The organism is Desulfosporosinus sp. Tol-M2 (assembly GCF_059735615.1).
The window spans coordinates 57672-103193 of record NZ_JCAIJG010000201.1 but is presented as its reverse complement, the minus strand read 5'-3'; the positions used below and the strand labels follow the sequence as shown (position 1 = coordinate 103193).

36 protein-coding genes and 5 pseudogenes (1 of these 41 cut by a window edge) are annotated in these 45522 nt (G+C 43.2%); 13 read left to right on the top strand and 28 right to left on the bottom strand.

The window, feature by feature from the left end; genetic code table 11:
* The 3 genes from AC6I5A_RS14745 to AC6I5A_RS14735 form a co-directional block, all read right to left on the bottom strand.
* A partial coding sequence (locus tag AC6I5A_RS14745; RefSeq protein ID WP_034617733.1) for an AAA family ATPase occupies positions 1–401 on the bottom strand: 401 nt, incomplete at its 3' end.
* Positions 398–1690, bottom strand: a complete 1293-nt coding sequence (locus AC6I5A_RS14740) for an exonuclease SbcCD subunit D (RefSeq protein ID WP_034617730.1) — start codon at positions 1688–1690, stop codon at positions 398–400. The genes AC6I5A_RS14740 and AC6I5A_RS14745, both read right to left, overlap by 4 nt.
* 228 nt (positions 1691–1918) lie before the next feature.
* The gene (locus tag AC6I5A_RS14735) at positions 1919–3289 is read right to left on the bottom strand and encodes a citrate/2-methylcitrate synthase (RefSeq protein WP_034617727.1); all 1371 of its coding nucleotides are present in this window, start codon (positions 3287–3289) and stop codon (positions 1919–1921) included.
* Between the two features lie 338 nt (positions 3290–3627).
* Between AC6I5A_RS14735 and AC6I5A_RS14730 the strand changes: the two genes are divergently transcribed.
* The gene (locus tag AC6I5A_RS14730; protein WP_052168135.1) at positions 3628–4023 is read left to right on the top strand and encodes a DnaJ family domain-containing protein; all 396 of its coding nucleotides are present in this window, start codon (positions 3628–3630) and stop codon (positions 4021–4023) included.
* A gap of 210 nt (positions 4024–4233) precedes the next feature.
* Here AC6I5A_RS14730 and AC6I5A_RS14725 read toward each other — a convergent pair.
* Positions 4234–4479 (bottom strand): annotated as a pseudogene (locus AC6I5A_RS14725) (DUF3102 domain-containing protein); the annotation flags it as partial.
* 136 nt (positions 4480–4615) lie between these two features.
* Here AC6I5A_RS14725 and AC6I5A_RS14720 point away from each other — a divergent pair.
* Entirely contained in the window at positions 4616–5584 is a 969-nt protein-coding gene (locus tag AC6I5A_RS14720) for a DNA cytosine methyltransferase (RefSeq protein WP_034617723.1), read from the top strand.
* Positions 5584–6168 carry an HNH endonuclease gene (locus tag AC6I5A_RS14715; protein ID WP_034617721.1) on the top strand — a complete coding sequence of 195 codons (585 nt, stop codon included), beginning with the start codon at positions 5584–5586 and terminating at the stop codon, positions 6166–6168. The genes AC6I5A_RS14720 and AC6I5A_RS14715 overlap by 1 nt, the downstream gene beginning before the upstream one ends.
* A 181-nt stretch (positions 6169–6349) precedes the next feature.
* Here AC6I5A_RS14715 and AC6I5A_RS14710 read toward each other — a convergent pair whose 3' ends face one another.
* The 9 genes and pseudogenes from AC6I5A_RS14710 to AC6I5A_RS14670 form a co-directional block, all read right to left on the bottom strand.
* Entirely contained in the window at positions 6350–7603 is a 1254-nt protein-coding gene (locus AC6I5A_RS14710; protein WP_052168134.1) for a 5-methylcytosine restriction system specificity protein McrC, read from the bottom strand.
* A 125-nt stretch (positions 7604–7728) separates the two neighbouring features.
* Positions 7729–7946, bottom strand: a pseudogene (locus AC6I5A_RS14705) (type I restriction enzyme endonuclease domain-containing protein).
* A gap of 38 nt (positions 7947–7984) precedes the next feature.
* Positions 7985–10519: a DEAD/DEAH box helicase family protein gene (locus AC6I5A_RS14700; RefSeq protein WP_052168133.1), complete on the bottom strand. Its 2535-nt coding sequence runs from the start codon at positions 10517–10519 to the stop codon at positions 7985–7987.
* Between the two features lie 591 nt (positions 10520–11110).
* Entirely contained in the window at positions 11111–12127 is a 1017-nt protein-coding gene (locus AC6I5A_RS14695; protein ID WP_497900805.1) for an SNF2-related protein, read from the bottom strand.
* A 77-nt stretch (positions 12128–12204) separates the two neighbouring features.
* Positions 12205–12885: a M48 family metallopeptidase gene (locus tag AC6I5A_RS14690; RefSeq protein ID WP_034617711.1), complete on the bottom strand. Its 681-nt coding sequence runs from the start codon at positions 12883–12885 to the stop codon at positions 12205–12207.
* 5 nt (positions 12886–12890) lie between these two features.
* A complete protein-coding gene (locus AC6I5A_RS14685; protein ID WP_034617708.1) occupies positions 12891–16070 on the bottom strand; it encodes a type I restriction endonuclease subunit R in 3180 nt (1059 codons plus the stop codon).
* Positions 16067–17356 (bottom strand): restriction endonuclease subunit S, encoded by a 1290-nt coding sequence (locus AC6I5A_RS14680; RefSeq protein ID WP_052168132.1) that lies wholly within the window; start codon positions 17354–17356, stop codon positions 16067–16069. Before AC6I5A_RS14680 ends, AC6I5A_RS14685 begins: the two co-directional genes overlap by 4 nt.
* Positions 17353–20028, bottom strand: a complete 2676-nt coding sequence (locus tag AC6I5A_RS14675; RefSeq protein WP_034617705.1) for a type I restriction-modification system subunit M — start codon at positions 20026–20028, stop codon at positions 17353–17355. Before AC6I5A_RS14675 ends, AC6I5A_RS14680 begins: the two co-directional genes overlap by 4 nt.
* 92 nt (positions 20029–20120) lie before the next feature.
* Positions 20121–20252 carry a hypothetical protein gene (locus tag AC6I5A_RS14670; RefSeq protein WP_497900804.1) on the bottom strand — a complete coding sequence of 44 codons (132 nt, stop codon included), beginning with the start codon at positions 20250–20252 and terminating at the stop codon, positions 20121–20123.
* Between the two features lie 339 nt (positions 20253–20591).
* Here AC6I5A_RS14670 and AC6I5A_RS14665 point away from each other — a divergent pair.
* Together AC6I5A_RS14665 and AC6I5A_RS14660 are read left to right on the top strand one after the other, a co-directional pair.
* Positions 20592–21455 (top strand): annotated as a pseudogene (locus AC6I5A_RS14665) (tyrosine-type recombinase/integrase).
* Positions 21448–22614: an IS91 family transposase gene (locus tag AC6I5A_RS14660; protein WP_034617702.1), complete on the top strand. Its 1167-nt coding sequence runs from the start codon at positions 21448–21450 to the stop codon at positions 22612–22614. Before AC6I5A_RS14665 ends, AC6I5A_RS14660 begins: the two are co-directional and overlap by 8 nt.
* A 477-nt stretch (positions 22615–23091) precedes the next feature.
* On the opposite strand, the pseudogene AC6I5A_RS14655 reads toward AC6I5A_RS14660, so the two are convergent.
* The 4 genes and pseudogenes from AC6I5A_RS14655 to AC6I5A_RS14640 form a co-directional block, all read right to left on the bottom strand.
* A pseudogene (locus AC6I5A_RS14655) lies at positions 23092–23322 on the bottom strand (DUF3427 domain-containing protein); the annotation flags it as partial.
* Positions 23323–23443: 121 nt separating this feature from the next.
* Complete coding sequence (locus AC6I5A_RS14650; RefSeq protein WP_052168131.1) at positions 23444–24136, bottom strand: restriction endonuclease; 693 nt, start codon at positions 24134–24136, stop codon at positions 23444–23446.
* Positions 24137–24609: 473 nt separating this feature from the next.
* Positions 24610–24933, bottom strand: coding sequence for a type II toxin-antitoxin system RelE/ParE family toxin (locus AC6I5A_RS14645; protein WP_034617697.1), 324 nt, complete (start codon positions 24931–24933; stop codon positions 24610–24612).
* Positions 24917–25198, bottom strand: a complete 282-nt coding sequence (locus AC6I5A_RS14640) for a type II toxin-antitoxin system Phd/YefM family antitoxin (protein ID WP_497900803.1) — start codon at positions 25196–25198, stop codon at positions 24917–24919. The genes AC6I5A_RS14645 and AC6I5A_RS14640 overlap by 17 nt, the downstream gene beginning before the upstream one ends.
* A 240-nt stretch (positions 25199–25438) precedes the next feature.
* On the opposite strand from AC6I5A_RS14640, the gene AC6I5A_RS14635 reads away from it, so the two are divergent.
* The 3 genes from AC6I5A_RS14635 (at position 25439) to AC6I5A_RS14625 (ending at position 27453) form a co-directional block, all read left to right on the top strand.
* Positions 25439–25660 (top strand): helix-turn-helix domain-containing protein, encoded by a 222-nt coding sequence (locus tag AC6I5A_RS14635; RefSeq protein ID WP_034617691.1) that lies wholly within the window; start codon positions 25439–25441, stop codon positions 25658–25660.
* A gap of 141 nt (positions 25661–25801) precedes the next feature.
* Entirely contained in the window at positions 25802–26458 is a 657-nt protein-coding gene (locus AC6I5A_RS14630; protein WP_052168130.1) for a type IV toxin-antitoxin system AbiEi family antitoxin domain-containing protein, read from the top strand.
* The gene (locus AC6I5A_RS14625; RefSeq protein WP_497900802.1) at positions 26458–27453 is read left to right on the top strand and encodes a nucleotidyl transferase AbiEii/AbiGii toxin family protein; all 996 of its coding nucleotides are present in this window, start codon (positions 26458–26460) and stop codon (positions 27451–27453) included. Before AC6I5A_RS14630 ends, AC6I5A_RS14625 begins: the two co-directional genes overlap by 1 nt.
* On the opposite strand, the pseudogene AC6I5A_RS14620 reads toward AC6I5A_RS14625, so the two are convergent.
* Positions 27422–27487: pseudogene (locus tag AC6I5A_RS14620) on the bottom strand (hypothetical protein); the annotation flags it as partial. The gene AC6I5A_RS14625 and the pseudogene AC6I5A_RS14620 sit on opposite strands and share 32 nt — an antisense overlap.
* 138 nt (positions 27488–27625) lie before the next feature.
* On the opposite strand from AC6I5A_RS14620, the gene AC6I5A_RS14615 reads away from it, so the two are divergent.
* The gene (locus AC6I5A_RS14615; RefSeq protein WP_034617689.1) at positions 27626–28855 is read left to right on the top strand and encodes a Fic family protein; all 1230 of its coding nucleotides are present in this window, start codon (positions 27626–27628) and stop codon (positions 28853–28855) included.
* Between the two features lie 314 nt (positions 28856–29169).
* Here AC6I5A_RS14615 and AC6I5A_RS14610 read toward each other — a convergent pair whose 3' ends face one another.
* From AC6I5A_RS14610 to AC6I5A_RS14600, 3 genes are all read right to left on the bottom strand, one after another.
* Positions 29170–30519 (bottom strand): IS1096 element passenger TnpR family protein, encoded by a 1350-nt coding sequence (locus AC6I5A_RS14610; RefSeq protein ID WP_034617686.1) that lies wholly within the window; start codon positions 30517–30519, stop codon positions 29170–29172.
* A 739-nt stretch (positions 30520–31258) separates the two neighbouring features.
* The gene (locus tag AC6I5A_RS14605) at positions 31259–31600 is read right to left on the bottom strand and encodes a laccase domain-containing protein (RefSeq protein WP_497900801.1); all 342 of its coding nucleotides are present in this window, start codon (positions 31598–31600) and stop codon (positions 31259–31261) included.
* The gene (locus tag AC6I5A_RS14600) at positions 31579–32760 is read right to left on the bottom strand and encodes a transglutaminase-like domain-containing protein (protein WP_497900800.1); all 1182 of its coding nucleotides are present in this window, start codon (positions 32758–32760) and stop codon (positions 31579–31581) included. Before AC6I5A_RS14600 ends, AC6I5A_RS14605 begins: the two co-directional genes overlap by 22 nt.
* 284 nt (positions 32761–33044) lie before the next feature.
* On the opposite strand from AC6I5A_RS14600, the gene msrA reads away from it, so the two are divergent.
* Complete coding sequence (msrA, locus tag AC6I5A_RS14595) at positions 33045–33998, top strand: peptide-methionine (S)-S-oxide reductase MsrA (RefSeq protein WP_497900799.1); 954 nt, start codon at positions 33045–33047, stop codon at positions 33996–33998.
* A gap of 215 nt (positions 33999–34213) precedes the next feature.
* Here msrA and pgeF read toward each other — a convergent pair whose 3' ends face one another.
* From pgeF to AC6I5A_RS14575, 4 genes are all read right to left on the bottom strand, one after another.
* Complete coding sequence (pgeF, locus tag AC6I5A_RS14590; protein ID WP_034617682.1) at positions 34214–35035, bottom strand: peptidoglycan editing factor PgeF; 822 nt, start codon at positions 35033–35035, stop codon at positions 34214–34216.
* A gap of 234 nt (positions 35036–35269) precedes the next feature.
* Positions 35270–36130: an enoyl-CoA hydratase-related protein gene (locus tag AC6I5A_RS14585; protein ID WP_497900798.1), complete on the bottom strand. Its 861-nt coding sequence runs from the start codon at positions 36128–36130 to the stop codon at positions 35270–35272.
* 159 nt (positions 36131–36289) lie between these two features.
* Complete coding sequence (locus tag AC6I5A_RS14580) at positions 36290–37066, bottom strand: SWIM zinc finger family protein (protein WP_052168129.1); 777 nt, start codon at positions 37064–37066, stop codon at positions 36290–36292.
* A gap of 198 nt (positions 37067–37264) precedes the next feature.
* Complete coding sequence (locus tag AC6I5A_RS14575) at positions 37265–39940, bottom strand: DEAD/DEAH box helicase (RefSeq protein ID WP_034617753.1); 2676 nt, start codon at positions 39938–39940, stop codon at positions 37265–37267.
* A gap of 429 nt (positions 39941–40369) precedes the next feature.
* Here AC6I5A_RS14575 and AC6I5A_RS14570 point away from each other — a divergent pair, with 429 nt between their 5' ends.
* The 3 genes from AC6I5A_RS14570 to AC6I5A_RS14560 all read left to right on the top strand — a co-directional run bounded on the left by AC6I5A_RS14570 (position 40370) and on the right by AC6I5A_RS14560 (position 43039).
* The gene (locus tag AC6I5A_RS14570) at positions 40370–40846 is read left to right on the top strand and encodes a PIN domain-containing protein (protein ID WP_034617677.1); all 477 of its coding nucleotides are present in this window, start codon (positions 40370–40372) and stop codon (positions 40844–40846) included.
* On the top strand, positions 40843–41019 hold the full coding sequence (locus AC6I5A_RS14565) for a hypothetical protein (protein ID WP_497900797.1): 177 nt from the start codon (positions 40843–40845) through the stop codon (positions 41017–41019). The genes AC6I5A_RS14570 and AC6I5A_RS14565 overlap by 4 nt, the downstream gene beginning before the upstream one ends.
* A gap of 241 nt (positions 41020–41260) precedes the next feature.
* On the top strand, positions 41261–43039 hold the full coding sequence (locus AC6I5A_RS14560) for a TIGR04190 family B12-binding domain/radical SAM domain protein (RefSeq protein WP_497900796.1): 1779 nt from the start codon (positions 41261–41263) through the stop codon (positions 43037–43039).
* Positions 43040–43198: 159 nt separating this feature from the next.
* Here the strand turns inward: AC6I5A_RS14560 and AC6I5A_RS14555 are convergent, their stop codons facing one another.
* The 3 genes from AC6I5A_RS14555 to AC6I5A_RS14545 all read right to left on the bottom strand — a co-directional run.
* Entirely contained in the window at positions 43199–43687 is a 489-nt protein-coding gene (locus tag AC6I5A_RS14555) for a CoA-binding protein (protein ID WP_034617674.1), read from the bottom strand.
* Positions 43688–43911: 224 nt separating this feature from the next.
* Positions 43912–45213, bottom strand: a complete 1302-nt coding sequence (locus tag AC6I5A_RS14550) for a pyrimidine-nucleoside phosphorylase (RefSeq protein ID WP_034617671.1) — start codon at positions 45211–45213, stop codon at positions 43912–43914.
* Positions 45214–45240: 27 nt separating this feature from the next.
* Positions 45241–45522: the 3' end of a purine-nucleoside phosphorylase gene (locus tag AC6I5A_RS14545; protein ID WP_034617668.1), read on the bottom strand. 549 nt of this gene lie beyond the right edge of the window; the window shows 282 of its 831 coding nt (coding positions 550–831); its start codon lies off the right edge, out of view; it ends in the stop codon at positions 45241–45243.

The window sequence follows — 45522 nt, the reverse complement described above, 5'->3', positions numbered from 1 at the left end:
TTGTCCGTCACCTTATTGTTCCCGGTTACAACCTCGCCGCCGGGCATAGTTAACACAGCGTCCGCATTTTCCTGGGTAAAGCCGGTCCCGCTTTTCTTGGGCCGCGCATATTTGGGATTGCGCCTGACTTTGTAAGTTTTCCCTTGATGCGAGAATTTCAATTCGACATAGGTTTTCGTATCCTGAGCCGCAAAATCACTACGCAAAGTATCCACTGTCCGTACCGAGCCGCTGGCACCGTCAAAAAGGGCAAAGGCAATCGCGTCAAAGATCGTTGTTTTCCCGGCGCCCGTATCCCCGGTGATCAGGAATAAACCCTCGCTGCCGATTTGCTGAAGGGGGAGTTCCACTTTCCCGGCGTAAGGCCCAAAGGCACTCATCACAACGTGCAGTGGTTTCATAGCTTCGCACCTCCCGCCTGCTCCAGGAGCTCCCGGATAATCCGCTGCTGTTCTTCATTTAATTCACAGTTATTTTGCTTGAAATAAAATTCGGCAAAGAGTTCCAAAGGACTTTTTCGGGCCACATCGCCGGAGGCCGCCGTTTGCGAGTCTGCAATCTGTTTGGTACGGCTGTTTGCAAAATCAAGGCGCATAATATTGGGATACACCTGGCGGAGCTGGCCGATAGCGTCAAAAAGCTCCTCCTCATCAGTTAAGATGGCGCGTATGTAATCCTGACAGACGCTGTGCCCAGCGCCGTCCCCAGAAATATCCGAAGAAACTGCCAGAGAAGTCGCAGGAGTAGCTGCCGGAAAAGCCGCTACCGCAGAAGCCGCGTGAGATGCCCCCTCCGGGAAAACCGCCGTCGAGGTCCTCAGCGAAACCCCCGACGCAGCGCCCGCGCGCAGCAGTTCCGCCAGCGGCCCTTTGATCTCCCGCATATCGCGCCGCGCCGTTAAGCTAAAGTTCTGCATATTAATTGCGTCTTTTTGGGCAAATTCAAGTAAGGTTACGGATTTCTGCTGCCGGACTTCGGAAAAGGAATATTTCAACGGCGAGCCGGCATAACGCACGGTTTTCCGGCCGATGGACTGCGGGCCATGGAGGTGACCGAGCGCCACATAAGCAAACGGTTCAAATACAGAGGCGTCAATATTGTCCAGCCCGCCAACGGCAGCCGTTTCAGAGTCCGAACGTTCGGGCTGCAGCGCGCCGCTGGTGATGAACTGGTGGGCGACCAGGATGTTTCGTTCCCCACGGTCAACTTGGGCTGCCTGAATAACCACCCTCACGGCATCCTCATAGGACTCAATACTCTGATCCATAAAATAAGGCTGAACCATGGCCGGCTTAAGGAAGGGCAGCAGATAAATATGCACCGGACCATAGTCATCCTGCAGGGTGATTTTCTGCAGAAAGCCGGCAAAAGTCCCGGCAATATGGACACCATTTTTCGCCATGATGCGGCTGCCAAAATCCAAGCGTTCGGGCGAATCATGGTTGCCGCTGACAATGAAAATTTGCACCTGCCGGGCACAAAGATCGGTCAGGAAATCGTCGAGGACTTCCACCGCTTCGCCCGCCGGCACGCTTTTATCGTAGATATCTCCGGCGATCAGGATACCGGACGGTTTGACTTCATCCACCAGGCGCAGGATATCTTTTAATATGTATTTTTGATCTTCCAGCATACTGAATTCGTTAACGCGCTTGCCGATATGCAGGTCGGCGATGTGGAGGAATTTCATATGAATGGCTCCTTTCCGGTATCGGTATTTTCATATTCCCATCCGACATTTTAAGTTTATCGAATAGCGACAGTCAGCACAATACCGATTGGTACGGAACCACTAAATCTTAGAATGGCCAAATCAATGTTTGCGCGCTTGAAACAGAGAGCCAGATAAGAAGTACGAGACTAAGGTTGTGGTAACCCCGGTCTCGTACTTCTTTAGTTTTAAACACTAATGAAGTTCTTAATCTCTCTCGTTGAGGGGAACGTATTCTTTCCTGCGTTCGACACTTTTATAGGCGGGCCGAATAATTTTCCCAGCATTCACAATTTCTTCGATGCGATGAGCACTCCAACCTGAAATTCTAGCAAGGGCAAAAATTGGCGTGAACATCTCTAAAGGGAGATTGAGCATGCGATAGACAAACCCTGAGTAAAAATCAACATTCGCACTTACTGCTTTATTGGAGTTCGTATATTCGGCAATAACCTTAGGAGCAAGTTCCTCAATCTTGGCATAAAGGTTAAATTCATCTACAAGCCCTTTTACATGAGCAAGCTTACCTGCGTAGGTTTTAAGAACTACTGCCCTAGGATCAGAGATGGAGTAGACGGCATGACCAATTCCATAAATAAGGCCTGAATGATCAAAAGCATCTTTCGTAAGGAGCCGGTTAAGATAGGCAGTGACTTCTGCGTCATCCTCCCAATTTTTTACGTTTTCCTTAATGTTATCAATCATTTGAATGACCTTATGATTCGCTCCTCCATGTCTCGGCCCTTTGAGCGAGCCTAAAGCGGCAGCAATAGCAGAATAGGTATCCGTACCGGTTGAAGTAACAACATGGGTCACAAAGGTAGAATTGTTACCGCCGCCATGTTCGGCGTGAAGTACAAGTGCAAGATCCAGTAATTTTGCTTCTAAATCTGTGTATTTGTGATTAGACCTTAACATATAAAGGATGTTCTCCGCTAAACCCAAGTTCGATTGAGGGCTATGGAGAACCAGACTTTGATTTCCATAGTAATGGGAATAAGCCTGGAAACTATAAGCAACTAAGGAGGGGAAGGAGGCAATCAATTTGATACATTGCTTTAAGGCATTTTTTACCGAGATATCATCGGGGTTGTCATCGAAGGAGTACAAGGCTAATACACTTCGAGCTAACCCATTCATAATATCTTTACTCGGCGCATTTAATATGACATCTCGGGCAAAATTCTCTGGCAGTTTTTGATAAATGCAGAGAAGGCGCTTAAAATCATCAAGTTCCTTCTTATCTGGCAGATTTCCAAAAAGCAATAAATAAACGACTTCCTCAAACCCAAAGCGTCCATCTCCCATGAAGCCTTTGGCCAGGTCAATGATGTCGTAGCCTCGGTAAATTAAACGACCAGGAACTGAAATCAATTCCCCTTCATCGATAATATAGGCGTGGACTTCGCCAATTTCTGTTAACCCAACGAGCACACCTCTGCCGTCAGCATCTCGAAGTCCTCGTTTCACTTCATATTTATGAAAAAGCTCGGTATCAATAGCACCCTTTTTTAAGGTAATGTTACTTAAATCATCAAGTAATTTTTCTTCAAAATTTTTCGATTGGCAATCTTCCATATTACATTCAGCTCCTTCAGATGTTGCTTAAATTGCAGAGCATGGACAAAGAGTTTACTAACCCGATAAGATGTCCGAATGCCTGCCGCAAGCTTTCCGGGTGTTTCCAAAACTGATACCCCTAAACTAATTTAATTGTACCTTATAATACTACCAATGAGATAAAATGTCCATGTAAGTATTATCACTTATACTCGATGGACTTGCTTTTCTCGAATCAATTATATCAGGAAGACCGGTAAAAAGGGATAAGTTAATTATTTGCTGAACATCTACACACTTCACTCTCGTTGATATATAATTATATAAAGTACTTTACATTGTCGAGGTGAGAGTCAATGAAAGATATTTTTGAGGAAATGGCTGAAGAGAAAATTCGGGCGGCAATTAGAAACGGAGAATTCAAGGATCTGCCTGGCGCAGGTAAACCTCTTTACATTGAAAACTTTTATTTCTTACCCCCGGAATTTAAATTTGCCTACACTGTTTTGAGAAACGCAGGCTTTCTAAATCTCGCCACTGAAAAGGCCCCCGTTCCCTCGAGCAATATTAGCAAAAAATTGCAGTACGTCAATCCTTTTTATAATTCAGATGAAATTCTGGAAAAGTCCTCGGACTCCTTTGCAAATGATGAGATAAACTCCTCAAAAATGATACCTTCCAACCCTACGGAGAATAATGCAAGGGCTCTCAATTTTAGTGTTATGAGAGATTGTAAGCGAAGATTATTATGATAAATGAAGACCGGTGAGCCATTGCTTTAACGAAAGTTAATGTACGATTACTAACCGGAAAAATCACATATGCAATGGGAAATAAGCCAGGCTATTTCTCCGCTCATTATAAGCAGCAAGCATAAGCAAACAACCCGTTCGGATTGTTTGCTTATGCTTATGTTATCTCTTACCGAACTGCCCGGCTGAATAATATATTTCACGCATATCTCACGCATCTCCGCCGGGGCGAACTTGTCTGCTCCACGTCTCATCCTTCAGCCACACATTTAAAAGATCGTAAACTTTATTCCTATAAGTGATATAGGTCTCCTTATCATTGGCGGCGATTTGGAGCAGCGCATGCTTCGCTTCTTTAATGGTTTTATCCAGGTCTTCACAGAGGAAGGCGATATGGTTGGCCTTGACCTTGAGCGACGTATTAATGAAGTTCGTTTTCATCCTCTCGTAGCCCTCGTATTTAAATGGCGATTATTACAAGCAAGGTGTGAATAATGGATATAAATTTGCATAGTTTTAGCAGGGATTTTACTGCTGATATAGAATATATGTTCTATATAAATAAACGTATTTAATGAAATGAGGAAAATTTATGACCTGTCTTACTTCAATTGAAATTTGTGCTGGCGGCGGTGGGCAGGCACTGGGTCTTGAGCAGGCTGGCTTTAATCATCTCGCACTTGTTGAGTTAGACCACTACGCATGTATAACTCTAAAAGCTAATCGACCATCATGGAATGTGCTAGAAATGGATTTAAAAAACTTCTCAGCAAAAGATTATCAAGGAATTGACTTATTGGCTGGTGGTGTGCCTTGCCCGCCATTTTCTATTGCAGGAAAACAATTAGGGAAAGATGATGAACGTAATCTTTTCCCAGAAGTTATTAGAATAATTAATGAATGTCAGCCAAATGCTGCAATGATAGAGAATGTCAGGGGATTACTGAAACCTACTTTTGATGATTACAGGAGTTTTATTACAAAGGAAATTGAAGTTCTAAACTATAGCTGCTCGTGGAAATTACTGCAAGCTTCTGATTTTGGAGTTTCTCAAAATCGTGCAAGGACAGTTCTTGTTGCGATTAAGAAAGATTTTGCAAAATATTTCTCATGGCCGTCTATAACTAAAAGCCACACCCCATCTGTAGGTGAGGCTCTTTATAATGAAATGGCTAGATATGGTTGGAAAAATGTAGATGCGTGGAAAGATAAAGCAAATAATATTGCCCCAACTATTGTGGGAGGGTCAAAAAAACATGGAGGGCCTGATTTAGGTCCAACAAGGGCTAGAAATGCTTGGGCAAATCTTGGTGTTGATGGCTGTTTGATAGCAACAGAACCTCCTTCAGAGGATTTTATAGGGATGCCTTATTTGACTGTAAAAATGGCTGCAATATTGCAAGGGTTCCCCGTTGAATGGGAGTTTGCTGGCAGAAAAACCCCAGCTTATCGGCAAGTGGGGAATGCTTTCCCTCCACCAGTGGCCAAAGCGGTTGGCATGGCTATTGCAAAAGCAATAAAGGATAAGAAAAAAGAGGATGCTGAGAGAGGTGTAGCTTAATGGTTGCAGGGAATGGAGCGAGGCGAAAGCTCAGAGAGTTCTTTTATAATAATGTTGGTGTAGTCTTGGATTCCGAAACACTAAGAAGTGTAGCTGGTGTTAGCGAATGGGCGAGGCGGGTAAGGGAACTACGCAACGAGGAAGGCTTGAATGTTTTAACTCATAATGACAGAAGTGATTTAAAGCCTGGCCAATATATTCTTATTGATACTAAACCCATTCCGCATTTTGAGCGGAGTATATCTAAGGAAACTAGGGCATATGTACTTGACCGAAATGGATTTACATGTCAAATGTGTGGTTCAGTCGCCGGGGAACCTCATCCATATGATGCGGGGAGAAAAACGAGGTTACATATTGGTCATATAATTGATAAGTCATTGGGTGGTACTGATGACCCAGCTAACTTAAGGGCTATTTGTTCTATTTGTAATGAAGGCGCATCGAATATTACGCTTGATCGACCGATTGCAGACAAACTATTAGTACAAATACGGCGTGCGCCGAGCGCTGAGCAACTGAAAGTGCTAGAATGGTTAATTAAGAAATTTTCAAATCAAGCAAAGGAAATAATTGACAGGTAATGCCAGCGTTTTCGCTGGTTTTTTATCATAAAGTATCCTATAAAACTTAAATATCTATTGGGACTTTTTAGAACATGGGCTCCGGCGTTCACCCAGTCATAGTGAATATACCGGACATTGCCATCAAGGTATTCCCGTCCGGAACACGGAAAAAGAGGATCCCCCTTGAATTAATAGCAATTTAGAATAACAACCGCTCAGCCAAAGCATCGAGTTGCTTAGCAATCTGAGAAAACGGCGAATTTAAATCCAACGTTTTGACACTGATCCGGTTCCCGCCAATCACATAATCATGATCCGGCACAATTTCTTCATCCGTCTTGGCGTAAAGCAGAACACCGCTTACCTTACCGGAATGATTGGTATCCTTATTCTTGACATATGTATAAATCTGATACATGTTATGCGAATGCAGTGTTTGTCCGTCGCCGAAACGGTTTTGCTGCATCGTATGTTCATAATACTTGGTGTCAATGATCACGGTTTTATCCTGATACTGCAGCGTGATGTCCGATTGCATTCTTGGCAGGAATTCGCCTGTCCCGTCAGCGATGTCCCAATCGATCTGGGAAGCAGAAGCCTTCAATTCAGGATAATGTTTGCGGTAATATTCCAAGACGAATTTTTCGTAAAGGCGGTGCATGCGCTGATCATCAATATAACGCGCCATTTTGCGGGAACCTTCCTGTTCGTTGAGCAGCATCCCCTGGATCACCAAATAACAAATATAGATCAGCATTTTGTAAGTCACGTTATTACGGTTATAGGTAAGGCCCGACCACCTGATCCTGCGAGGGACAACTACATCCACATTGGGAAAAAAGAGCATCACTTTTTTCTTGACATTCGCACCGCCATCCCGAGTTAAGAATTTTCTGTTTGGGTCATCAAGATTTAAATAAGAAAACGGTCGGATCCAGTAGAGACCTACTGTCAGATTCCACTTTACGCCGAGTTGTTTTCTTACAGCGTCATAACAAACAATAAACTTGTCTTTTGATACTTTCGAGGAATTGTCCGCGTAGTTGATTCCGGCTTCAAACATTTTCCAAAGGTTAGGAATATCCTCCGGTTTACGATCGGCTTTATAGCCAAAAAACCAAGCTTTCATATTATTTAAGACAGGGATGCCTTCAAATTCTGTCGGTACCGCGGACGTAACGCCAAGTTTTTCACCGAGACTTTCCATAATCGCGATACGGTTTTTATTAGTAATACCTTTATTAAAGCAGCCGAATATGGTAAACGGACAAATGTCATCAAAAAGCTGACCATGGTCCATAAAAGGGTAGTGCATTTCCAAGTGATCATAGACGGATTTGATCAGCTGAAGAAGCTCCGGACGTTTATCTTTGTATAGAAGCAGCTTATCGGCAAACTCCATATAAAAAGAAGTCCAGGAGAAGGATTGGAGCGGTTGGTTATTGACGTCCAATGGTTTGCACCCTCCTTGGCTTTTGTTTTAACAATGACACTAATTAACTAAAAATATTACTTTCGTTACTACTACTCCAAATAACGCTTCGAATTCGTTTTACATTTTCGTTGAGTCGGTTTTGTTCAGCGGTTAGCCGTATTCTTCAGCAAGAGTTTGATTTTTATTTTCGTTTTGGCCTGAACGCTTTCCTGGATGGCCCAATCCACATTGATGTTGTTCTTGATGGACTGGGTCAGGTCTTTAGTAATTGTCTCCGGAATTCATCACCCATGACTTCCCTTACCGACTTTTTTTCGGCCAAGGCGTCATAAAAGGCCAGCTTATCCGGGGTAAGGCCCATCTTTTATAAATCCTCCACCAATTACCTTTAGCTTTGATTTAAATTGTTGCAATCTCTATATCATAAACATGCCGCCAGCCCAATTCATCTTGGATATATTTTAGAAGATCTTTTCGATAAGCTTGCAATTGCAACCAATTAATTGGGTTACCCTCATGTAACTGAATAAGCCATTTTGAATAGTACCTACCACTACTACGTTGGTTATATCGAATACTACAAACTGCATTGGCTCTATAGAAAAAATTTATAATCCTTGTAACAGAACACTCTACACTTTCTGATGAGTTTGACCGTATTAATTTAAATGACATTGGTTCAACTACTTGGGTTTTATTATTCAGAAAACTTATTAATTGGACTCCTTTTTCCATATTGCATGTCTTACAAAGAATTTGTAAATTTTCTAGAGTAGTTTGTCCACCCATCTTAACCGGAACAATATGATCAATTTCAAGTTTTATACCTTTTCCCAGTTCTCTACCACAGCAACGGCACTTCTTATTATCACGGCTTAAAAGTGCCAGCCTATAGTCTTCTGTACTTCGCCTATTATCTTCAATTATTTCTTCTTCTGATATGGGTTCCGGTTCAGAATTACAATATTTACGCCATTCCGCATCGTTGTAAGCTTGAATAAACATTTCTAGCTTTTTATATAGCTTACTCCATAATAGTCTACTATCTTCATAATCTGACCTTAGTTGGGCCATGCGTTGGGGAGAATTTAACATCGCATGCTTTTCAGGTAAGCGGTCAATATCATACTGATCTCGAATTTCAAATGGTATAAACTCTGGAATTGTTCCATTTTGAGCAATGTGACGAGTAATATTAATAATTGACCTCTTTAGGTTGCCGTCAACGTCATCTTCTTCAAAATTAAAAATATTATTTATTTGCGGAATAATGTCTCCTATAATTTTCTCCGATGATATTCTTTCGCTTGCAAAGAATTCAGGAAGATCATATTCAATAAGAAAATCCATCAGCCGTTTGAAAGAACCATTATTAGTCTCATAAACCATATTCGAATCGCTTGCGGTTAACATTTCTTCGCCGTCGTCATTCTCTATTGATACAACATATTCTGTTTCGTACCAGCCAATGGGCATATAGTACTTACATGGAAGATTCTCTTTGCCAATAAATTCAATGTCTTTGCAAGCTCTTTTAACTAACAAAATAGATACCCATTCTAACGGAGGAACCCCTCGTTTAACTTTGGGAACATCTTCACTATCACCAGTAGTGTCTGAAATATTTGCGAAAGGTAAAAGACGCTTCCAGTTATCTACAAACAAGACTATATTAGCAGTATCCTTGTCCTCACCACCGCCTGCCTTTTTACCCCTCAATGCTCTTCCAATCATTTGAGTAAAAAGGATCCCGCTCGTTGTATTTCTAGTTATCATTACAGTCTTTATATCCGGAACATCTACACCCTCTGTGAGCATTTTAACATTTACTAAAACATCAAGATTACCCGCACGAAATTCCTTTAGTGCTAATTCGTTCTGCTTATTATCCCTTCTACCTACTCCGTCGATAGAAGGGACTTTCTTTCCAGAAGACATTGAATAAACGCAATCGGCTCTAACACCATTTTCCCGAAGTTTCTCAACTATGTATTCGCACTGTACCCATCTATCTGCAAATATAAGGGTCTTTCCATACTCCATTTTATTATTGATGTAGTCGCTCACAATATAATTATTTCTTGCCGAATCATTTGCTAAAATTTCTATAATATTTTCCGGCAAATCTTTATGTTGGGTTACTATTCTATCATAAAGTTTATCGTCAACATCCATGTCCCTACCAGTTGGTTTATTAATGTACTTTGGCCTTGCAAGAACATTATTTTTATAGAGGTCGTTAATATCAGCTTGATAACAAATTCCTCTGTCAAAGATTTTATCTAACCAACCGCGTATTCTTTGATCATTATGTGTGGGTGTAGCAGTAAGACCAAGAATATATATATTATCTATGATTTTTCTAATCTCGGTTAGCAAAGTCCTGCAACCATAAGCCGGAGCATGGTGAGCCTCATCTAGAACTACAAATAGTTCACTCTCAGCACAATTTTCAATCCATTGACGAAGCTTAAAAGTTTGTCTTTCCCCTTTAAATCCTGTTGTTTCATTTAATGCATCGGAAATAGCAGTTTGAGTGGTTACTATGACTATATCATCACTTAGCTCTATACTTCCTGAATTTGCATGAGAAGTATTCGAAGAAACTGTTCTGATATTCAGTGTCTTTCTGGTATGCAATATGTTAGAAGATTCTTGAATAAAACTCTTAGTCGCTTGATCAAGCAAGTAGGATGATTGAGCCAACCATAAAACTTTAATATTATGATGAAGTATTAATCGACATATCCAATTCGTTGCAGTAAACGTTTTTCCCCCAGCAGTTGGCAAAACAAGCAACGAGCCCTTATATCCACTCACTCGTACAGGAAAGGTTTTATTGAGTGCATCAAAAGCTTCCATTTGATGAGCAAAAGGTGTTCTCTTATGTCCATTATTATTGTTTCCCAGATCTAATTTAATAAAACCGTTCATTATTTCCTCCAAAATTTTCCTTTAAATTTTAGAATCCAAAATCCAATTGAATTACTTAACACAAGGAAGCTTTATCCTGTTTCAGCAATAACTACTCCGTCTTTTGATATTACATCGTAGCCAGGATATATCCCAAAATAGAGAATATATGTGGTACATATTCTGAGTGCATCTTAATTAGATATTCAGTAGCCATAAGTGACGCTAGATATGTAAAAGTTTGATTTTGACTGCTTAATCAAGTATGAAGATCGATTTTCCGAAGGATCATTCCCAAATTCAAGGAACCGTATTTCATGGAAAAGATTAATTCCCTTTTGACGTTCAAGTAAATCTTTCAGTTTATTAGTTGTACGTTCTGTAGATTCCATTATTCCTAGTTTAAAATATCTAATTCTTGAGTATTTTCGATTAGTATTTGTTTGTTCCATTTTTTTCCTCCAGAATTTCCTCTGTAATTGATTGGCATCTTATTTTGCAATATAAATCGCGACGCTGTTCCTCTGATGAAGGATTACATGGAATCCGGCTCACAGTTCGGGCACAAGCCTAAAATATTAAACGGGCGATTGCCCCACCAGCTTCCTTCCCTTAGTTCTCGAGGTCAGCTAACTCCTGAAGTATGTCACCATAAAGAGTAGTTGAATTTTCATCTAATAATCGTCGGCATCGATTAATAGATTTCACAGGATAGAGCATGGCGTTAAAGGTCTCCTTGTCCGAAAAAACAGCTTGATTGAGAATATTCATTTGATTAAACAAGTCTTGATCTTGAAGATTGAGTGGGGTTGCCGAGAGCATCAACATCATATCTGTTAGAGCGCTCAGTATTGTACCTAGCTCGTAACTATCGGTTGTGGCATTACGCAGGTGGTGCGCTTCATCGATAATGACCAAAGACCAGAGCGGCATCTCGCGCGAAGAGTTAAGTTCCCGTAAAACACTCAGATAGTTTTTGTGTCGTAGGAGTTCAAAGCTTGCTACAGCCCATATTGCATCTTCTGGCAGGTAACCGCTTGAAGGCACTGTATGAAGAGCATTATTTAAGGAGTTACTGTTAAGCAAGTGAAAAGAAAGTTGAAAACGCTGTTTCAATTCTTTCACCCATTTTGGTCCTAAAGCATTAGGACAAACAACAAGAATTGGGGTACGTCGGTCTAGTCGACCACGGGCAATTAATTCTGTAATGATTATGCCTGTTTCGATCGTTTTGCCAACACCAACCTCATCAGCAATAAACAAGCGCTGTTCTGAACCAGCATTTAAAAACTTACTCAAAGGTTTAAACTGATACGGATTAAAAATAGTACGGCTAGCCAAATAACTATAGAAACTTCCTTCTAAAGGTCTTTTCAATCTAAACCATGTCTGAAACAAGTGGTAGTCTTGGGAATTCCCAAAATCACCAAAAACGAGATTATCTAAAATCTCTTGTTCCTTGTCAATGGAGGGCTCTAGGTACTTTTCCTGATAGGCTCCGATCTTTCCATCCACAGTAACCCGATAGCCAATATTATCAGATCGAATCAAGACCTCATTGATTGTACCTATCTTGCCACTACTTATAATACGCACATTATCTCCCCTGTTAAAACGCGCTTCTATCACTTTAGCAGCCCCCCACTTTATTGCGGTTATATCTGCATCCTTCTCAATCATTCACTGTTCTTGGCCCTATGTAAATCTCATATCTCCTGTTCCAACAATTGCCCATTCTCCTTTAACCAGGCCTTTGCCTTATCCATTGTCGGGGCTTGGGTACGGACGATGTTCCAGAAAGCGGGCGTATGGTTAGCCTCGATGAGATGAGCGAGTTCGTGGACTAAAACGTAGTCAATCACGAACATCGGTGCCTTAATCAAACGCCAACTAAAATTGACGTTATCTTTCATGGTGCAGGAACCCCAGCGGTAGCGGTTGTCAACGATCTTAACTTCGGCGACATTGACACCAAGTTGGCGGGCATGTTGCTTTACCCGTGGGATAATCTTTTCTTTAGCCTTGCCAATATACCATTCCCGCAAGGCTTTGGCCTGTTTCGACGTCTGCATATCCGGAATAAAGAAACGCTGCGTAAACTGAATCTCCTTCAAACCCGTCTTGACGACCTCGATGCGGTATTGTCGTCCTAAATAAAGTGTAGATTCACCGCTGACGAGTTCCTTCCCCGGTGCATGGGGCGAGTCATATTTCTGAGGATGTCCTATTTTTTCGTAAATCCATTGATGCTTTGACGCCACTACCTGATCTATTTTTTCATCAGATGTACCTTCCGGTGCATGCACGACGACGCTTCGATCACGTTCGACGGTGATAGTCAGCTTACGACGCTTAGATGATCTTTGAATTGTATATTTAAGTTCCATCGTAATCACTCCGCGTATAGAATAACGTCATTGTTCTTTTCGGCGATTTCCATAATTCTGCTAAAAATATGTTCCCGATTCGCTATTATCCCAGGAAGTTTGGAGAACTCCGCTGAAAGAAGAATTTTCTGCAGTTCCGACCTTAGCTTGTTTCGAGCAGGAATACTATCCCAGAATCCTACCAGTCGCAATTCACGCCCCACAACCAAGTATATCTTCTGAGTCAGGTCCACCAGCTGGCTGATCTTATCATCATGGCTTATGCTAAATTTAGCCCGCCCTTCTGCAACCCCAAATTCCCCTTTCTTCCCTTCGTCCTCTCCAAATATCTCCCGCTTAAACATGCGGAAAAAGGGCATTTGTTTCTTCCGATGCAGACCGTAGTTTTCTTCCTTACTGGTATTCTTAATACGCTCTCGCAGTTTTTCCAGCTCTTCGAAGATCTTATTCCAATTATCGCGAAATTGCGCAAAAATTTCTGCCAAGGCAGCGGCAAAAGAGGCCTGTAGGTCTGGATCATCATCCAGTTCAACCTCAAGATGATGGCGAATTGCGTGCTCAACTTCCGCAGCTTTGGTTTTGATGCGCTTATGTTTAGCCACCTGTTTTTCAAATTTTTCGTCGAGGATAGAAATCGGTTCTATCTTCAGCTCAATCCCCTTTGACTCTAAGTATATATCGGTAATGCTGCGCAGCTTTTCCGGAATCCCCTTCATGCTCAGACGGTTGTCGCGAAAATGTTTTCCAGCCAAAACATTGATCTCGTTAAGAGCTTGGTAGTCAGCTACATAATCGAGAGCTTTTCGGGAGGGTAGAAGCAGGTTCATACAACGGGTGAACTTCTTGAATGCCAAGATGAAATCGAATCGCAGATCTTCATCATAAAAGAGATCAAAGAACGCATCGTGATCCGTTAGATCTGTCAGGCCGTGCTTCTTGAGCAGCTCCATGACATCAGCATGGCTGGCGATGAGTTCACGCAGCTCTTCTTCAGGGAAACTAAGGGAATCCGTTACTTCCTTCTGTTCCCGTTCATCGTAATTATCTAAGGCTTTTTTTAGATGATGACCAATCCCAACATAGTCAACCACGAAGCCCTTGTCTTTATTTACGCCACCCACACGATTGACTCGGGCGATAGCTTGCAAAAGATTATGTGCTTTGATTACCTTGTCCAGATACATGACCTGTTCCACTGGAGCGTCAAATCCGGTCAGAAGCATATCTGTGACAATAAGGATACCGGTATCGCCGGCAACACCATCTTCTTCACTGTCAAAACCCAATTTAAAGCTCGAAATGCTGGTTTCGTGCTTTGATTTAACGGTATAGAGTTTAAGATGCTGCTTATCATTTTGACGCGCAGAAATAATCACATCCGTCTTTAGCTTCTTAAGTCGATCCAGGTTAAGTCTCCCCGGTTTAGCTTGTTCAAGTTCAGCTATTGCAGACGACAAAGCTTCATCAATGTGTTTCTTGTAGCACACTGCCGCTTCGCGGGAGGTTGCTACCACCTGGGCTTTATAGCCATTGGGGAAAACATGATCCAGGTAATGTTTCACCATATCCTTGGCCTTGGCAGCGATGGTGGGCTCAGCTTCCAAATAGGCATCACGAGAACCATAACCGAGAATTTCCAGGCGTTCTTGAAGGTTAAAATCGCTGAATACATCTGCGAAAGCTATATCCATCCCCAACTGATCGTTTACTTCGGCATTATGGGTACGCCCTTCATAAACGATTTCCAGGGTTACCCCGTCTTCAATGGACTGGCGCATCGTATACTTATCAATATACTCACCAAAGACCCGTTCAGTTTTATCAATGGGGGTACCAGTATAGCCAATTCGAGCTGCATTTGGTATACCTTTATCCAGGTTTGCCCCGAGCATTGCATATTGAGAGCGGTGAGCCTCATCCGTCATAACCAGGATATAGGGACTCGTGTTTAGTTGCGGAAAAATCTCCGTTAGATCGGCATCGCGAAACTTATGGATCATCGCCATAACAAGATCTGAGGAGTCCGAGCGCAAGAGCTCTTTAAGTTTTTTTATGCTAACCGCGACCTTGACGGTAAACCCTATGCTCTGGCTGGTCTCGGTTAACTGATCTTCCAACTGGGTACGGTCGGTAACAAAGATTACCTTCCAGTGGGACAGTTGGGCGTGGCGGTACATTTCGCGCACCATAAACATCATGGTTAGTGATTTACCGGAACCTTGGGTGTGCCAGATAATCCCGCTCCGTTCACGTGGATTTTGGCCTTCCAAGAGGCGTTTTACTGCTAGCTTAACCGCGCGGAACTGTTGGTAGCGGCCAACGATTTTGATGGTCTCTCCTTTGTCGTTGGTACTAAACAGGGTAAAGGTACGGATCAGATCCAGAAGATTGTCAGGGTCCAACATCCCGGCAATTAGGCGCTGCTGGTCATTAGGCCCGCTTGCTCCATGTTCCAGATCATTCACGGTACGAGGATATGGATCCGCCCAACGGTAGAAATATTTTTCACTATGCGTGGTAATCGTGCCGAATTTCGCCTCGTTGCGGCAGGTAACGATAAGAACTTGGTTATAGTAAAATAGCGGCCCACTGCCTTCTCCTTTATCTCCGCGCTGTTCACTGTATCGGAGTAGCTGATCAATAGCTTCCGGGAGGGCATCTTTGACCTTGGGAGATTTGCACTCGACTACCACTATAGGCAGGCCATTTAAGAACAGTACGATGTCCGGTATAATATGGTGCTCCGTGCCCAGGATACGCACCTTGAATTGGCAGACGGCGATAAAGCTATTATTATCCCGATGCGTGAAGTCAACAAAACGCACAGTTGGACTCTTCTCACCAGTCTGGCGATTCTCGCTGACACTGGTATTCTCCAGCAGCAGGTTGAAGATATGCTGATTATTTCCAATCAGTCCCGTACCAGGGAAACCGGCGGTTAGCTGCTTGATGACTTCTTCTATCTGATCGTCTGCCAGCCAGGGGTTGATAACCTTGAGTTGTTCACGCAGGATAGGCAGCATTACGACCTCTGTAAAGCTCTGGCGATAACTATCCTTTGGGTGCTGCTTGGAATCAAGGTCAAGGATATCCCACCCCAAACCTGCGAGTTGATCAAGGAAAGGTTTCTCCACGTGATTGCGCTCATCAATTTTAATGTGTGGGGGTGTTTTATCCTGATTCATCCGTTTATCACCCCTTCATCAAGCAGTGGTGTGACGCGTTTTATACCTGTGAGCAGGTCTTGCATGAGGGCGGTTTTGAGAATTTTTAACTTATTATGTTTTGAATTCTCACTTTCTACCTTTTCTTTATGGGAATTTAGAACACTTGAAATACGTTCTTGTTCGTCTTTACTAGGGAATCTCAATAAAACTTTTCTAAAAACAGATTGTTTCACACCAACAACTGTTGAACCACTTGTTAATAGCTCTATCCTATCTCTAGAATTTTCCCAATGAAGAACCCAGTATAAGTAGTCACTTGATAGTTCATTTGAATTTACTAATAAAGTCAATAACCTTTGTGCTAAAGCAATTCTGTATTCTGGTACTTTAGCAACATTCCCCATAGGTGCTTCTGTAGTGAATAATATATCCCCATAATGTGGAATCCCTCGAGTCATCCAATCGTCATAAGCCCCTTCTTCAATAAATTCTTGAGGATATATATTTAAATATCCGTCTCTTACATTCTTAGCAGTAATCAAAGGAACTCCAGAATCTACTTTTTTAGGAGTTCTACCTCTATAATCAATTATCTCATCAAGTTTTTTTTCAATCTCAGCAACCTCCCACTCCATCGGAATCCTTCCAAGAAGGGAGTCTTTGAATTGATGAGTCTGTTCGGAACGGATGTTGCCGTGTTCATCAATGCCGCGGGTAAGGAGGTCCTGCATCAGGCCGGTCTTGATTCGTTGTCGCTTGGCAATCAACGCCTCCGTCTCTGCAATCGCTCGGTCCACCGTTGAGAGGATCTCGGCGATTTTGGTTTGTTCGGGCTTAGAAGTTGGTAGAAGCAATCCAACTCTTGATACAATACCCGTATTCAAATTTCCTTGTGTTCCAGTTTGTCGACTGTTAGAGAGTATTTCCTCTTTGCTTGAAAGGTAGTAATAGAGATATTCACGATCCACATCTTTAATTAGTTCATCAAACCATACAAAACCATCGTGTATACAAACAGGGAAAGTCGTGATGATTGGACGCCCGATTGTAGCACAAATGCTAAGTATAACTTCTCCAGGGTTAATCTCAACGCTTTTTTTTACGCCTAAAGCAGATAAATAATCTCGTGTTTTAAATAAGTATTTATTCGACGATGTTACATCTGAGATACGCACCCATCCAATATCATTCCCCCACCACTTTGGATCTTGGATCGGACGTGGAGATGCTCCGCGTTTAACTAAACAGCAATCACCAATCCGTAAAAACTTCCATCCTTCGGGTATTTGATTTGCTGATTTCATTTCAAATACCCCAGCCCTTTCAGAAACCCATCCAGCGTCTTAAGAGTCTGAGTTCGTTCACCTTCTAATTCACGACTGGAAATAGCATATTTATCCCAGAATCTTTCTACTATTTGAATCAAACCTCGCTTCTCCGCATTAAGATAACGGTTCAATTCCTGATTTATAATGTCGTACAGTTTACCCAAGATCAGTTCTTGCGCTCGTTCTTCTGTCAATTGCCCTCTAATTGCACCTAGAATGGTATCGGTTTTGGCTATCCGCGCTTCGAGTGCAGCTTTGTCCTTATTGAGTGCAGTGATCCTCTTTTTATCGTCTTTATTGGCCGGATTTAGACCCTCAAGTTGAGCATCCACCTGACGGATCAGCTCCAAGTTTTCAGCCTTAAATTCCTCGCCACCCAAACGTTTCAACTGGAGTTTAAGCTCCAGTTCATCGGTTTTAATTTTCAAAGCAGCCTTACTGGCCTTAATACGGATCTCAATGGCAGTAATGGCCTTTTCTTGTGTTTGCAGGGTATTCAGTTCCTTACGTGCAGATTCTCCGGTGCTCCCTTTAAGATCGTCGCTCATTTCCTTCAGAGCTTTTTTAATTACAGTAGCAGAAACTGTTTCCCCTTCTTCGGGCTCGTAGGCCGCTATTTCTTGAGCAGTTTCCACTGCTTCAGATAGTACGCTTTGTGCCTCGCTAATCTGGGCTTCTAAGGTTTCAATTGCATCCGCTTCAACCTGAAAGAATGCAACAATCAGATAATAGTCCAGAATCAGGCTGTGATGCCAGCCGGTAGAGATGATAGTCTTGAGATCGTAACGGATCTGCTGCCACCAGTTCACAAACACTCCAGCACTCTTGTATTCATCAAGTACCTGTAAAGGGATCAACTTCTCCTTGATTGTATTTAATAATTCATGGCGTACCTCAGGCATCTTTATACCATCTCGTAAACCTGAAAATTTAACCCGCGCTACCTGCCACCAGGCTTCCAGCGCATCGTGGTGTGCTGCTAATGTCTGATGCAATGAGGAATTAGCTTCCAATACTATTTTGATGTCCTGCTTAGTCTTAATGTTCTCCACAAACGAAAGGTATCCCGACCGCTCCGACTGAAAAAGTGCCTGTATATCAATGTCAAATCGGGCAAAGTCATTAGCACGTTCAGCCACCTCGGCCTCGGGAATGCCACCAATCAAGTGAGCTTGTACATCCTCTGGCTCTGGATCTGGGGTGTTGTCCACATAGCGGCGGATATTCAAGTTATAATCATGGGTCTCTACGATCTCCTTTTTACTAACCAAGCGGCTGTATTTGGGAATCTCCCGTTTATGCGTGAACACAAAATCGATCTTCTCAATATCTTCAGGGCGCAACTTGTTCTGTGCCTTACCTTCAGCGTATTCTCGGTCGGCATTAATAAAGAGCACCTGATCTATCAAGGAATCCGGCTTACTCTTATTAGCCACAATTACGCAGGCAGGGATTCCTGTGCCATAAAATAGGCCAGGAGGCAGACTGATAATAGCCTCGATCACATCATCCTCAATGAAAATCTCACGGATTAGTTTTTCCTTGCCGCCACGGAAAAGCACACCGTGTGGCATGATCGTAGCCATATGACCGTTAGTATTAAGACTGGCCAGCATATGTTGGACAAACATAAGGTCGGCCTTCTTCCCAGTCTCAGGGCACCATTCGCGGAAGCGACTCGGGAATTTTAGATTCGAACGACTATAGTTCTGGGAAAAAGGGGGATTAGCTAGTACTCGATCAAATTTCTTGATTTGACCGTTTTCAAGGATTTGTGGATCTTCCAGAGTGTCCCCATTCTCAATCGTGAAGCGGGTGATATTATGAAGGATCATATTCATGTTGCAGATAGACCAAACGGTGCCGTTAGAGTCCTGTCCATAGAGCGCTAAATCATTCGGGTCCTGCCCCTGCTCTTCTACATACTGATGAGACTGAATGAGAAAACCGCCGGAACCTACCGTCGGATCATAAATTTCGTTACCCGCCTCCGGCTTTGTGATCTGCACAAGCAGACGCACGACCTCGAATGGTGTATAGAATTCGCCGCCTTTTTTTCCTGCGCTATCCGCGAAATATTTAATTAGATATTCATAGGCAGCACCCAGCAGGTCAGGGAACTCAAAGTTATCGTTGACCAGTAGAAATTGAGGCTGATTAAAATGATCAAGTAGGTCCTTCCACTTCTGGTCGGGAATCTTGGTCTTCCCTTTGATCGCGTTGAAATCAATATTGTTTTTAAGAACACCTGCCAAAGTGTCGTTTTCCTCCTCGACAGCTGCAATTGCTTTATTCAGCATGTTCCCTATATCGTGTTTTAGGTCCTTCAATGCGGGTACTGTTTCGCCATTTTCATCGGTCCAGGATTCATGCCAGCGGGCACGGATAGGGACAAAGAAAGTCTCGCCATAGGATGTTTTTTCTTTAAGCAGCTCATGGATAAGACCGGGCTGGTCTTTTAAATGAGCGAAATCTTTTGTCCGTAATTGTTCGCGTTTGCGGTCAAACTCATCAGATAAACGTTTTATGAACAGCAGGCCGAAGATGAATTCCTTAAATTCGGAGGCATCCATCTTACCCCTTAGGATATCGGCTGATTTAAATAGAAAGCCTTCGAGCTGGGAAAGGGTAATTTTCTGATTATTCAAGTTGTTATTCCTCCTGTACTATAATCTGTGGTTCCAGCATTATTTCGGCGCGTGACTAATTAGAAACATTAACAATTCTCATCTAATTAAACTCAGATTTTCTCTTTATAATAATCGAATGCCAAAGCTTCGGACATATTCTCTGGTAGTTCATTATAAGGCGTTTTGTTCAGTGGCAAATCCACTTCTTTTTCGTTGGTCGCCCATACAAACCCACCGCCCACGATATCTCATCACCGACGATCGCCAACGAACCACCGTCTGGATCCAGCACGGTTCCTGGCGAGGGGCTGAAGTCTCTTGAGTATACGTTCCACGAAACACAGCCGGAATTGACGATAGTGACTCGATCATTATAAGGCTTGCTATTACCCGAATATGGATAATGATCAGTTTACTGCGCGACAGGATTAGTCGGTAATAAACATAGCACTAAACCGCTGGCGCGGTGGTTCCCGTAATATTTTAATCATTTTTCCTGAACTGTTCTGCAAAGAGTCAGTTCATTTTTTATTGATCTCCTTTAAAATAAAGCTACTTTATTTAAAGGAGATGTTTATGCTGTGACAAAAGAAGAAGTTTTAGCCAAGCTAAAATTCGATGTGGAGCTTAGAGGGTTTAGTAAACATACCTAAGCTGAATACTATACCAAAGTTAAACTCTACCAGGATCACTTCGATAAACCTGCCACTGAGCTAGGAGTAGAAGATGTTAGACAGTTTCTTCATTATCTCACTACGGTTAAAAAGCTTGCTCATGAATCGGTAAATACCTACAACAGCGGCCTCCGCTTTTTGTATGGCGTAACTTTGAACGTTAATTTAAACACTAGGCAAATCCCTCGCCACCGCAAACCGCGCAAGCTCCCTGACATCCTTACCCAAGAGGAGATACAAGCCCTTTTTAACGCCTGCGACAACTTACGAGATAAATGCATTCTCATGACCCTCTATGGTGCGGGACTTCGCTTAAGTGAAGTGGCTTCTCTTAAAGTCTCCGATATCCATAGTGATAAAATGCAGTTGTTCATCCGTAACGCCAAAGGTAGCAAAGATCGTTATGCCCTGCTTTCTCAGGCTAATCTTGAGATTCTTAGAGCTTACTGGAAAGCTTACCGCCCCAAAGAGTGGCTTTTTTACAGCAGGAATCATACCGGCATCCACATGACTCCCAAAGCGGTACAAAATCTCTTTCATAAATATGTCAAGAAAGCTAAAATCACTAAAAACGTGACAGTCCATACTATGAGGCATAGTTTTGCTACTCATCTACTCGAATCCGGCACAAGTATTTACCATATCAAGCAACTGCTTGGTCACTCAAATATCAACACGACTTGCGTTTACTTGCATTTGGTTAAGATTGAATCTCTCAACGTAACAAGTCCCCTTGATCAGATGGCTGAATCGGACAAAGACAATGGCTGAGGTCCAAGATGTCTTCATAAAATACGGCAAAAACTATCGAACCAACCATAAGCTCACTATCACGCAACATAAGGCGATGTCTGCCATTCAAAAATGTAGAACGTCAGAGCTAGGCGGCCATAAGGAGGTTTGTGACAGTTGTGGGCATACCCGTGTTTCTTACAATTCATGCCGCAACAGGCACTGCCCTAAATGCCAAGCTCTGGCCAAAGAACGTTGGATTGAAAAGCAGAAAAGCAATCTGCTCGACATCGGATACTTCCATGTGGTATTCACGATCCCGGATACTCTCAATTTAATGGTCTACCAAAATCAAAAAGCTGTTTATACCCTTTTGTTTAAGGCCGTTGCTGAAACTCTCGCCGCATTAGCCTCTGACAAAAAATATCTCGGTGCAAAGATCGGCTTTACATCTGTTCTGCATACTTGGGGACAAAACCTCATGCACCATCCCCATCTTCACTGCATTGTACCAGGCGGCGGATTATCCTCCATCGGAAAATGGGTGAACAGCAGAAAGAAGTTCTTCATTCCGGTAAAAGTTCTCTCCCGGAAGTTCAGAGGTAAATTCCTGTATTACCTTAAACAGCTCTTCTACCAAAATAAGCTTGAATTCCACGGAAGTCAAACATATCTTTCCGACGATAAGGAATTCGAAAAGCTGCTCTCCTCTCTCTATGGTAAAGAGTGGATTGTTTACTGCAAACCGCCGTTTAAAAATGCTGCTTATGTTGTTGAATACCTGGGGCGATATACTCATAGAGTGGCTATATCCAATAATCGCATCGTTAGCATTAATAATGATACCGTTACCTTCAAATGGCGTGACTACAAGGATGACAATAAGCATAAGGTGATGAAGATTTCCGCCGATGAGTTTATCCGTAGATTTCTTATTCACATCCTGCCGAGTGGTTTTATGAAAATTAGACACTATGGTTTGCTAGGAAATCGTAACAAGACAACCAAACTAAAGCTTTGCAAAATGCTTACCCATACCCCTCTTTTAATCCAAGAAAAGTCCACTACACTTCAACTTATCCAGAAGCTAACCGGAATAGATTTATCTAAATGCCCTAACTGTGGTTTAGAAAAACCCAGACGGTTTATAAGCTTGGGCAAATCCCCTCCTATTACTAACAAAACTGTATGTGTTTAAAAAATGCCCTGTCATGGGGAGGGGGAAACTATATCTATTTTGGCATGATTTAACGCTGCTCTAATACATTTGAACCGAGTTTTCCTTAAGATCATATAAATTAGGCGGGAGATTAGATATTCAATCCCCATAGCGAGAGCACAAATCACCGCGGTTTCGTGCTATGTCAATTATCCAAAGTTAGGCAAACAGCTGCTCCATTAGAACCTGCTTCTAATTTACTCAAGCTCTGATTCGGGTTTGAGCTTTTTTTACGCCTAACTTCGGATAATTCGCTAGACACAATCCTCATCTCAAATGAATTCGTTATAAACTTCTATGCTTCTTTATGTTTATACCGTCCCCAACCTCTCCGCCACTTCCACATCCGCCAGCCAAAACTCTTACTGCTCTAACTCCTCTGCCCTCACCCACGAATAACCCGGTGAACCTTCTTTGCAGCTTTCCTTCGATAATCTGACAATCAGAGAAAGTAACATGTTTGACATAATCCGCTAAACCTAGAAAGGTATTAGATACCGCCCCTGCAGCATCGTTTTATACTCCCGCACGAACAACATGATCTTGCTGTTTTTTGGTGATGGTTATAACGCTAGCCCGTATCGGAATCTTTTGAGATTATGCTCTGGCTCTGCCAGCGGAACAACTGGTCGTTGATTGAATAATCTTGGTACATCGTAGTCGGAGAGTAGTCTTATCAGATTTCTGCCAAACTGTAACGTGGAACATTTGCAGCTTCCTTTTCTCCAAAGCCGGAATCATCCGGTCTGAACTCATTGTATTCTTAGCGATATTTTGAATGCTGGCACTTACTGCATAAGCATCCACTTTATGATTTTCTATTACGCTGATGGTCATAACAATAAATGTTGCCATTAAACCTCTGTTTATTGGATAAACAATATTGCTTCACCTTTTCAGAAACTGGTTTATTACAAATAACACAAACGTCATTTTCTGTTGTAACTTGTTGTATATCTGTAGCGGCAGCTTCTTGTCGAACTTCAGTAATGGGACTGTCTTTCTTAATTGACAACAGTGCCTTGGCCAAATGATTCCTATTCCACAATTCAACCTTGTTTGCTTTAGCCAATTCAATGGCCGCTTTTGAATAAAAACTATTAGTAATTACCATGGCCTCCGGACATCCATACTTACCCTTCGCGGCAACAGCCTCTTGTACCGCTTTTATACCAACTTTCTTCTTATACCTCTTGGCTTGAATTACTGTTTTTATTCCATCTTTAGAAGTTACAAAATCGGCGCCATAGTCACCGAAGTATTGTGTCCTCTCGACCCTATAACCAAGTTTCTCGAAAAGCGCTTCAAGATACTTTTCAAAGGTAAGACCATCCATTTGATCAATTTCATAAATACCTGATTTAACCAGCCGATTTTTGTTCCAAAGCAGATAGGCTAATTTGATAAGAGCTAAGATCCCTAAAAACAGCCACAATTGCCACATAGTGAAAAATCCTTTAACAAAAGCAAGAAGAATATCTTTTGTCTGAAATAGCGGCATTATTAATAATCCCCCCATTTAGGCATAGCTTAACCGCAAATACTCTTTGCCTTAAATCAATCCTTGCTCACAAAAAAACTAAGTATAAAAAGAATCTTCTCCAATTATTCATTATCTCACATTTAATGCGAGAATCGTGGCGAAACAGGTACCTGGAAATGTCGAAATTAGTCATTGCGTTTTGTTTTCCAGCCCCTAGACTCGCCATTTTCCCTGAATTGCCTAAAGATGAGGCGTTACAAAGTAAGCAAGCACAAGCATCCAACCCGTTCGGATTGTTTACTTGTGCCCTCAGGTGCCGCCCTTTGTTTATTTTTTAATATATTCCCTAATGTTCAAGAAACCGGATTTAATGGTGAAACAGCCTTAACCCCGAAAACGCCATAACCATAGCATATTCATTGCATGATGCGATTACAATATCATCTCTTACCGAACCGCCTGGCTGAACAATATATTATATTCAATTGTTTCTACAGCAGCCAACCATAATCCTGCCGACAATCCACCACAGCGGTGACGTGGACAATACCGTCCTGAAGTTCATAGATTGCCAGATAGTGCTTCTCAAAAAGGAGTTTCCGATATTTTTGAAATTGGATAGCATCATGCTCCAGCCATGGGTTCCGCTCTGGCATGCCGGCAAGGCTATTCGTCATCTCCACAAAGGTCTCAATCAGCCTGTTTGCGGCCGACGTGCTTACATTAGCCAGAAAGCGTGCGTGTGTTATAAGCATTTCTCGAGCAGTTTCCGTGACTACGACCGTGTACGTATATGGTTTATTTCTTTCGGTCATTGGCAGCCTCCGCGACAGCCTGACGCATGGCTGCTACTGTTTCGTCTACGGAATAGGCGCGGCCTTTGAGAATGTCCAGTTCCGACTGCATCAGCTTTTCCTTGAGCTTGAGGAGGCTCTCACGCCGGGCAAATGATTCCACATCCATTACTACGAGATCACCCTCGCCATTTTTGGTGAGATATACTGGCTCTCCCGTTTGCCTGCACAATTCAGATATCTGGTTGTAGTTTTTACGGATGGCTGCGGAAGGTTTAATGTTCATCATACGGATCACCTCAAATGGTACTCTTAAAATATACTAATTACATGCTTATTATACTACCAATGAGATAAAATGTCCACGCAACTGTTCCCGTCCTTCTTGCGGGACTTAATTATGGCCTATCTAAATCGAAAGCGCTACCGATTTGAATAGATCCACAAATAGTGACAATATTTTAACGTTAAAATATTGTCACTATTTGATATTCCTTTAAGGCATACTTATTCTGAGGTGATTTCTGTGTACGAGAGAATCCGCAATATGCGGGAAGATAGAGATATGACCCAATCCCAAATGGCAGAGTATCTGAAAATTCATCAAACAACCTACTCTGACTATGAGATTGGTAAACTAAATATCCCGCTGCCGGTTCTGGACAAAATAGCCGACCTGTTTGAGACCAGCATCGATTATTTGGTAAACCGCACGGATGTAGAGAAACCCTATCCTCGCAAGAAATAGGTTAAATATAGTAAAAACCGTCAAGACCCGCAGAGTATTCGCCTCAGTCTTGACGGTTTTAATATTGACAACAATTACCATAAGGCTTATAATGAATCATTAAGTTGCCGCATTGAAAAAACGAATGAGGTGCTTTTGTAAATGGCCGGAATGGACATCCTCACGAATAAATTTCATAACATAATTAAATACGTTCAGAGCCGTGAGCAAGATGCGGAGAGTAATTCAGCAGCACTACTGATCAAAACGGCGGAGCTTTCTGCGCTCAAGATTTACTATCGGGATATTGCGGCGCTGATTGCGGCTGGCCATCTGGAAAAGGTCAAGCAGGGGTATTACAGAGTCGTTGTCTTAAAAGAGAGTTCCGGGCCGTCAGAAGCCTCAGTCATTGCCTCCCTCTATCCGGACGGTGTACTGTGCATGTATACGGCTCTGTTTTATTATGGCTATAGTGACCGCACCCCGCTAAGCTGGGATATTGCGATTGATAGGGATACTTCAAAGGCCAGATTCAAAATCGACTACCCTTATGTGCAACCGTATTATATGGAGCCGGTGCATTTGTCGTACGGCATTTCGGCCGCGGAATTTGAGGACTGCCAGATGCGAATTTTTGACCGTGACCGCCTGATCTGCGAATGTATTAAAAACGAGAACAAAATGGATCGGGAGAGCTACAACAAGGCGATTCAGGGATACGTCGCAGATTCAAAGAAGTCCATCACCAATCTGCTTTCGTATGCAAAAAAGCGGAACATCGCCGTGAGAGTGAAAGATAGGATCGGGGTGTGGCTGTAATGGAAGATAGAAGCGCATCCGTCCTTGCCAAACTGAAAAATAAAGCTAAGACGTCTGGAAAGCCGCTGCAGATACATATGCAGCTGTTCTGCCAGGAGGAGTTCCTGCGCAGACTGTCCCTGTCGGAATATGCGGATAACCTGATTCTGAAAGGCGGTCTGTTCATTTATACACTGACGAACTTCGAAAGCCGCGCCACAATTGATATAGATTTTCTCCTGCGCCAACTTCCGGGAACGGTGGACGAAATCGAACCTATCATTAAGACAATTCTAGCTGTCGATACCGGCAATGATTTTATTACCTTTGAGTCAAAAGGGTTCGCTTCAATTGCCTTGGAGCGGAAATATAAAGGCGTTGAATTTCAAATCATCGGCCATATCAAGAACACCCGTACACCTTTTAATGTTGACATCGGTATCGGTGACGTGATTGTCCCCAAAGCTGAAAAACGTACTATTCCGGTTCAGCTTGATGATTTTACACGTCCGCAGATCAGCACCTATTCCCTTGAAAGCACAATCGCTGAAAAACTTGATGCTATGTTGCAGCGTCTGGAACTGAACAGCCGGATGAAAGATTTTTACGACATCTATTTTCTGGCGCATACGTTTGATTTTGATGGCAGAAAGCTGCAGGAAGCAATTTTTGAGACACTGCAAAACCGCGGCACCGCCTATAACCGCGACAGCCTGAATGCCGTTATTGCACTGGCAGACGATAGCGATATGCAGACACGTTGGCGTCAGGCTGTACGCCGCATGCAGCTGCCGAAGTTGGCGTTCGCAGAAGTTATAAATACATTGCAAGTTTTCCTTGCTCCGGCTTTCGACGCAGTGGTCAATGAAAGTGAACTGCTGAACATGTGGTCGGCAGAAAATCAAATGTGGTGTAACGCACAAAAAGGGGACAATGTTCCTCCTTCGGGATACCTAAAAGAAGCACCGCCTGGCTGTAATTTAGATTCGGATTCGAATCCGAAATTGAAGAGGTAAGCTGTTCGGTTCCGTACTCTTTGAAGATACGCATCAGTTTATTGGCCCTGCTCTGGGAGAAATCTAAATGGGATGAAAACCTTTATTTATAGGCGTTTAAGTTCATTGTATTAGTAGCATAATAGTAATATAATAGTAAAAAATTAGTAGCAAAAAAAGGAGGTTCGGTATTATGTTTGATGAATTGCTAAATAAATATTTAAACGATGAAAGATACCTTAATAAAAAGGAAATAATGTACCGTTTACCTTCATCTGTTCCTATAAATAAATTTTGGCCAGAATTATCGCAAGCAAGAAAAAATATCCAGGTACCTCTTCTAGACAAAGGTGAACAAAACATGTGGTTTTGCAGACAATCGCGTTTAACCGAAAGGTTAAACCAAATAGATATGGTGGCTAAATCAAATATTTTTAATTATATACCTGATCAAATGCAGAGTGCCGTAATATTTGATGCTTTAATTGATGAGGCATTTAACTCCAGCGTTATCGAGGGAGCCTTTTCCACAAAAAAAAGAAGCAGGGAGATGATAAAAAACAAAGAAACTCCTAAGGATAAAAGTGAACAGATGATTATTAATAATTATGAGGCACTGGAGTTTGTTCTTGAAAATCTCGAAAAGCCAATTAATGAAGATATAGTATTGACCATTTATAGGATCGTGACCAAAAACACGCTAGACGCTGCAGATCAAGTTAAGAAGTATCGTGATGCTGCAGTATTTGTAATTGATCCAAATTTGCCTGATCCAATCTATGAGGGACCGGATCAGCAAAAGGTACAAGTAATGATGGACTCTCTATTTGACTTCATAAACAGCGAAGATGGTTTGCATCCAATCTGTAAGTCAGCCATAATTCATTTTTATCTGGTTTATATTCATCCTTTTTTTGATGGCAATGGCAGAACTGCCAGATGTATAGCATATATGTATTTACTCCAAAAGGGATATGATGCTTTTAAGTTTTTCTCTCTTTCCTCGCTTGTTAAAGAAGCAAGAAGTAAGTATTACAAGGCTATTAAAGATGTCGAGGATAATGAATCCGATACAACGTATTTCATTATTTTTTACAGCAAAATGATACTTCAGTCCGTCAGTAATATTTTAGATAATCTAAAAAAGGAAACTGTAAAAAGTATCATCTTACAGGGAATCAAAAAGAATAGAATAGTTTTATCAAATAGACAAAAACAAGCAATTAATACTTTTATTAAAAAAGATAAAGAAATTACGATTGCTGAATATCAAAAAAAATATAACGTAGCTTACCAAACAGCAAGGACGGATTTATTGCAGTTGGAGGAAATTGAAGTTTTGACCAAAACTAAGGAAGGTAAGAAATTCGTGTTTAGAATAACCGAACTTGAAAAAATAGTGGAGAAGTATAAACCTGTCTAGGGACAACTTACTACTCAGCGAAACTTGTCGTTTCGCGAAGGGTCCTGGAACCTATGCGGAACGACAAAGAAATAACAGCCCATTAGCATGTTCCGCCGAGTACGGATGTAGAGAAACCCTATCCTCGCAAGAAATAGGTTAAATATAGTAAAAACCGTCAAGACCCGCAGAGTATTCGCCTCAGTCTTGACGGTTTTAATATATGGCGATTCAATAGCCGGAAATGAGGATTTGATGATTTGTAGTACTTCTTGTGGATTCAGCATTGTGGCATTAACCATTTCTGTTAAGCCAGGAATGACTTTTTGTTTTCGCTACTCGTCCCAAAAATGATATTGCTCTGGAGATTCACCATGACGCGCAGTAATCAAAGGTTTTAACACCCTCAATTCTCCCTCATCGATATGCTCCAACAACACCTTAAATTCCCATTGATCCCCGTAGTCAAACAAGTAAAGGATTTCATCTCCTGATTCCAGACCCAACTCACCAATGATCGCCTCAGTTACATACGGCCCCTGCTCATCAAATGTGCATTTGAACGAATTATATGACCATGCTTTGCCATCCATAAAGAAGCTATAAAGATGATCATTATTAAATTCAAAGGCTTCCTGTATAATCATGTGCATATCTTCCAAAGTGTGTTTTCCCGACAGCACAATCCGCCGCCAAGTGCTTTTATTAAGGGAAACCTTGAAGGTATAGTTCCCGTCAGTCTTAGGTTGTTCCCTAATCAAGGTGGTCTCAAGTTCCCCAGGTGCAAAAAAACCGGAAAACGCCTGGATAAACTTCTCTCCGATCAAGACTGATTCCACCAGTTTGTATTTTTTGGTTTTCTTACCCGTCTTAACCTCTTTTATAATGTCTTGAATCAAGCTGTATTTATTGTGTCTGGATAAGGATTCACCCTGGATTAGGTTGTCTTCACCGTATTCCCTTCGCATGGGCACATTCCAAAAGGGTAAATTTCTTACAGTTGTCAAAATAGTTGCCATAACCACGCCAAACTCGGAGGGTGTAAACGTGGCAGCCCGAAAGTCATATTTTGAATAGAGGACACTCATAGCTTCCTCATCCTTAGTCACTTCCCATAAGCCAAAAAATGACAATGTAAGTACGTGCCGGTTTAAACTGTCTAAGAGATGCTTAAATATTTCATTTTGGGCCGAATCAACTTCAATCACCTTATTTGGTACTTGTTCAGAGACAAATTTGAAAACATTTCCTATATTCAGCCATACATTATTCCGCCTATAGGTCGAATTTAGCTCATTCCAATCTACCTGAATCCACAAGGTTTCCAACAAAAAGAAATACTTCTCCACAGAATTTAGATCTTGGTACCTGCTGTAACGCTCGGTGGGCTGCAGTTCATATTGATTTCCTTTTGCCTGAACCTTACGCAATAATTTTCCGGCTAGCGCCAAATGGTAGAACAGATTCAGCAAAGGGTAAGAAAGCTGGTTAAAATTTAGGTTATCTTCCGTGACATAAGTAGCCATTAGTTTATTAAGCTGGTGAAGGGCAGCCTTAGCGAGATGCTGGTTTTTGGGAGTTAACACCACCCGGTTGTTACTTAGAAATTCTGTAAATATCCTGAAGTCACGCACTATTGGGGTAGGTGCCGATTCGCTGACTCGCAGTATCGATTGAGTTGACATATTTCTAACCTCCACGAAACTTAAATGTTGTAGTTCAAGGAAGATCTGCTATATAACCGAGCGGGATCTCCTATAATTTTGATTCGACAAGGTTCTTATTTATCCTCCAGATTTCTTTAAAAAAGTTGTTACTGCAATGATTCTTTAAACTAAGCAATCTAATCCCTCCCAACGCGATGTTCTAACCGGACTTCTTTACTCAAAATATTTTGGCTCATATCAATCTTGCTCTGGTAATGCTCTTCTCACCATATTTTTCTTTAATCAAATCAATGACCTTCGTTAGGGTCTCATTATCCTTTTGCTTCAGGATTCGACAATCTATTTCAAGTTTAGGAACTCATATCCATGGTCCTGACCATTTCCATAAACTTTTCTTTCATGTTAGCCGCGGTGATCAATTCCCAGCAAAATCGGGCACTTTCAAAGGCAAAGTCAAGCAAACGCCTGTTACCATAAATATCTGTAAAAGGATATTGGATAAATAAATATTGTGCTTCGTCCGGACCAAAGGTATCACTTCCACAAATAAATATCATTTTTGTGTCAGTTGTAGTAATTATTAGGAGAACTTGTAGTGACTTGTATTGAGGTGTATAATGTTTGCATAAGGTTCATACAATAAGAACCGGGATGCTGATACATCCCGGTTGTACAACCAGCCGCAAAGTGAGCGGCAACTATGAAAGAGCAAGAAGCTCCTGTTCAAAGGGTGGGCTACTTGCTCTTACGCTTTTCTTTAAGTATTAATACGACTAACGTCGCGAAAGCTATAGCAAACATCAGCGCTTGGTACGTACTCATAAGCCTCACCCCCTTTCATGGGGATTCGGCCGCCCACCCTGCCCATATTTGGTTGTGACTCTTGAAAAATATCAACAACCTTGTTATCTACTTCAAAACAACACGGCCCAATTGATGGACCTATTGCAGCAATAATATCCTTTGGATTACAACCGTAGTTATTCACCAAGCTGTTGATAGCTTTTTTGCTTATACCTAAACATGTTCCTCTCCAACCCGAATGAACTAACCCGATAGCTTCGTTTATTGTGTATCTTACGTATGCCTCAGAACACACCCATGGTCAGCATTACCACTCCCCCTGCACTTTGGTATCCTTATGGTCAACAGTGAAATCTTATTATCAAAATAATTGTTTACCGTGCCAAAGGTAGGGTCAACATTAAGCCATCTGCCTTCTTTCGGTACATAAACCTGATTCCAGGCATGGTCACCCCAGCTCAATCCACTATATCCTAGGCCAGTAACCAGGCGGACCTTCAGCCCCACCGCCCGGCACATGGATACATAGAGACTTGCATAATCGAAACAGATACCCATGCGAGTGTTAAAAGCCATGATCGAACCCGAATTTATTCCGCTGGAGTCTTGGCTGAGCTGAGCCGCTTTCTGGTCATCATATTTTATGTTCTGGGTAATCCATCGGTAGATTAAATACGCTTTCTGACGTTCGTTCTGCTCACTGCCCACCACCCGACGTACGGTGGAGTCGATTTGCGAGTCTGATTTCACTGCTTCATCCAGGGTTGCTCCATTAAAATAGGTTATCACCCGGTCATTGGTCGAGTCCGAAACCGCATTTTGTCTGAAATGGTCATTCACCAGTACCGGTATCTTTTGGGCCAGATTAGAGTTAAGGACGGGGGAGACTGCATTTTTATAGATAAACTGATATCCGTTCGACTCACTCATCATCTGGACTAAACGTGGGGCGGGGAAATAATAAGCATAGAAGTTTAGCAGCAACGCAGAAGCAAAAACCAGCACTGCCGCCCGGGGTATCTGGGCCAAAGCCCCGATAATACGTTCCAGCCCGCTGCCAATGAGAATTAACAGCTTATACAAGCGATTGGACAGAGGACCTAATACAGCATTGTAGATCGGATGGGTAATGAGTCCGATCAGAACGCGGAACAGCCAAACTACTAAAGGTACGACTATTATGTATATGAGTATATCCTGCCCGAATAATAGGATCCGAATTTCCTCCGGAATCCCATTATAGATCTGAGCGAATAGTCCAGGATTATGCTGAAAGAAAATCCCTCGGGTTAGATAGATGGCCAGGAATAGTACCAATATGAACTCTAACCCCTCGCACAACGACCACAAGGAAAACCGGATTTTTTCGCGAGAAAATTTGGTAAAAGCCCCCATGAGTATGGGCTGCATAAATATAGCTATAAATATTAGAGTCAGAAAGTCTACTTTTAACATCAGAATATACCTCACAAATGGCCTATCTATTCATCATCGGATGCCTACCTGGCATCTTATGGGGAAAGATCGAACGGCTTTCGTCTTGCGGAGTTTATCTGGGCTCTATCGACACGATCGTCTCCACATGCTGCTTACATGGGAACATATCGCCTGTGCAACATATATTACGCTTATAACCACGAATCAGCAGATTGAGTCCGTAATTTAGCGTTGAGAGCATATAATTTCCTTAGAATATGGTTAAAGAATAAGTATTAAGAAAATACAGGGGTGAACTCGTGTTGGGAATTAAAGAGATTTATCTTGCCGGAGGATGCTTTTGGGGTACCGAAAAGTATTTGAAATCTATCCCCGGAGTCAAGAACACGGAAGTAGGCTATGCTAATGGGATGATACATAATCCCAGTTATGAAGATGTCTGCCACAAGAATACGGGCCATGCGGAAACTGTCAGAGTTGAGTATGACCCCGCGTATATTGATCTAACTCACATCATCAATTTATTTTTTCAAGTGATTGACCCTACTTCTATCAATAAACAGGGAAATGATGTCGGAAGCCAGTACAGGACAGGAATTTATTATGTGGATCCGAAGGATGAACCAATCATCCTGGCTGCAATTTCAGAGCTTCAAAAGAAATATGACAGACGTATTGCTGTCGAGATTGAACCATTAAAAAATTACTATCCGGCTGAGGAATATCATCAGGGTTACCTGACAAAGAATCCAAACGGTTATTGCCATATTGGAAGAGATGCCTTCGATAGAGCGCGTCTATCCATCGTCAATCCGGCGGACTACTCTGTTCCGGAGGAGGCAGAGCTTAGAAAAAAGCTGACACAGCTCCAGTACCGGGTAACCCGAGAGAATGCTACAGAAGACCCTTATCATAATGAATATTATGCTCAGTCTTCCCCCGGGATTTATGTGGATATCGTAACCGGTGAGCCTTTGTTTTCATCGGCAGATAAATTTGACGCCTGTGGCTGGCCCGCTTTTTCAAAGCCCATTGATCCCTCTGTTATCGATACTAAATTGGACAAATCATGGGGAATGGTGCGGGAAGAGGTCAGAAGCCGCGTTGGCGACAATCATTTGGGTCATGTTTTCCCTGATGGGCCAAAGGAATCCGGCGGCCTCCGCTACTGTATCAACAGCGCCTCTCTCCGCTTCATCCCCAAGGAAAATATGGAGGCTGAAGGGTACGGGAAATACCTGTCCAATATTGGATGATAACATCAGGTAACCCTCTCCAGACGTGAGTTCATAGAACGAATTGTACCCTAGCCCTTCAACGTAAGGTACAGAGGGCAGGATGCTAGCGGCACTTAAGCAGCTAGAGCGAATTCGTTGCAAAGCACTTTGAAACATCAGCTAAGCTATTGGTTAGGTAGCTATTTGCTCGCAAACTTCTATTTTTAAGGATCTTATATTAGTCGTGAGGCATATTATTTTAGCATTAGTAATGTTGCCATTCTGCCACTGGGGTTACCTTCTCTTCGGTACGAAAAAAACAATTCCTTTTTACAACTAGTGCAGAGATTAAAGTTAATAATATTATCTCGATTTAACCCACACTCGATCATCTGCCGTTCAATAATATCCCAGAGACTAACCTTCCATTTGTCATGACTGACTTTTATCATATGTTTATTTACATCAACTATAGACTCTTTAAAAATATCAACAACCTTGTTATCTACTTCAAAACAACACGGCCCAATTGATGGACCTATTGCAGCAATAATATCCTTTGGATTACAACCGTAGTTATTCACCAAGCTGTTGATAGCTTTTTTGCTTATACCTAAACATGTTCCTCTCCAACCCGAATGAACTAACCCGATAGCTTCGTTTATTGGGTCGAATAAATAAATAGGGACACAATCTGCAAAGATGCCAATTAATGGAACACCCTTTTCATTTGTAACCATAGCATCGACTGATGAAATAGCTGTCTCATATTCTAGAGCCCCTCTACCCCTATGAACAATGCTAACTTTTTCAACCGTAGCATTGTGTACCTGAGCACCGGCAACTAGTTGTTTGACCTCTATTCCTAAGTGATTACAAAGAAGTTCTCTGTTTAATTTAACTTTATCTTTCTCGTCTCCGACGCTGTAAGATAAATTTAATGACTTATACGGTTCCCTACTATATCCGCCCAACCTAGTGGAAAATGCAGTTATTACTTTATTGGTTCTATCGAAAAATGGTATTGTAAAATACCTAATTTGGTCGTTTTCGACTACATGGATATTTTCCCCCATAGTTATTTCCCCCAAAATTCCTTGATTTAGCAAACGAGTTTAACCTATAATAACAGAAACATTGCGATAAACCCATTATTTTGGATTTCACACATTATATATAGTATCTTACGTATGCCTCAGAACACACCCATGGCTGGGTTAAACGTTGGTCGGGGAAATAATAGGCATAGAAATTTAGCGGCAACGCAGAAGCAAAAACCAGCACTACCAAGGGAACAGCAATCATTTTTATTACAAATCAGTTTTCCCCCTGGCTTTCAGCTCATCCTTGCGGATTTTCCAGAAGTTAGGTCTTCTTTTTTCCGAAAAAGCCCGGGGACCTTCTTTAGATTCCGAACTGGTAAACCAGTCGGGAAACATTAACCTGGCCAATTGGCCGTATGAGCCGGCCATATAATCGATTTCCATATCAAAAGTCGCCTTGAGGACTTCTATACACCCAGGGCTTAAGGTCAGTATTTCTTCACACCATTTGTCAACTTCCGCGTCGATTTTTTCCAAAGGAACTACTGCATTGACCAGTTTCATTTCAAGTGCTTCTTGGGCTGTATACCTGCGGCAGAGCATATATATTTCACGTGCTTTTTTAGCGCCCACCACACTTACCAGGTAGGCTACCACATAACCATCAACAGGATTAGCCACGCGCGGCCCACCCTGGGCAAAAACGGCATTCTCGGCGGCAATGGTAAAGTCACTAAAGTAGGCAAGGCAGTTTCCCATTCCCATGCAATATCCCTTAACCGCGGCAATTACAGGCTTGCGCGACATCCTTATTATTTGGGGGGGAGGATACCTCCAGTAAACCTGCACTCTTAATTCTTTTTCCTCCCATACTACATCCCCGCCGGTACAGAATGCCTTATCTCCCGAACCTGCAAGAACTATAACTCCGATCATCGGATCATGGTTGGCTTCATAAAAGGCATTGAACAATTCGTCCATTGTATGAGCTGTAAGAGCATTAAGCTTTTGTGGCCGGTTGATTGTAATTCTGGCTACTCCTCCCTCTAATTCTTGATGGTACTTTTTTTCATATAAGATATCCGTGAAATTATTTTCTTCTACCAAGTTCCACTCAGTCCAGTTCATAATACTCCTGCCTCCTCGTTTAAAACATCCCCGGTTTTTTTCGGCCTGTCTTTTGTTCCTACCTTGTTCATCTCCTTTCAGCTTTACCGGCAGTTTAATACCCTACTTACGGATAACCTGAATTGGGTGTAGTTTTTGACCCACTATTTGAAGAGATAATTATTTCTTCCCTTTCTTCCCTTTCTTCACTTTCTTCTTTTCGGCTTTGCTTTCCATCTCAATTCCGAACAGTTCTGAAATGTCCGCGTCCTCAATAATTCTACGACTTCTTACTTTTGATTTTTCAAGGAGTGTTTCGGTTTTCTGACTGATCGTGTCTGAAATAAGGTCATCCACCTTCACGTTCCGCAGTACAAAAAATAAAGTGGGATCATCGTCAAGCCGGGCGCCTACCCCGTAAAGAACTGCCGCTACGTGTTTGCACATATAAGCCCCGTCAGGGCAGCTGCATCGCAGCCCAATTTCCCTGGAAGCAGGAAACAAGCCTTTGCCCTTTGCTGTAAACACTTCGGAAAGTGCCTTCGGAAACTTGCCCACGATCAGCTCTTGCAGCGAATCGATCTTCCCTGCACAGTTCTTCGTAATCCCTTGCCAAAGTTTGTTGGACAGCGGTTGAATGCTGATCGTCACTTGATACGGTTTTGCAACGCTCCCCTGAACAAGGGCCCTGATTTCACCTTGCGTAAATTTTAAATCCAGTACCGCTCCATGCCGGACGTAACTCTGCCCCCGGCCGATGCGGTTTGCATAGTCGGCATAGCTCTCCAGATTATCATTCCAGGACTTTCCCCACCACGTTTTGGCGATCTTTCTTCCCTCAATAATCACGGGACGAATATCGGGATTTTTCTTCTTCAGTTTTTCGATACTCTTTAGGGCTTTCCGTCTTTTTTCCGCCACTGTAACGTATGTTGGAAATCCGCTGTAATATGCCATAACCGTCCCTCGCCAACGTTATTCAATCGTAAGACTCCCACTTCTACAAGTGGGAGAGGTACACCTTATTCTGCTTCGGTGGGGGCAGACTCCGACTTCGCCGCTAAGAATCCCTTTTGGGACGTGCGGCTTCGGCGAAACCCTCCACTGGAGGCTTTCGTCACCGAAGACTCGATGTTCAACTTTAGTTGAACGAGTTCACTCAGAAAGCTTAAATAAATTGATAAGCTGTTTGTTATCCAGCTCGGTAAGCCAGTTTTCCTGACTGTCCGGCATGATTTCCTGCAATAATTGAGTTTTGCCTTCAATCATCAGGTCGATCTTCTCTTCAATCGTACCCTTCGTAATAAATTTATGCACAATCACCTTCTTCTTTTGGCCAATCCTAAAGGCCCGATCCGTAGCCTGATTCTCAACTGCCGGGTTCCACCACCTGTCAAAGTGGATGACATGATTGGCGGACGTGAGGTTAAGACCCACCCCGCCGGCTTTAATGGAGAGGACCATAAACGGCACATACTCCGCCCCCTGGAATTTAGCCACAAGATCCTGGCGTTTCGTCACGGGCATCCCGCCATGTAAAACAAGCCCTTGATGCTGAAAGATCGTCTCCAGAAACCTATTCAGCGGCTCAGTAATTTCCTTAAACTGGGTAAAAATAAGCACCCGTTCCCGCTGCTCATAAATAGTTTCACATATCTCACGCAGTCTTGCATATTTGCCGCTTTCAGCCTCGGCATAGTCATGCTGACCCATAAATTGATCGGGGTGATTACAAATCTGTTTGAGCCGCATCAGCGTGGATAGTACGAGCCCTTTGCGTTGGATTCCATCCCCGGTTGCTTCCAGCTTTGTCTTAAGCTCCTGGACAATCTTATTATAAAGGACCGTTTGTTTTTTGCTGAGTGTCGCATAGGTTTTCATTTCGATTTTATCCGGCAGATCGGAGATAACCGTTTTGTCAGTCTTTAAACGTCTGAGAATAAAGGGGCTAACCACCCGTTTCAAGCGGGCATAACCATCTTGCTTTTCCTGGAGTTTACTTGTGAAATTAGTGAACTCCTTGGCACTGCCCAGCAAGCCTTTATTCAAAAAATCAAACAAGGACCATAAATCAGCCAGACGGTTTTCGATAGGCGTCCCTGTCATGGCTAGTTTATAGGCGGCCTTTAATTGTTTCACTCCCTTGGTTTGCTTGGTGCCTGGATTCTTAATTGCTTGGGCCTCATCAATAATTAACGAATCCCAAGTAATAGTTTTTAACCAATCGTGTTTGGCGAGCATGCCATAGGTTGTGATATAAAGGTCATATTCCTGCAGCAAAACGTCGGCTTGCGTCTCCAGACCTTTATTTTCCGAAGGGTGAAGGACATAGTAGTTCAAAGACGGGGCAAATTTGCCAAGTTCACTGAGCCAGTTCCCAATCAAGGAAGCGGGGACAATCAGCAACGCCTTTTCCTGCTTCTGGCTTCTGATATAATTCAGGAGCGCAATAACCTGAACAGTTTTCCCCAAGCCCATATCGTCGGCAAGGCACGCGCCCAGACCGAGTGTTTTCATATAATGAAGCCAGTTCAAGCCCCTTGCTTGGTAGGTACGCAAACTAGCCTCAAAAGCTTCCCCACAGGCAATCGTTTCAAGTGTATCCGGATTGGCGAGCTTATTCAGCACCGAACTGAGCCATTCGCCATTCGTTACTTCCAGTTCACAAGCTTCGTCGGAAAGATTCAAGACTTTTTGCGCAGTCAATTGAAAGCGCATAGCCTCAAGCATACTGAGATCTGTCTTGTTCATTAGTTTTTGGGCTTGTTCATAGGCTTTCAGCATTTCCTTCAAGCGTTGATGATTGACCTCCACCCATTTCCCTTTGATTAATAAGAGTCCTTCCGCTTCTGAGAGCAACTTCTTCAACTCGTCAGCCTGCATCGCTTCTCCGCCTAGCAACAGCTCGGCCTGGAAATCCACAAGTGCTTCCAGGCTCAGGCGAGAAGGCGTTTTCTCGCCCACACTGACCGACATTTTCCAGGAAGCCGACTTATTCTTCCACCAATTGGGCATCCGGCATAAAATACCTGCTTCCTCGTAAACCGGTATTTCCTTAAGAAACGTATATGCTTCATCCGCCGTTAAGCTCAGCGGATGAAATAGTTCTCCCGATTCCACGAGTTCTGCAATAAAGGTGCTTTTCTGAGAGGCCTTATGCACAGTCGAAAGAAGTTCCAGCAGCTTTCTGCTCTGCTTCCCATAGTCTACCAGCGCATTTTTCAGTGGGAGGTGCTTTGCTTGGCCATTAGCCGAGACACCCGCCGCATAAGTCGCCAAAAAAGCAAACGGGTATTCCTCTTTCTTACTCTCCACAAGATGAAAGAAAACCCGTCCCACCGGCTGGACATGCGAATTATGTGAAGCAAAAAATGCCCCGACACTGCCTTCGTAGGACTTGATCATTTTCCCAAAGGCCTGATTCAGCGTTGTCCAGGCCTTTTCCACCCAGGCTGGAGTTAAGTATTCCGCTCCCTTTATATAGGGCGCTTTTTGCAAGAGATGCTCTACGGCATTCTCCTCTAATTCAGTCACGGCGTTTTCCCGTAAAATCTCCAGCTCCGGATTCATGGCCAGTTTCTGAACAAATGCGGCAGCTATCAGCCAGAGATAACGCAGAGATTCAGACGTGACTACCGTGCGCTCCGAAAAACCGAGCAGGAAAAGGGCTTCAGGCGCATCCATCCGATAGCGTCTGTAGATTTCTAACTGGTAATCGATTTGGCTGCTCTCCATTTTTTCTTCAGTTATCTGCCAGTCCAGTTCAAACAAACCGTCCGGCTGGATGAGCGCAATCAGCTCTTTGGATGTAATCTTTTCAGGTCTCTCCATGCCGGCAACCACTTATTCCATCCTTTCAGGCCTAAATTTCATGCTTATTATACTATATCTCGAATCAAGTATATCAGGAAGCGCGGCAAAAAGGGGACAAGTCAGCACCCTTTGAGCAGGCAACTGGAGGAATTGTCCATAAACCCTAGGCTCGCTATTTCCCTGAATTGTCTCAAGATAAGGCGTTGCCATTTGTATTATCTTCCACAAAATATGATTTTTTGAGTTGCGCATTCAAAGGAACCCCAACTGCGGCACCCGCCGTGCTTAACATGTTTGAATGAAGCGGCCGCCGTAGTGTTAGCTAATTTGTTCTATAGACAACACATTACTGACGTTCGACTCCGGTATCTGTATTCTCCGGCCAGCGGTTGCTTATCGGAAATGTTAATAGTACTATTATAAGTAAGAATTGGAGGATGGGTTATCATGAATAAGGTTAAAATATATTTGGATACCTCAGTAATCAGCCATTTAGAAGCCGAAGATACACCGGAGAAGATGCAAGATACGCTTCTTTTTTGGCAAGAGATTATTAAAATTTACTATAAAGTTTCTGTCTCCGACCTGACTTTAGCTGAACTGGCCAAATGTCCTGAACCGAAACGGTCTCAGCTTTTCGTATATCTTAGTCAAATTGATTATGAAGAAGTTGAAGAAGCTCCAGAGATAATTGCCTTGGCAGAAGAGTATATAAGACACGGGGTTTTAAGCCAAAAAAGCAGGGATGATTGCCGCCATATTGCAATCGCTACCATAATCGGATGCCTATATATCGTTAGCTGGAATTTTAAGCACTTTGTCAATATTAGAACCATTAATAAGGTACAGGCTGTAAATAAGCTGTTGGATTACAATGAAATCAATATACTCCCACCGTCTATGATGCTGAAAGGAGAAGAATGATGAGCGCGAAGTTTACAATTGATGATATTCACCAGATCAGACATGAAAACTACGAGAATACAAAAGATCTTAAACCTGTGGAACTGATAGAAAAAACAAAACACGATGCCGCAGCCAGCAAAATGCGAATCCAAGAATTAAGAAAAAAGGTTGTAAAAGCAAGCGGTAATTAAAACAAGTATACTCTTTCAGCGGGTTCTCGATTCATATAATAAGAATGCTTTAATATCCCGGTTGTACAACCAGCCGCAATGGGCGGCACAATAATGAAGAGCAAGAAGCTCCCATGCAAGGGATGGGCTACTTGCTCTTACGCTTTTCTGGTACAACACATGCTGGGAAATACATAAGGGTAAATCCGAAATATTATGATATACTATTTCAAAAATAGACTTTTTTCGGGGGTGCTTAAGTTTGTTTGAATCTCTGCGGCGGGATGTAATATTTCTGCACGCGCCAAGTATTTATGATTTCCGCAAAGACACGATTCTTTTTGGACCAATAAACGACGTGATCCCTTCTTCTTCCGTCTTCGAGATGTATCCGATCGGGATTACCAGCATAGCCGAACACCTGGAAAAGTCCGGCTTGAATGTGCAAATTATTAACATGGCCTATCGCATGTTAAAATCTCCGGCCTATGATCCGGAAAAGGAAATTAAAAAACGCCATCCCAGGGTTTGGGCCATCGACCTGCACTGGCTGCCCCATGTTCACGGCGCGTTAGCCCTGGCCGCTTTAATCAAAAAGCATCACCCTGATGTACCGGTCCTGATGGGCGGCTTAAGCTCATCTTATTTCCACGAAGAGTTAATCAAAAATCCTGATGTTGATTTCGTTGTCCGGGGTGATTCCACCGAAGGACCTGTTCTGGAGCTCTTAACAAGAGTACGTGCCGGTCTCCCTCTAGAAGGTGTGCCGAATCTCACCTGGAAACAAAAAGACGGTTCCGTAGTGGTCAACCCGCTGACCAACGTACCGGATAACCTGAACGCGCCGACTGTGCCTGCTTATCGCTATACAATGCGTTCTGTTTTTAAATACTGGAATCTGTCTAATATCGTTCCCTATTTACGTTGGCTGGAATACCCGATGACTACCATCTTAACTGCCCGGGGCTGCAATATCAACTGTTCCATTTGCGGGGGATCCAAGCAAGCTTATCGCCAGGTCTGCCAGCGCAAAAAGCCGGCTTTTCGTTCGCCGGAAAGATTAATTGAAGATGTCCGCTTGATTAAAAGATTCAGCCGGGCCCCGATTTTTGTGATCCATGATCTCCGCATGGGCGGTAAAGAATTTGCCGATCGTTTTTTATATTTGCTGAAACAGGAAAAAATCGAAAATGAAATGGTTTTCGAGCTATTTTATCCTGCAGATGAAGAATTCATCTCCCAACTCAAGGACGCTGCCCTGCACTTCAGTCTGGAAATGACCCTGGAAACCCATGACCCGGAACTGCGAAAAACAAATGGCAAATTCGCCGTCAGTAACGAGGCGATCGAAGCAACTATTGCCGCAGCCATGGCTAACGGGTGTAATAGACTGGATATTTTCTTTATGGTAGGACTGCCCTTTCAAACAACGCAGTCCGTAATGGATTCCATGGATTATGCTCATAAACTTTTAAGTGATTATGGTCTGGACGGCCGGATTAAAGTATACGTGGCGCCGTTAGCACCTTTTTTAGACCCCGGCAGCCCTGCCTTCGAGGACCCTGAGAAATTCGGCTACAAGCTGCGGGCCCACACGTTGGAAGAACATCGCAAACTCCTGACCAATTCCACGTGGGGACAGATCCTGAATTATGAAAGTATGAGTATGCCCCCCCAAGAATTGGTAAACACCACCTACGAAGCCACAGCTAAATTAGTAGCCAGCAAGAATAAACTCGGTCTCATGTCGAATGAAGAAGCAACAGAGACCACAAATCTGATTATTCAAGCCCAATATTTAAATAATAAAATGGAGCAAGCGGTCTTAATAAAAAACAAAAAGGAGCGCAGCTTGGCAATCGCCGCTCTAAAAAATGAGGCTAAGGATGTCAATAGCAAACGTGTTTATGCCCAGACAGATTTTGTGAGCTGGGGAAAGCAGAGATTTCAGCTTAAACCCCTCGGCATAATCTCCCTTTTGTTCGAACTATTCTTTGAAGAGCTTTCTTTGGCAAAATTACGTTATTCCAAGCGTCGTTAAAATACGACAAAAAAATCTAAAAAATAAATTATTAAAAACCAGATACGAAACACTAGCCTTGCTGAAGCAAGTAAAAGACCGCTGTCCCACAACGAACACTTTCCGCCGTAGGATACCAGGAAACTCCCTCACTCCCTACCAACCTACCAACCTACCTCCCTACCGAGCATACCGCTTCGCAGGTACTTTGGCAGCTCGGAGACCATGCCAGTAACAGGGATTGAAATAACACATGCTCAGGCGAGAATAACTGACATGCTGCAGCACGCACCCGCGGACCGTCTTAATCGCGGCGCTATCGCAGGCTTGCTGCAGTTCCTGGGACCAGGTCTGTTCTTGAAACCAAATACTGCCGGCTCCGGCAGATGCAGCATCGGCAGCCAAAGTCTTGAGTCTCTCTGTGAGCAGGCACGGTACTACGACTGTCACCTTATCCGTCAGTTCCGCTAAATTCGGATAAACCCTGCTCCCATCCAGGCGCTTCAAATCTTCGGCAACCGGATAGACAACACAACCAAACCCTTTTAATGCCCTCCAAACCTTCCAGGCATGTTTATGCTTTTGGAATTTTTGAGCATCCCCCAGCACGGCAAACGTATCCGCAGTTGTCAACCCCTCAGCCAAAGGGTAAATTTTCTTTTCACGCATCAATTAAAATCCTCCTCCCCAGAGACACGATACGGTGCCCCTTTCTTGCACTAGTCGGAAAGTATAAACTTCATTGGTATACTTTCTGGAGGGTCCCTTCTCGCCGTCCTGCAAGAAGGTTAACACGTGCGAAGACAGTGTCTTCGTGTGAGCGCCAGCCAAGTTTTCTTTATATATGCATACGTAAGGAAGAGGATTTTATGTTAATTGTCCACATCGTGTACCTATTGGATAACTTCCTCAATTAACGGGGGCAGCTTGGGAGCAACGCTGTCCACCTTAACCAGGTTTTGCGCGAGCTTGAGTCCCTCAGCCAACATTTCTTGATTACTGCTATAGAGCTGCATAAGGGGTTCTCCCGCCTTAGCCCACTCGCCTGCTTTGCGGGTGAGCACAACCCCGGCTCCTAAATCAATCGGGCTATCTTTAGTAACCCGACCGGCCCCGAGTACCATAGCCAGGATTCCGATTTTCTGAGCATCAACCAACTGAACATAACCTGTGTCAGGAGCGAGGAGCGGCAGATTGCACGGCGCAACCCGAAGGCGACGATCGGCTACCGCCCCTGCATCTCCCCCCTGCTCGGTCAAGAAGGACAGAAATTTGTTCCACGCCGCTCCGCTTGCCACACTTTGCCTTAAAACTTCCTTCCCTCCCCCTGCATTGGGTACGGCGTCACCAGCCACAAGCATCCAAGCCCCCAGTTCGAGGCTGACCTTCATTAAATCTTCTGGGCCTTTACCCTGCAGCGCGTCGGCTGCTTCAAGGATCTCCAGGCTATTTCCGACGGCGCGCCCCAGCGGTTGATTCATATTACTCAATACCGCAATCGTCCGTCGTCCCAGCGCTTTCCCGATATTCGCCATTGTCTTCGCCAGCAACCGTGCCTCCTCCACGGTCTTCATAAAGGCACCTGAGCCGTACTTGACATCTAAGACGATCCCCTGCGCTCCTGCGGCTATTTTCTTGCTCATCACCGAAGAGGCAATCAGCGGAATGGAACTGACAGTCGCCGTTACATCACGCAGAGCATAAAGCAACTTATCGGCAGGGACAAGGTTTCCCGTCTGAGCGATAACAGACAAACCAATTTTCTTCACTTGAGCCAAAAACTCTTCCTGCGTAAGCTCCGCCCGGAAACCGGGCACCGCGCTGAGTTTATCGATTGTCCCTCCCGTATGGCCAAGCCCTCGCCCGGACATTTTCGCCATAGGCACGCCGCAGGCTGCAACCATCGGTCCGAGCAGCAAGGTCGTCTTGTCCCCCACCCCTCCGGTACTGTGTTTATCCACAGACCGTCTCCCCAGGGCGGAAAGATCCAGTTGATCCCCGCTTTGGGCCATGGCCAGCGTCAGTTCGGTCGTTTCTTCGAGTGACATCCCCCGAAAATAGACGGCCATAGCCCAGGCAGACATTTGATAATCCGGGATATCTCCCGAGACATAGCTTTTAATAATAAAGTTGATTTCCGACTTGGAAAGAGATTCCCCATCCCGTTTCTTTTCAATCAAGTCGATCATACGCATCCGAAATCACTCTTTTCTTTCATATGCCTAAAGCACCTTGACCAGCGCCTGAACAAAGTGCACAAATTGTTTTTCAATTCGTCCCGCCGTTTCCATGACTTCTACATGACTGAGTTTTTGTTTCAAAATACCAGCCGCCATATTTGTCACACAGGAGATGCCCAGGACTCGCATTCCTCCATGGTTGGCTGCCAGCACTTCCGGTACGGTACTCATGCCGACCATATCAGCGCCAATCGTACGTAAAAAACGTATTTCTGCAGGAGTTTCATAGTTGGGACCGCTCAGAGCCGCATAAACCCCTTCCTG

Excerpts from the sequence above, each read along its gene's own strand:
- AC6I5A_RS14565 (WP_497900797.1), top strand. The coding sequence starts at position 40,843 with ATGATGAGCGCGAAGTTTACAATTGATGATATTCACCAGATCAGACAT.
- AC6I5A_RS14600 (WP_497900800.1), bottom strand. The coding sequence starts at position 32,760 with ATGTTAAAAGTAGACTTTCTGACTCTAATATTTATAGCTATATTTATG.
- AC6I5A_RS14580 (WP_052168129.1), bottom strand. The coding sequence starts at position 37,066 with ATGGCATATTACAGCGGATTTCCAACATACGTTACAGTGGCGGAAAAA.
- AC6I5A_RS14680 (WP_052168132.1), bottom strand. The coding sequence starts at position 17,356 with ATGAAATCAGCAAATCAAATACCCGAAGGATGGAAGTTTTTACGGATT.
- AC6I5A_RS14650 (WP_052168131.1), bottom strand. The coding sequence starts at position 24,136 with ATGCCGCTATTTCAGACAAAAGATATTCTTCTTGCTTTTGTTAAAGGA.
- AC6I5A_RS14615 (WP_034617689.1), top strand. The coding sequence starts at position 27,626 with ATGTTTGATGAATTGCTAAATAAATATTTAAACGATGAAAGATACCTT.
- AC6I5A_RS14585 (WP_497900798.1), bottom strand. The coding sequence starts at position 36,130 with ATGAACTGGACTGAGTGGAACTTGGTAGAAGAAAATAATTTCACGGAT.
- pgeF (WP_034617682.1), bottom strand. The coding sequence starts at position 35,035 with ATGGGGGAAAATATCCATGTAGTCGAAAACGACCAAATTAGGTATTTT.
- AC6I5A_RS14575 (WP_034617753.1), bottom strand. The coding sequence starts at position 39,940 with ATGGAGAGACCTGAAAAGATTACATCCAAAGAGCTGATTGCGCTCATC.
- AC6I5A_RS14715 (WP_034617721.1), top strand. The coding sequence starts at position 5,584 with ATGGTTGCAGGGAATGGAGCGAGGCGAAAGCTCAGAGAGTTCTTTTAT.
- AC6I5A_RS14740 (WP_034617730.1), bottom strand. The coding sequence starts at position 1,690 with ATGAAATTCCTCCACATCGCCGACCTGCATATCGGCAAGCGCGTTAAC.
- AC6I5A_RS14685 (WP_034617708.1), bottom strand. The coding sequence starts at position 16,070 with ATGAATCAGGATAAAACACCCCCACACATTAAAATTGATGAGCGCAAT.
- AC6I5A_RS14720 (WP_034617723.1), top strand. The coding sequence starts at position 4,616 with ATGACCTGTCTTACTTCAATTGAAATTTGTGCTGGCGGCGGTGGGCAG.
- AC6I5A_RS14570 (WP_034617677.1), top strand. The coding sequence starts at position 40,370 with ATGAATAAGGTTAAAATATATTTGGATACCTCAGTAATCAGCCATTTA.
- AC6I5A_RS14660 (WP_034617702.1), top strand. The coding sequence starts at position 21,448 with ATGGCTGAGGTCCAAGATGTCTTCATAAAATACGGCAAAAACTATCGA.
- AC6I5A_RS14610 (WP_034617686.1), bottom strand. The coding sequence starts at position 30,519 with ATGTCAACTCAATCGATACTGCGAGTCAGCGAATCGGCACCTACCCCA.
- AC6I5A_RS14625 (WP_497900802.1), top strand. The coding sequence starts at position 26,458 with ATGGAAGATAGAAGCGCATCCGTCCTTGCCAAACTGAAAAATAAAGCT.
- AC6I5A_RS14700 (WP_052168133.1), bottom strand. The coding sequence starts at position 10,519 with ATGAACGGTTTTATTAAATTAGATCTGGGAAACAATAATAATGGACAT.
- AC6I5A_RS14690 (WP_034617711.1), bottom strand. The coding sequence starts at position 12,885 with ATGGAACTTAAATATACAATTCAAAGATCATCTAAGCGTCGTAAGCTG.
- AC6I5A_RS14550 (WP_034617671.1), bottom strand. The coding sequence starts at position 45,213 with ATGCGTATGATCGACTTGATTGAAAAGAAACGGGATGGGGAATCTCTT.
- AC6I5A_RS14735 (WP_034617727.1), bottom strand. The coding sequence starts at position 3,289 with ATGGAAGATTGCCAATCGAAAAATTTTGAAGAAAAATTACTTGATGAT.
- AC6I5A_RS14630 (WP_052168130.1), top strand. The coding sequence starts at position 25,802 with ATGGCCGGAATGGACATCCTCACGAATAAATTTCATAACATAATTAAA.
- AC6I5A_RS14730 (WP_052168135.1), top strand. The coding sequence starts at position 3,628 with ATGAAAGATATTTTTGAGGAAATGGCTGAAGAGAAAATTCGGGCGGCA.
- AC6I5A_RS14640 (WP_497900803.1), bottom strand. The coding sequence starts at position 25,198 with ATGAACATTAAACCTTCCGCAGCCATCCGTAAAAACTACAACCAGATA.
- AC6I5A_RS14645 (WP_034617697.1), bottom strand. The coding sequence starts at position 24,933 with ATGACCGAAAGAAATAAACCATATACGTACACGGTCGTAGTCACGGAA.
- AC6I5A_RS14555 (WP_034617674.1), bottom strand. The coding sequence starts at position 43,687 with ATGCGTGAAAAGAAAATTTACCCTTTGGCTGAGGGGTTGACAACTGCG.